The organism is Prevotella sp. RM4, assembly GCF_000701965.1.
GTDB lineage: Bacteria > Bacteroidota > Bacteroidia > Bacteroidales > Bacteroidaceae > Prevotella > Prevotella ruminicola.
The window spans coordinates 115,343-173,013 of the sequence record NZ_JNKG01000008.1 but is presented as its reverse complement, the minus strand read 5'-3'; the positions used below and the strand labels follow the sequence as shown (position 1 = coordinate 173,013).

The following is a 57,671-nucleotide window of genomic DNA, read 5'->3' as shown; positions in this document are numbered from 1 at the left end:
GCCTTTTCTTCCATCGGTTTCCAATTATTCCGCGTGCAAAGATAATAAATCTTTGCGAAAAGCATCCCAAAATATCAAAAAAAATATTAGTACAGCAACAATAACCCCGCAAATGCAGCATAGCAGATCATGCGGATGGGATTGATTTTAAGATAACCTGTACCAAAAGCGGTAGCCACAAAAAGGGCGCAACTGATACCAAACTGCCAAGGATTCTCGATAGGTGTAGAGAAGTTCTCGGTGTTGCAAAGCAACAGGGTGGCAGCTGCCAACAGACCCACAACAGCAGGGCGCAAACCTGTAAAAATCGACTGTACCAGCGATGTGTTCATATACTTCATAAACATCTTACTGATAAGTATCATCAGGATAAGCGATGGCAACACCAAAGCAAAGGTAGCTGTGGCAGAACCCAAAAAAGAAACCAGATGACCATAACCCGCATTATGAATGGCAGTATAACCACAATAAGTGGCCGAGTTGATACCAATAGGACCAGGTGTCATCTGAGAGATGGCAACAATATCGGTGAATTCTGATGTTGAGAGCCAATGATGTGCCTCGACCGTTTCGTGCTGAATGAGTGAAAGCATACCATAACCTCCACCAAAGCCAAAAAGACCTATCTCGAAAAATGTGATAAATAAACTAACGAAAATCATATTTCAAGCACGAATTTCACGAATTACACGATGTCTTATTTATTCTGCCGTAGATATAACCTCCAACAGCAGCTATCATAATAATATAAATAGGTGAAACACCTAAAGCCCAGATAGCCAGGGCGCAGGCGATGGGAATCCAGATGGTGTACCAGTTGAGTTTGGCACGTTTACCCAAATTAAATGTAGGTACAGCTATCAGAGCCACCACTGCCGGACGGATGCCACGGAACATTGCTGCCACCACCTTATTATCCTTAAACTGGCTGAAGAACATGGCAATCGCCAGAATAATCAGGAACGAAGGCAAAGCCGTTCCAAGCGTGGTACAGATGGCACCACGTGTTTTGCGCAGCTTATAACCAATAAAGGTTGCGATGTTGATGGCAAACACGCCAGGGCAACTCTGGGCGATAGCTATCAAATCGAGCATATCGTCCTTGGTTACCCACTTCTTCTTGTTCACAACTTCTTCCTCTATCAAAGGTATCATGGCATATCCACCGCCAAGGGTGAATATGCCAATGTGAAAGAAGGTCTTAAAAGAATCCCAATATATATTCATTACTTGTGAGCCTCCACCCATTTACGTGCATTGACGAAGGCCTCAATCCATGGAGTAACCTCGTCCTGACGACGATCGGCAGGATACCAGGCGTTCTGCCATGGGAATACGGCTCGCTCTAAGTGAGGCATCATGCAGAGATGACGACCATCGGCTGAGCAGATACCAGCTACATTATAGTCGGATCCGTTAGGATTAGCGGGATAGCCAGCATAGTTGTACTTAGCAATCACATTGTAAGCGCTCTCAGCCTCTGGCAGTGAGAACTTACCCTCGCCATGAGCTACCCAAAGACCAAGTTTGTTGCCACTCAGTGAGCCAAACATCACGCTGTTGTTCTGAGGAATGCTCAGGCTGATGAACTCACTCTCGAACTTATGAGAGTCGTTGTGCAGCATCTTAGCACCCTTAGCACCTGTGAGACCGAGTTCTACCATCAACTGACAACCGTTACAGATACCCAGCGACAGAGTATTCTCGCGAGCATAGAACTTATCGAGAGCCTCCTTAGCCTTAGGGTTGAAGAGAAAGGCACCAGCCCAACCCTTAGCCGAACCAAGTACGTCGGAGTTAGAGAATCCACCACAGAATACAATCATATTGATGTCCTCGAGTGTCTCGCGACCAGAAATCAGGTCGGTCATCATCACATCCTTTACATCAAAACCAGCCAGATACAAGCAGTAAGCCATCTCACGTTCACCGTTGGTTCCCTTCTCACGGATGATGGCAGCCTTGATGCCAGAAGCCTGACGGCGATCGGCTGAGATTCCATACTGAGCCAACTTACCAGTGAAGTCCTTATTAAACTGCATCTCGATAGGCTGCTTCTTATAGTTAGCGAAGCGCTCAGCAGCCTTGCCATTGAAGCTCTGCTTGCGATCGAGCAAATAAGAAGTCTTATACCATGTATCACGGAGAGCATCGATGTCGAATGTCTGCTCTGCATCACCAGCCTTCACAACAATAGTGCGGGCATCCTCAACAGGATAACCAATCTTAGCATAGCCAACGCCCTGCTCCTCCATGAAGTCCTTGAACTCCTGCTTGTAGTCATCGCTTACCTCGATAACTACACCTGGGTTCTCAGCGAAGAGAGTCTTAACAACATCGCCATCGGCACAAATCTCGTGCAGGTTGATATGCATACCACCCTTAGTGTTGGCAAAGCACATCTCGAGCAGAGTGGTAATCAAACCACCGGCTGAGATATCGTGACCAGCCATAATCCAACCACGATTAATCATCTCCTGAACGGCCATGAAGGCATCGGCAAAATACTCGGCATTCTTAACAGTAGGAACATCGTCGCCTACCTTACCTAAGCTCTGGGCAAAGGCCGAACCACCAAGGCGCTGCTCGTCGAACGAGAAGTCGATATGATAGAGTGACGCATTCTTATCGTTAACCAATACAGGCGATACAACTTTCTTAATGTCAGAAACCTCACCACCAGCTGATACAATCACTGTTCCTGGAGAGATAATCTTCTCGCCATTAGGATACTGCTGAGAGAGTGACAGCGAGTCCTTACCTGTTGGTACGTTGATGTGCAGGTCGCAGCAGAAATCGCTCAGAGCTTTAACACCAGCATACAAGCGAGCATCCTCACCCTCCTGAGAGCGGCAAGGCCACATCCAGTTAGCAGAGAGGCTCAGCGAATCCATTCCCTCAGCCAGAGGAGCCCAAACGATGTTGGTCAGTGCCTCAGCAACAGAGAGTACAGAACCAGCAGCAGGATCAGCCAGACCAGCCTGAGGTGCATGACCAAGCGCTGTGGCGATACCCTTAACACCACGATAGTCGAGGGCTACAACACCACAGTCGCTCAGAGGCAACTGAATCTCACCCTGACACTGCTGACGTGCAATCTTACCTGTAACCGAACGGTCGACCTTGTTAGTCAACCAGTCCTTACAAGCCACAGCCTCAAGCTGGAGCACGCGGTCGAGGTACTCGTTAATCTTATCCTGACTGTAGGTTACGTCAGCATAGTGGCGTTCTACAGTATTATCCTTCATAATAGTCTTTGGTGAGTGACCGAACATCTGAGCCACATCCAAATCGAATGGTTTCACACCATCGCCCTGCTTGAACGAGAAGTGAGCATCGCCAGTAGTTTCACCTACTACATACAGTGGAGCACGCTCGCGCTCAGCAATCTTACGTACATGTTCGATATGCTTCTCGTCGATGAGCAGTCCCATACGCTCCTGACTCTCGTTAGCAATGATCTCCTTAGAACTCAGAGTCTTGTCGCCAATAGGCAGTTTAGTCATATCAATCTCACCACCGCACTCCTCAACAAGCTCAGAGAGACAGTTGAGGTGACCGGCTGAACCATGGTCGTGAATTGAAACAACGGGGTTCACATCCTCCTCACAGAGAGCACGAACCAGGTTATAGGCGCGCTTCTGCATCTCAGGGTTAGCGCGCTGAACAGCGTTCAACTCGATACCATTGCTGTAGCGACCAGTATCAACTGATGATACAGAGCCACCACCAAGACCGATACGGTAGTTATCACCACCTACTACTACCACCTTGTTACCCTTCTGAGGCTCTTTCTTCAGGCAGTCACGCTTAGTACCATAACCAACACCACCAGCCAGCATGATAACCTTATCGTAAGCATACTTGGTATCGTTTGGCTCCTGGTGCTCGAAGGTGAGTACAGAACCGCAGATCAGTGGCTGACCGAACTTATTTCCGAAGTCAGAAGCACCATTCGAGGCCTTAATCAAAATCTGCTCTGGTGTCTGATATAACCACTGACGAACGGGAAGAATATCCTCCCAGTCGCGAGTCAGCTTGTCATCGTCGGTCAAACGTGGATAAGCGGTCATATAAACAGCTGTACCAGCGATAGGCCATGAACCAACACCACCACCCATACGGTCGCGGATTTCACCACCAGTACCTGTAGCAGCACCATTGAATGGCTCTACGGTTGTGGGGAAGTTGTGTGTCTCAGCCTTCAGAGAGATAACACTCTCGATATCTTTTACCTGGAAGTAGTCGCTAGTACTCTGATCCTTTGGAGCGAACTGCTCAACCACAGGCCCCTGCGCAAAAGCTACATTATCCTTATAAGCCGAAAGAATCTTGTTAGGATTCTCCTGTGTAGTCTTCTTAATCATTGCAAAGAGGCTTGACTCCATCTCCTTACCGTCAATGATAAAGGTTCCGCCAAAGATCTTATGACGGCAGTGCTCAGAGTTGATCTGGGCAAAACCGAAGATCTCTGAATCGGTCAATGGACGTCCGTTCTTCTTCTCCAGTCCGTGCAGATATTCAATCTCCTCTGGACTAAGAGCCAGACCTTCCTGCTCGTTATATTCCTCCAGATTATCCACATACTTAATTGGCTCTGGCTTGATGTTGATGGTAAAAATGTCCTGATTCAGGCCATTATACATACGCTGCAACATCTCGTCGTGCTCAGCATCCTTTGAGTCTACGGCAAAATATTCCTCTATACGAGAAATGCCGCTGAGGCCCATATTCTGTGTAATCTCAACGGCATTTGTACTCCATGGTGTTACCATCTCGCGGCGTGGACCAACATAGTAGCCCTCCAGCTGCTCTGCATCTAATAGCGTGGCATCACCATAAAGCCAGTTTAATTCCTTGATTTCCTGTTCACTCAGTACGTGATCAACCTCCGTGGCGATCACCGATTTCTGTGGGGTCTGAAAGAAGCGTATCATACCTTACTTATTTTATAATATTTTAATTTGCGTGCAAAGGTACTATTTTTAATTTGAAATCACAAATATATTTACCTAAAACTTAAATTAAAAGCCCCTCCATACAATTAGGAGAGGCTCTTTAAATTATTACTTTCTTTTCTTGGTGGCAGTCTTCTTAGCCGAAGCAGGCGCTGCCTTTACTGTCTTATCCACGTATGGAATCTGATTCATCAGCACCCAGGCCGACTCATATACGTAGTTCTTCAGATTAGCAGGGAAGCCAGCCGAGCTATTCAAGAACTTCTGTACCTCGGTCTTAGCCTCAGCGCTCTTATGCGAAGAAATCAACGTTCTGGTCCAGCGACTTGGAAAAGCCAAACTGTTAGTCTTCTGTATCTCAGGCAGTGCCTTCAAGCCCTCAACAATGTAAACATTGCTCTGTGGCTCATACACATCCGAGTTCAACAAACGCAGGGTATTCAGTACCCACGCCTCGTTCTGACGGTTCTCAGGCTTCAGCAAGCTCTTGAAAACCTCTACACGATTGCTGGCAATAGGATCAGTAGCACGACTTACGAAATCGAACTCCTGTCGCAATTCATCGGTAGTGAGGCGAGCGCGCTCCTTTTCCAGAATCTGCTGACGACGGTCAGGACGGGTGATGGCCAGACGATAGGCTATCTCCATATAGTCGTGCTCATCCAAAACGCTCTCGTTATGGCGATCCAGAATGGTCTGCAACTTATTCAGTACCTCAGGCGAGATAGCACTGGTACCCAACTTACGCCATACCAACTGGCGGCACTCCTTGGTTTTATTCTCACCCAGCAGATCCATAATTACCAACTCGAGTGTATAACGCTGCTGCATGGTCAAGTCTGAAGCAATCTTATGCATCTGGTCGATGGCTGTTTCCATAATCATCGGATTCTTCTCACGCCCCAAGAAACGGAACAGTTCGCCAAAGTGCGATGGCGCCAACTTACCCTGCAAGTAATTATCGTGAATCAGATTCAGCAAGGTATAGCGGTGCAAGTCATTGCGTGTTGTGATGAGACGCATGGGCAGAATCTTCACATAGTTATCATCGAGTGTAAAGCGACCATAACCGCGACCATCCTGGTTTGGAATAATATAGCCAGGAGCTGCACCACTCTTCTGCTTGAAGGTCATGGTTGGCTGCTGCATATCAACCTTGATAGTCTGCGACTGTCCTAAATTGCTGATCACCTTCAGCTCAAACTTCTGGCGCCAGCACAATCCACGTCCATAAGGATCGGTCTGCGATACAATCACATCACCATTCTTAAAAGAGGTTGTGATAATAGGCATACCTTTCTGATTTACCCATACATCACAGAACTGACGTACACCAGCACCAGGAGCCTGCTTGTCGAGTGTTTCAACAATCTGATTCCAGCTGATATGCCCCAGATAGTGATCCTTAATGCACTGTTGCAGACCTTTCTGCATGGCCTCGGCTCCCGTCTCATCTTCAAGCATACGCATCATTACTGGTGCCTTGCAATAGTTAATATGGTCGTACATCCATACGGGGTCATGCGGATCACCATACTCACCTGCAATGGGATGAGAGACTTCGGTTCTATCCAGATTCATCGCATTGCGCATATAGGTATTCATGAAGTTTATCTCAAACTCATTCTTCTTATACTGACTACTGGTAATCTTTGATGCCATAAAGTTGGCCAACACCTCCTTAGCCCAAGGCTCGTCGATAGCAGTGATATTACCGAACCATATATGAGCCGTTTCGTGGGCAATCAATTCGGTACGTTTCATCAAATCCTCCTTCGAAGGCTTCTTGCCTAAGAAAATGGTCTTCTCGCTCAGGGCTACTGCACCACGACGCTCCAAACCGCCCAACTGGAAACTGGGCAGGATATAAACCACACCTTCTTTGTCGTAAGGGTTAGCTATACCAGTGTAACCCTCCATCCACTTCATGGCCTTAGTAACCTCTTTAAATACATCATCTATCTGGGCCACCTTGGCAGGATCGGTCTCTGTGTAGAACACGCGTAAAGTACGACCATCTACTGTAGACGATTTCTCGTTGAATTTACCAACTGCAAAAGCGTAGTGCGATGGTGCCATCTTCTCAGATATATCCACAGTAATAGCTTTCCAACCAGCAGGGGCATTGATGGTAGTCTGATACTGAGCACGCAAACCCTCTACATCGAAACAGGGGAAGAGGGCACGGCCTTCGTCGGCCTGCACCTGAGTATACAGCACGCTACCACTACGAACAAAAGCTTTGTCCTGACTAGTAAAGTCGAGTGAAACCTTATTTGTACCTGCCTTAAACAGTTTTCCTGGAATAATAATCTGATTATTCTGAATCTTTACACTGGCCTGCTTACCTTTACCTTTGTTTCCTTTATATACCAACACATTACCTGGTGTTCCCTGAAAATCGAGTACCACATCCTGCTTGGTTCTGGTATCGAAGGTAATTGTAGCCTTACCTGTTACCTTTGCCTGAGGATTCTCTGGCACATTAAACGTCAGCTGATACAGGATACCAGTAATATTGCCCACACGACTATCCGCCTGAGCATACACACCAAGTGTAAAGAAACTTAGCATGCACAAACATAAATATTTAATAGCTTTCATACAATTATTGTTTTTATTTGCCTGCAAAAATAGCTAATTATCTGCAAACATCCATCAAATTGGCCATATTTTTTTGTCTTGCGGGCAAAAAAGATGCAAACGCTTACCAGTAGTTGGATGTTCAAAAGCTATCGACTCGGCCTGAAGATAAAGTCGATCTGCCTTATGACCATAGAGTTCATCACCCAAAATCGGACACCCTAACCCTTCTTGATGCGCACAGTGCATTCTCAATTGATGCGTACGCCCCGTATGAGGATAAAGGGCAAGAAGAGTTACTGGACGATGAGTGGTAGGGGATTGCTGACGGTCTAATACACGATATTCGGTAATGGCACGTTTGCCGTGCTCATAGTCAACTATCTGACAAGGGCGATTCATCGGATCGCTACTCAGTGGCAGATCGATTACACCATGAGGTTGTTGTATTTCGCCCTCGACAACTGCTAAGTATTTCTTCTTGATAGTACGAGCCGCAAACTGATTCTGCAAATGGTGATAAGCCTCGGGTGTTTTGGCTACCAGCATAATACCGGAAGTCATCAAATCCAAGCGATGAGGCAACATAGATGCAGCCCATCGTTCCTTAGCCCATGTAGCGACCGAGTAATCATCAGTCTTACCTGGTACACTCAGCATACCTGATGGCTTATAAACAGCCGCAATCGCCTCGTCCTCATAGACGATTTCGATGCCTTGATGCAAAAAGCCTGAGGTTTCCGGATCGGGATCCACTTCCAAACCTTGCAACATCCAAGTAAGCACAGGCTTACATTTACCTCTGCAGGCAGGATAAAACTCACCATGGTAACGCACTTCGCTTTTAGGCGAAGGTCCCCACCAGAATTCTGCCATGCATACGGGTTTTAGATGTTGCAGATAAGCATACTGCAACAGTTTTGGTGCACAGCAATCACCTGTGCCACCTGGTGGTAAAGGAAATTTCTTTTGTATTTTGGGGTTCTGGTGATAGTCGCGCCATATCTCCACCAGATCTTTAATTTCGCCATGGGCGTTTAAGATTCTGTATTGTTGAAATAGCCACAGTTGTAAATTCTGCGACATCTCTTTGTGCAGGTTTTGAGTTTCAGATGATGAGTGTTGGTTAAGCGCAGATATCTCACGCTCTTTCTGCTTAAAATAGCCATCAGGCTGCTGGGCATCAAAAACAGGCGGTACAAAATAGCCCCAATCGTTCCTACCTTCCAATAGTCCAGAATACGCCGCCAAGAAGCCCAAGCCACCATCAACCTCAACAACCAGCACCCCAAACATCTTACCCTCTTTCGGACCTATCCTTTCAATCTCCTGCTTCACCTCGTCACATGCCAATAAACACAGCGGATGAGGTTCATAGCAGAAAGGCCAAGTGAACCGTTCTGGTTTGGGAATGTTAGTATGAAGAGGATGGATGATCATAAGAGATCGAGACATTTCTCTACTGGAATACCACGATTCTTATCATCGGTATCCTTGTAGCGCTCAATCATTCGGAATACAGTATCCATCGCTGTACGAGTACTTGTCTTCAAGCTCTCGCCATTCAGCAGATGACCAATCAATACAGCCGAGAAGATATCGCCAGTACCATGGAACAAACCAGGAATCTCGTGATACTCTAGGTGGAAGTAGCTATCATCGTAGTGATTATAGCCCACCACCGCATTGCGTCCGTCTACCTTACAGCTTGTTATCAGAGCCGACTTGGTGCCTATCTTGCGCAACTCGTCCAACAAATCGCCAGCCTCTTCCCAGCTAATACCTTCCATTTTGATTGGTGTATTGGTCAGGTAGCAAGCCTCGGTATAGTTAGGAAAACAGAGATGCGCAACCGATACCATCTCGCGCATCAGCTCCACCTGACGTTCCGTCATGCCATTATACAATCGTCCACCATCACCCAGAATCGGGTCAACGAATACCGTTGTGCCTTGTTCGCCCTGCTCTTTGCAGTAGCCAGCCACCAGTTTAGCCTGCTCATCGCTGAACATCAGTCCTGTACAGATGGCATCAAAACCAAAGCCAAGTTCTTTCCACACAGGCAGAGTACCACGGATGTAATCGGTGGTATCCTGGATATTAAACTTTCCGTAGTCGAGTGTATTAGACACAAGGGCAGTAGGCAAGCTATACGTAGGGATGCCTAAGTAAGAGAGGATAGGCAACATGGCTCCCATGCCAACCTTTCCATAGCCCACAACATCGTTAATAAGCAATATCTGTTTCATTTCGGCTGCAAAGTTACTATTTTTTTAAGATAAGTCGATAATACTTTCCTATTTTTTTGCTAACTTTGCACACGTTTATGGAAAAACAACTTGATTCGCCGATATTGGCACTACAGAAACAACGGCAACTGCTACAAATGGAGTATGAGGCCGAGAAAGAAGAATTCCGCCAGCAGACAGAGCAAATGGGTCTGCAACGGAAGATAAAACGTGGTGACGTTTGGTTTCCACTCACCGTTAGCAAAACTTATTACAACTCGCTGAACCAACGCGTTATAGAGGTTTTAAGACAAACCGACGAGGAGATTGAACATAATTTTGAATATGGTAAGCCCGTAGTATTCTTCAGCGTGGATGCCGAGGGGAAAATCAGCTATTTTAAGATGACAGCCAGCGTAAGCTATGTAGATGGCGACAGAATGGTTGTTGCTGTGCCCGATGGCATGGGATTGGTGGAGATACAGAGTGCCGAGAAGCTGGGTGTTCAACTCTTCTTCGACGAGACCAGCTATAAGATGATGTTTGATGCGCTTGACAGAGTGATGAGCGCCAAAGGACGATTAGGCTATCTGCGCGACCTGTTTTATAACAGGCAGAAGGCAGAGACTTTCAATTTCAGTCCACTACACTTCACATATCTGAATGCCACACAGGAAGATGCTGTAAACAAGGTGCTGAGAGCCAAGGATGTAGCCATTGTGCACGGACCTCCAGGAACCGGCAAGACTACCACACTAGTTGAAGCCATCTACGAAACGTTAATGCGCGAAAGCCAAGTATTGGTGTGTGCTCAAAGTAACATGGCAGTTGACTGGATATCAGAGAAATTAGTCGACCGTGGCGTAAACGTCCTGAGAATAGGCAACCCTACCCGCGTGAACGATAAGATGCTATCGTTTACCTATGAGCGCCGTTTTGAGGCCCATCCCGACTACGAGATGCTATGGGCATTAAGAAAGGCTATCCGCGAGGTTCGAGCCAATCGCAAAAGAGGCGACCAAAAATTCCACCAAAAGGTGGAGCGCCTAAAGGAACGAGCCACCGAACTGGAATTGCGCATCAAGAACGACCTGTTCAGCGAGGCGCGTGTTATCGCCTGCACCTTGGTAGGCTCGGCCAATAAAGTGCTTGATGGTCAGAAATTCGGCACCTTATTTATTGACGAAGCAGCCCAGGCGCTCGAAGCAGCCTGCTGGATTCCTATGCGACGTGTATCGAGAGTGATACTGGCTGGCGACCACTGTCAGCTGCCACCCACCGTTAAGTGCTACGAGGCCCTGAAGGCAGGATTAGGAAAAACACTGATGGAGCGCATTGTAGAGAACAAGCCTGAAGTGGTGACGCTGCTGAAGATGCAATACCGCATGAACGAAGAGATTATGCGATTCTCGAGCGACTGGTTTTACAACAACCAGGTGGAAAGTGCACCAGATGTAAAGTATCGCAGCATTCTGGACCTGGATGTACCGATGACATGGATAGACACCTCACAATTCGATTTCCCCGAGGAGAGCGGCATCACATTCAAAGAAGAGTTTGTAGGCGAGAGTTTTGGTAGAATTAACAAGGCCGAGGCAGAATTGACCATGCTGGCGCTGCAACAGTATTTTGAGAAGATTGGTAAGGAACGTATAATCAAAGAACGCATCGATGTGGGTGTGATTTCACCCTATCGCGCCCAGGTACAGTATCTGCGCCAACAACTGAAAAAGCGCGAATTCTTCAAGTCTTTCAAAAGTCTTATCAGCATAAATACCGTAGATGGATTCCAAGGACAGGAACGCGACATCATTATGATTTCGCTAGTACGTGCCAACGACCAGGGGCAGATAGGTTTCTTGCGCGATTTGCGCCGTATGAATGTAGCCATCACCCGTGCCCGAATGAAACTAATCATACTTGGAGATGCTTCGACACTGACTCGTCATCCATTCTATAAGAAGCTCTACGATTACATAGAAGCCCTATAAAAAACTTCATAAATGTTTGCGAGTTTCGTTTTTTTGTATTACTTTTGCACCTATGATAAAGATAAAAAGGGTTGAAACTAAGCGTGAGCTTAAGCAGTTCGTACAGTTCTATTACGACCTGTACAGGGGATGCGACAGTGCTGTGCCCTATCTCTTTTCAGATGAGATGTCAACGCTTCGTCGCGATAAGAACCCTTCGTTTGAATGCTGTGAAGCAGAATATTTCTTAGCATACAAGAATGGAGAGATTGCAGGACGCGTGGCTGCCATCATTAACCATCGCGCCAATGAGCGCTGGGGGTGCCGACAGGTACGCTTCGGTTGGTTCGATTTTATCGACGACCCCGAAGTGAGCACAGCACTCTTAAAAGCTGTAGAAGACTGGGGCAAAGCAAAAAGCATGACAGAGATAGCCGGTCCGTTAGGCTTTATCGATACCGACCGTGAGGGCATGCTTGTTGATGGATTCGACCAGTTATCTACCATGTACATTAACTACAACTACCCCTACTATCCTCAACACATGGAACAGAAGGGGGGATTCATAAAGGACAACGACTATGTAGAATGCAAGGTGAAAGTACCCGAAGTGGTGCCTGCCAAGTTTGCCAAGATTACTGATATGGTACGTAATCGCTATGGATTGAGGGTACATAAGTTTACCCGCAAGGAACTGGTAAGCGATGGCTGGGGCCGCGAGGTATTCCACCTGTTGAATGCAACCTACAAGGATTTGTACGGATTCTCGGAACTTTCACAACACCAGATAGACAAACTGGTGAACGATTACATTAAGATTGCCGACCTGAACCTGGTTACAGGAATTATGGACGGCGATAAAATGGTGGGATTTGGTGTAACCTTCCCCTCATTCTCACGTACCCTCCAGCGCACTCGCGATGGCCGATTCCTGCCCTTTGGCTGGTGGGAATTGCTGAAAACACTGAAATGGCATAACACCGATACTGTCGACCTGCTACTGATAGGCGTACTACCCGAGTATCGTGGCAAAGGTGCCAACGCCCTGATTTTCGATGACCTGATTCGCCAGTTCCAGCGCTATGGCTTTAAATGGGCAGAAACAGGCCCGCAGATGGAGACCAACGAGGGTGTACTCTCGCAGTGGCAGTATCTGGATGCCACTATTCACAGACGACATCGTTGTTACCGTAAAAAGATATAGTTATGGATATGACTTGGGAGTTTATATTACGCATATTCGTAGCCGCACTCCTTGGAGGTGCTATCGGACTGGAGCGCGAATATCGAGCCAAAGAGGCAGGTTTGCGCACCCACTTTTTAGTGGCATTAGGCTCGGCAGTATTTATGATAGTCTCGGCTTACGGATTCGACGGCGTTATGAATACGCCTGAACACCGTTGGGATGTATCGCGTGTAGCTGCCCAGGTTGTATCGGGTATCGGTTTTATTGGCGCCGGTACCATTATCTTCCATAAAAGCGAGAATGTGGTACGTGGCTTAACCACCGCAGCAGGTTTGTGGGTTACAGCCGCCATCGGTCTGGCCTGCGGAGGCGGCATGTATGTACTCTCCATAGCATCCACCATTTTAGTACTGGTTGGTTTAGAGGCCTTTAACTTTGTACTTCGAAAAATAGATAAGCATAAGAAATAAAGAAGAACCCTCACCAATTGGCGAGGGTTCTTTTTGCTATTACTTAAAAATCTTCTGGGCGAACATGGTGAGATAAATACGCCAGTTGCGCCAGATGTGACCACCATCGGTCTCTACATACTCATACTTGTAACCCTTGCTATCCCAGTTGTTACGCAAGTCAACGGTGCTCTGATACAGGAAGTCGGTCTTACCCATACCCATCCAGTAGAGTTTGGGCTTGCTACCAAACAAGCGTGCCGACTGCTTGGCGAACTCAGGATCGTTGTTGATCTGATCGGCAAACGAAGCGCCAATCTGGCCCTTACCCCAATGCAGGCCAGCAGAGAAAAGACCAAAATAATCGAACTTGTTGGGATAGAGCAAACTTACATGGAAGGTGTGACCACCACCCATCGACAAACCGCAAATAGCACGACCAGCACGGGTCTTAACCGTACGGTAGTTTGCATCTACATAGTTTACGATATCCATAAAGCTCTCTGGTATAGATGCGGCAGCAGGTGCTGTAGGACCAGTACCTCCGTCGCGAAAGCCTGGAGTGTACATACCCCATGACCACTCGCCTGGAGCTGCCTGGCAGTTGGGATTACCGTTTGGCATCACAACAATCATTGGCTTAGCCTTACCAGTAGCAATCAGGTTATCAAGAATCTGTGCAGCACGTCCAAGTTCGCTCCACGCATTCTCATCACCGCCAGCACCATGAAGCAGATACAGCACAGGATACTTACCACCCTTATCATAACCAGCAGGGGTATAGATAGTCATACGACGCTGCATCTTCAGCGTTGGACTGTTGTACCAAACCTTCGACAGGTTGCCATGAGGCACCTCGTTTACCTTATACAAATCGCCTTTATCTCCCTTCTGGTCGCTTACAATAAAGATATTTGTAAACGAAACGATATCGCGATTTACATAGATGTTAGCGGGGTCCTTTACGCCAGTCATACCATCGATATTGAAGGTATAGCTGTACATCTCAGGAGCCAGTTTGTCTGTTGTGTAGCTCCACACGCCATTCTTTCCCTCCTTCAGTTCGGCCACGCCTGGTGCATCGTAGCTGCCGAATCCAGGCACCTCCACTTTCTGTGTTGGCAAAAAATCGCCAGTCACTTCAACTTTTACTGCTTTAGGGGCAAAGAGATTGAATGTTACGGTTCCGTCTTTGTTTACAACGGGGGATTGAACACTGGCACTATTGAAGAGTTTCTCCTGTGCCTGAGCGCCAACACAGCACATGGCTGCCAGCGCTAAAGTCATGATTTTTTTGTTCATACGATTGTTATATTACCTTTTTAATAAGTTAAGTTTCACATTGGGTTTCATCACATTATTAACCTTCTTGCTCCATGCCTTGACATTTGCTGAAGCCTTAGCTTCAATATCATTAGCCGAAGAACATATCAGGAAGTTGTAGCGACCTGCATCGGTTTTCCAAGCAGAAGCTTTCTCGTTGAACGATGCTAAGTCCTCTACCTTTACCAGCATGGTAACAGTCTCTGTCTGTCCAGGCTGCAGCAAACTTGTCTTAGCATAGTTGCGCAGTTCCTTTTCGGGTTTGTTCAGTTTCTTGCTGTTTGGTGCAGCCACAAAGAGCTCTACCACATTGCGTCCAGCCTTCTTACCGGTATTCTTTACATCAACCTTAACGGTGTAAACACCATTGGCTTCGCTCACGCTCATGTTCTCATAAGCAAAGGTTGTGTAGCTCAGTCCGAATCCGAAGGGATAAGCCACAGGCTTACCAAAGCTATCAAAGTAACGATAGCCTACGTAGATATCCTCTTCGTAGTTGGTAAAGTCGATATTGGCCTGTGGCTTACGCTCCTTAGGAGCCTGATCCTTATTATATCCCCACATAAACATAGCACCTAAGGTTTTATCATCAACATTAGCGGGGAAGTTCTTATCGGCATAAGCATCGCCGTATTTAATCTGGAAAGTCATAGGCAGCTTGCCGCTGGGGTTCACCTTGCCGCTCAGTACATCGGCCACAGCAAAACCACTCTCCTGACCGCCCTGCCATGTGCAAACCAGAGCATCAACCTGATTCTGCCAAGAAGCTACATCGATAGGACTACAGATATCCAGCAGTACAATCACCTGCTTACCCTTAGCATGATAAGCCTCGCACACAGCCTTGATAAGTTTGGCCTCGCCCTCTTTCAAGTAGAAGTCAGCCTCGCTGCGATCGGCAGCCTCACCACTCTTACGACCCAAAGATATGATAGCTACATCCGAACCGTCGATGGCAGCATTGAGTTCATCGGCAGTAAACTGCTTCTCATCGGCACGTGCAGGTGGCATGAGTGAGAATGGTGGACGACCATTGGGGAACAAACGCTTTTCCTCGGCAGCAATATGCTGGGTATAGGTACGGATTAATGGTTTGTAAACCTCATAACCGGCAGAACGCATACCCTCTACGAGCGATACGGTATAGTGACCAACTGAGGTGCCACCAAAACCAGAACCACCCGAAATCCAATCGTAGGATGTGCAACCGAACAAAGCCACACGCTTACCCATCAATGGCAGAATACCACTATTCTTAAGCAGTACGATACCATCGGCACCTACCTGACGAACTGTCTGGGCATGAGCTTTCAGATCGGGTTCATTGTTATACTTGTAACCTTTGAAGTTATGAGTCTTTATCACATATTCCAGAATGCGCTTAACATTGGCATCGAGCACCTCCATCGGCAGTTTTCCACTCTTAGCAGCCTCAAGGATAGCCTGATACTGCTTGTCCTGACCTGGCTGCAGCATATCGTTACCAGCAAGCATCGCAGCTACGGCATCGTCGCCAGCATTCCAGTCGCTCACAAACATACCCTTCCAGCCCCACTCATCGCGAACAATGGTAGTAAGCAGCTCACGGTTCTGTACAGCGTATGGACCATTCAGCTTATTATAAGAAGTCATAATAGTCCAAGGATCACTCTCCTTAACCATTATTTCAAAAGCCTTGAGATAAATCTCACGGAGCGCACGCTGCGACACCTGAGAGATATTGTTATTGCGGTTAGTTTCCTGATTGTTAGCTACAAAGTGTTTAGGACAGGCAGCTGTACCCTCGCTCTGCACGCCACGCACATAGCCTGCAGCGATGGTTCCTGAGAGATAAGGATCCTCAGAGTAATACTCATGGTTGCGTCCACACAATGGGTTACGGATAAGATTCATGGCAGGCGACAGAATCCAATCGAGTCCGAACTCACGCACCTCGTTACCAATACCCTGACCAACCATAAAGGCAGCCTCGCGATCCCAGGTAGAAGCCAACGTCATCGAAGCCACGAAATCTGTAGGATAGTAATCGTTATGATCCCAAGCACGAGTGGCATTCATGCGCAGGCCTTGCTGAGAGTCGGCACAATAGGTTTCGGGGATACCCAAACGAGCCACCGAGAATGTACTACCGGCTGTACCAGGGAATTTGGCCTCATCGTTAAAATGCATGCCACGCCCCAGTACCATGTGGCACTTTTCTTCGAGGGTCATTGCCTTTACAATCTCATCAATGTTTTCAGCCTTTAACTGCTGGGCAGTTGCATTAAGGCTGCAGCCACACATGGCAGCTACAGCCATTACAACCAAACAAATGTTATGAAACGAAATTTTCATTGTTTAATTTATATTTTTTAGTTATTATGAATTTGGTTTCTGGGTGCAAATATACGATAATATTTTGAAACTTGCGAGTGCAAAGGTAAACAATCTTTCAGAATGTTGCTTTCGATTGCGTACTTTTGTTTTTCACCTATGTTCAAATCAGTTACAACGTTTTCTGATTTGTTCAAAACCGTTCTGATTTGTTCAAAATGTATAATATTCGCAAAAATATTTGGCTGCTACAAATAAAGTATGTACCTTTGCAGCCGGAAAATTTATTTGACTTAGAATTTAGCTAATAGTAGAGTATGAAAAAGTACCTTTTGAATGTATCTGCAATCCTAACGATGGGATTGGCAGTTTCCTCATGCATGAAGGAGATGAACGTTGAAGTTCAGGAGCAGCAGGCCTCGCTCGACAATGCACAGCAATCACTTGGATTCTACATCCCCGCCAACCAGGACTGGGTGATGACCACTACCGCTACAGCCACCTTTAACGTAAAGGGACTGAGCGATACCAACGGCACCGTATATGTATTTTCAAATAGTCCACTGGCCGAGGGCTATGGCAGCATACTTGCCAGCGCACCGATGACAGGTACAACCACCACCATTAGCGGATTCCGCATTCCACAGTATATGACCAAAGCCTTTGTGGGCCTGCAAGAGAGCGATGGCAATATGATTTACAAGTGCGTTGACATCGAAGACGGTCAGATTAATGCAAGCTACGACTTCAGTACAACAGCCGAAGCCCGCACCAGAAGTATGGTCGACGAAATTGGCGACCCATTCCCATATTATTCTTCGAGCGAGGTGAATGCTAAGTACAAGACCAGTGCACCATCAACAGCAAAGACTACCTCACAAATCAACCCTAACGATCAGAATGCATATCAGTCGTATACTGAAATCAAATTAGAAAACGAAACTGCAGCCTACCACTTTTGGGGTGGAGCACGCGATATTTACATCTCAGGCGAGGTAACGCTTAACGTTGATGGATCAAATTCTATGAATCAGGCCCGCATCTATCTGCTGCCTAATTCTACCTTGCATTTCAACATGAGCAACTACATCAACGACCTTGAGATTTATGTTGCCAACAATGCCACACTTTATTACAACTACAGCATGCTGTACAAACAGACTGGTGGCGGTATCATTTTCAACCGTGGAACTCTGAATCTGCCTGAAAACTTCCAGGCCAATCAAAGCTCTATTATTTACAACGAAGGTACTATCAGCGGAACAAACATTACCAGCGCTCCTGGCGATGGCAAACCCTCATACTTCTATAATTTTGGCAGCCTGACTCTCTCTGGCAACTTCCAGCTTAACTCTTGTGCTAATTTCTATAATGAAGGCATAGTAAGCGTTGCCGGCCTGTCAGAATGCACCCAGGGAAGCAGTCAGATCTGGTGGATTAACAAAGGTCACTTTACCACCAAGCAATTTAAGATGATGGCTTGGAATAAAACCTATTATAACTATTGCCAACTGATTGTTGAAAACGACGCATATCTACACGACGGCCAGTTTAACCTGATGCCAGGTGGTTATATGGAAGCTACTACAGCCGACATTAACAATTTCCAGATTAACATGTACGGAAACACTGGATTAAACATCAACGGCGACAATACATGGAGCGGCCAGGGCGATGGCACTTATCAGGGTTTCAAAGCTACTGGCGAGAACAACTATGTACGTCTGGGTGGCACAACAACCGTGGAAGCTCATAGATACAGTTTAGTAACCGAAGGAAAGATCTTTATCGGCATTAAAAACCTTAATGACCTGGGCAAAGATAATAAATGGTATGGTCCGGATGTAGAATTCAGAGAGAACACAAAAGTTGTAGAATTCAGCGAGCTGAATCCAACCTATAATGCTACCGATTGCGGTGCCAGCTGGACCAGCAATCCACCTATTGCCCCAACACCTGTCGAGAATCAGACTTGGACATACGCCTTTGAGGACAACACCACCAAGTGCGACTTTGATATGAACGACGTGGTGATTCAGGTAAAGGAGAACAGTAGCAACTCTAATAAGTTAGATGTTACCCTGGTAGCTGCTGGTTGCGAATACGACAACTACGTATATTTAGGCGACACACGCATTAGTTGGCCCAATGGAGCCGAGGTACATGCTGCATTCGGCGCACCTAGCAGAACTATGGTAAATACTGGTCGCGGCCGCGGTGTGGATCTGCCTGCCGTAACAGTAACTATCGATAAGCCATCGGCCGACTTCGACTTCCAGAATGCCGACTTTAAGATCCGCCCATTCAAGATTGGTGCCAACCCTGATGATTTATCAAAGTCGGTTAGTAACGACCATATTGGCATTGTGAAAGAGGGTAACCCAAGCGGACTGGCTCAGGCACCTCTGGGCATTGCCATCCCCGACAAATGGAAGTGGCCAAAAGAGCGCATTAATATTACCAATGCTTACGAGGGTTTTATTGCGTGGGGTAAACAAGCAGATCTGACGCTAAGAGCCGAAACAGGTGGCTGGTATCAGAACCCAACTGCAGATATGGTTTACGACGAATAATTTTTCAAACTCTATTATAAGTCAAATTGAAAAAGGAGGGGTGTCCACGCGATGTGAACGCCCCTCCACCTTTTTGTCATTTTATGAAATAATCAATATACCATTGATGCATTGGTAAGATAGAGATACCAATCGAGGAACCGTGTGTGGTCCTCGGCCCACTCGCCAAAACTATGCCCTGTGGTAGTGTAAGCACCTATCATGGCTACTGCACCCGATTCCACACGCTTTCTATAGCCCATCTCATTGCCTTCAAGGGGGTAACGGAAATCGCCAGTAGGCACCATCAATGCCCAAGGCAGATCCTTAAACGATGCTACCGAATAATTGGCAAGCACCTTAGCCGACTTAAACTGCTCAACATGCGTTTCCCAGTTGCCACCATTATAATATGTAATAATAAATGGGTCGATATCGTTAAGCGTAAAGTTATCCAGGCGACTTATGGTATAATCATCGTTCTTAAACGTTACCACATAGCTAAGTGTACGGGTAGCACGGGTTTGATAAGTATCGGTATTATAGCTATCGCTATTAGGATCTATGACGTTATATTTCTTACGGATAAATAGTCCATAATCGGCGTCGAGGTTAAACGCCATAGCCCAGTGGGCATCGCAAAACAGGTTAAGCACAGCCTCCTGGTTACGTCCCTTCATCAGCAGCGAGTGAGCCACCGTTTTATCGCTAAAAATATCGCCAAACGGATAGAGTGTCTGGTCGTTAATGCCATCATTAAATGTTACACCCGTAGTGGTATAAACCGAATCGACAGTATCGTACGAATAACCCACCAGTCGGATACAGCCGGCAATCTGCTTAGCAGCGCCAACAGCCGAGAGTGTTACAGTTACTGTTATCTGGTTAACAGCGGTACGCTGCTGCGACACACGCAAAACCACATCGTTGTAATCATAATCGCCCGGCTCTGGGTAGTTCTCTTCAAACAAATAAGTATAGGTTTGAAGGGCAGATGTTACAGCCTTACCCGTAGTTGCACTTGTAAAATCAAATGTTTCAGTAGATGCCTGCGATGCGGGGAACGATGTAACCGTAAGATTGCCGCTGGCATCAACAATTGCTGCATAAAGCGTAGTAATCTGGTAAGGCACATCAACCGAGAGCACACCCGACTGATTGCCCGAAACGAATATCTGGTGCATCAGTTCGGCCTTACTACTGGTGAGTGGGTTTGCCGAATAGATACGCAGCTGCTGGTAGTTGCCCGACGGCACCTGGTAGCGATAGCTTTTAAATTCAGAAAGTTTCCACTCGTGCTGCTGGTCGACACTATCCACTGCCGAGAAATATTTTATCAGCTGGCGATGGGTTTCCACATCGTAAACATTCTTGCTGCATGAGGCTGCTCCAAGCATTACCATCGCACCTGCTATAAGTGTAATAATCAGACTTTTACGCATAATACTATCTGTTTTTGTGGCCAAAATTACAAAAATATCTCTATCAACAGTGCATATTTCTGTAATATTTACAGATTTTAACCATCAAACAGATACAAACAATCGAAAAAAATGGTATCTTTGCACCGAAAATCGAAACAGTTACGTAACAATTTATTAAAGTCTGCGATATGAAGAAGTATTTGATAACAGGAGCATTGGCTCTGGTTGGCATGGTATTTAATACCAGTTGCCAAAACGACATGGAAAACTACAGCAGCCCGGAAGAAGCAAAGAAGGCTATATTTGCCGAGAATTTTGAAAAATTCTACGGCACTCCCAATCCCAACCAGGACTGGGGATTTGCCGATGCCAGTTTGGCAAGCGTAACAGCCACTACGCGTGCCCACAATGTTAATGGAAACTTATGGTATCAAAACTGGCAACGTCCTGTTAATGTTACTTCCGACGAAGCAACGAAAGTATTGACAGCATTTAGCGTAAAACGCGAAAACCAAACAAATGCTATTACCATTAATTGGAAAAACTACTGGGTACACCAAGTACACCAGAGCAACAACTCGTACTATGATGGCTACGGCCATAACACTGGTGATATACATACAAAGATGAACAAAATTATTGCCTATAACACCAGTGGTAATAGTAATTATTACGAGCATGTAAACAACTTTAATGATGGCAACAACACCACTGTTTATACCGATGATGAAACCCATCAGGAATATATTGGTACTACCCTGATGCTTAATATGGGTACCAGCGCATCGGCCAACAACCAGTTTGGATATCATAACACCATAGATAGCAAAGACCACTTTGAATACTTTATCATTGCTGGCGCAGATATAGATGCATCGCTGGCTGGATACTATTACGTAGGCTTCGACTTCTGTGCATCGCACCCAGCCGGACAAGAGGCTAATAAAAACATGGACGTAGCCCGCGACTGGATTTATAACGATTGGATTGTAAGAATCAGCCCTGCAACCCCTGTTGGTTCGGGCGGCTCTACTGGCGGCAACATTAATCAAAATACAAGCAGTACCGAGGTTTACACCAAGCAGCATGTTTTAGTGCACAAGTGGGTGTTCTGCGAGGACTTAGGTAGCTCATCAAACAGAAGAGACTTCGACTATAACGACTTGGTATTCGATGCAAGAATTGTTGACGAATATAAGATTATAAAGAATGCCGATGGCACAGAAAGCGCATACTCGGCCGACCCCACCCACCGCTACTATGCAAAGCTTACACCACTTGCAGGAGGAGGCGAATATGAAGTGTGGTTCAACCAAAGCAATCAGCCTATTCACAGTCTGTTTGTGCCAAGTACAGCAAATAATGTGCTGATTAATACCTGCAATTCCAGTCTCGACTATGCCACTCCGCACACCGAGGGTCTTGCAGCACAAACCATCATTTACACATTTAACTCTAGAAGCCAGGCAAGCCTTAGCAATATTAACATTTTTGTGCGCTCATCTACAGCCACTTACGAGCTTACTGCCAATACGGGCGAAGCACCTCATAAGATTTGTGTGCCCCCCGGAACCCGTTGGCCTTACGAGCGCACAGATATTACAGAAGCCTATAGCGGCTTTACATCGTATGTTGAAAACAGAGTTGACCCATGGAACGATGGTGTTGATGAGAAGCTGTATCCGCTGAATAATGTGCCCGATAGTCTGAAGACCGATCAGTACAACCAGTACACATATATTAAGGATACCCAGAACAGCTCATCGAGCACCACCTATGATGTTACACCATCGAGCAGCGAAACTACCATTTGGACTGGCAACAACGACTTTATTAGTTGGGATGGTGCTTATGCTGTGGAAATCCCAGCCAGCAGCTTCTCTGAGGTTGGTGCCGGAACTGTTATCCGATTCTATGGTGTGGCCAGTGGATACTTCCAGGTAAAAGCTACTTATGGCAACACTTGGGACGCATCCAACCTAGGTGATAGCAGATGGAGCGATGGTTGTGTTTATAGTAACTCAAGCCTAAGCAGCTATTTCGAGTTGACACTGAATGCCACAACCGCAGCGAACTTCAAGGCAAATGGTATGCGCCTTTGGGGTACAGACCTCAAACTGCTCCGCGTAACGTACGATAATACAAACAAGAGTAATAGCAGTTCATCAGGTGGCTCAAGTAGCGAAGGAACAGCAATTTGGACAGGACCAGTTGACTTTGGATGGAGCAACAAGATTTCACTCCCCTTGGACGCATTTATGAATAAGGGTGTAAAAGGTGGCAGCATCATACGCTTCTATGTAGAAAGTACTGCAACTAACTACAATAGCAATGAAAATGAATGGGAATTCACAATCTTTACTGGTTATGAGCAAGGCTGGACAATGGCAAATAGCTATAGAAACGGCTCAAATACCGACATCAGTAAGGGATACTTCGATTATATACTGACTTCTGACGATGCTCAGGTTTTGGCTATGGAAAAGAACTTAGGTTGGACTCCAGGTTCAAGCTTGCAGGTTCAAGGCCAGAAATTCAAACTGAATAAGATAACCCTTATTCCATAATAATTGGATTTTTCAAAATAAAAATAAGACTTTAATAAATGTTTGGGAGGGCGTCTGCGGGAGCAGATGCTCTCTTTTGTATTTATTGGCTATAATACTTGTTTATATCAGAAAAATATCTTATCTTTGCACGCTGTTATGGTACTTAATTGGATTTGGATAGGATTCTTTATCATCGCATTCGTGATTGCCGTGATAAAACTGGTGTTCTGGGGAGATTTTGATGTATTCCCAGCCATGATGGATTCAACGTTCTCATCGTCTAAGACTGCTTTCGAAATATCGTTAGGCCTAACGGGCGTATTGTCGCTGTGGCTGGGTATTATGAAGATAGGCGAAAAGGGCGGCGTGGTAAACGTGCTGGCCAAGTTGCTGAGTCCTGTTTTTACCAAGCTGTTTCCCGACATCCCCAAGGGCCATCCTGTAACGGGCAGCATTTTTATGAATATTGCTGCCAACATGCTTGGATTGGACAATGCAGCCACGCCCTTAGGTCTTAAGGCCATGGAGCAGCTTCAGGATCTGAACCAGAAAAAGGATACAGCCAGCAATCCGATGATTATGTTCCTGGTACTGAACACCAGCGGACTTACACTCATACCAATATCTATCCTGGTGTATCGTGCCCAGATGGGTGCTGCACAGCCCACAGATATTTTTATTCCTATCTTGCTGGCCACGTTCTTCTCTACGTTGTCAGGTATCATCATCACCAGCTTTTTCCAGAAGATCAATCTGCTCAATAAAACCATGCTGCTTACCCTTGGCGGTGCAGCTCTGGTGGTAGCCACAGTTATCTGGGGCTTCGGACAGATGGACTCGATATTGATGAACAAAGTGAGCACCAGCGCCGCTAACATTATGCTGATGCTGATTATCATCGCCTTTATACTGGCAGGCGTTCGCAAGAAGATTAATGTGTACGATGCGTTTATCGAGGGTGCCAAAGAGGGCTTTACTACTGCCGTACGCATCATCCCCTACCTGGTAGCCATTCTGGTGGGCATCGGTGTGTTCCGTGCCTCAGGTGCGATGGACATGCTGATTGATGGCGTGAAATATGGTGTAGAGGCCTGCGGAGGTAATACCGATTTTGTAGGCGCGCTGCCTACTGCGCTGATGAAACCGCTGAGTGGCAGCGGCGCCCGCGGCATGATGGTTGATGCGATGACCACCTATGGTGCCGACTCGTTTGTAGGCCGACTGAGCTGTATTTTCCAGGGCTCTACCGATACCACATTCTATATTCTTGCAGTTTATTTTGGTAGCGTAGGCATTGTAAAAACACGTCACGCTGTGACATGCGGACTGTTAGCCGACTTGGCTGGCATCATCGCTGCCATCGCAATAGCATACTTGTTCTTCGGATAAGAATTAAAGAATTGAGAGATTGAAGTTATGGCAAATCTGAAATCATTAGTAAAAGACACGGCCATCTACGGCCTTTCGAGCATTGTAGGTAGATTCTTGAACTACCTGATGGTGCCACTCTATACTTACACACTGAAGAGTTGTGCCGATTACGGCATCTACAACGATATCTATGCCCAAACAGCGTTGTTGATGGTGCTGCTTACGTTTGGTATGGAAACCACCTTCTTCCGCTTTATGAATAAGGAAGAAGGCGACAAGATGCGTGTGTACAGCACGGCACTGATGATGGTTGGCGGCGTGTGCCTCACGTTTGCTGCACTGGTACTGCTGTTTATCAACCCCATCGCCAGTGTGCTCGACTATCCCAACCACAAGTGGTACGTAGGTATGATGTTTGTAACCGTGGCTCAGGATGCCTTCCAGGCCATCCCCTTTGCCTATCTGCGCTACAAGCATCGCCCCATTAAGTTTGCATCGCTCAAGCTGTTGTTTATCTTCATGAGCGTTACGCTTAACGTGGTGGCTTACTGGCTGATGCCGCAAATCAACCCCGAGTGGCAGATACACATCGGTTATGCCTTTGCCATCAACCTGCTGTGTACCACTATTATATCGTTCTGCCTCATCAGCGAGCTGGTGGGCTTTAAATGGCAGTTCGATAGCCAGAAGTGCAAGCAGATGCTTAGCTACTCGTGGCCCTTGCTGGTGCTGGGTATTGCAGGCATACTGAACCAGGTGGCCGGACAGATACTGCTGCCACGTATCCTCGACTCTGAAGAGGGTCGCCATCAGTTAGGTATCTATGGTGCCTGCATCAAAATAGCAATGATAATGGCCCTGATTACACAGGCCTTCCGTTTTGCCTACGAGCCCATCGTGTTCGGTTCGGCCAAGGAAAAGAACAGCAAGGAGCTGTATGCCAAGTCGATGAAGTTCTTCGTAATATTCACGCTGCTGGCATTCCTGTGTGTCATGGGTTATATCGATATCTTCAAGTACCTGGTAGGCGATAAGTTCCGCGAGGGTTTGGGCATTGTGCCGATAGTGATGATGGCCGAGATATTTATGGGCGTGTACTTCAACCTGTCGTTCTGGTACAAGCTTATCGACAAGACCATCTATGGTGCATGGTTCTCGCTGGCAGGTTGCGCTGTGCTGTTTGGCGTTAACGTTATCTTCATCCCCCAGATAGGCTACTGGGCCTGCGCTTGGGGCGGACTGGCAGGTTATGGCACAGCAATGGTGCTGAGCTATATCGTTGGTCAGAAACAGAATCCTATCCCCTATCCCGTCAAGGATATCGCCTTCTACTTTTTTGCTGCAGTTTTTCTGGCAGCCATCATGCACTTTCACAAAGAGTATTTCCAGCTTGAATTGGGTGCGTTGCCTTTCAACACCATGTGTATCGTGCTATTCGTTGTACAAATCATCCGCAGAGATTTGCCCCTGAGCAGCCTGCCCGTTATCGGAAAGAAATTCAAGAAAACAAAATAAATATATGAAAAAGTTACTTTTTACTTTACTTGCTGCATGCAGCCTTACAAGCGTTAAGGCCGACGAAGGCATGTGGACACTTTACAACCTGCCCAATGCCGTTTACGAAACCATGAAGCAGGAGAACTTTGAGTTGCCTTACAGCGCACTGTACTACGGCGACGATGCCGTAAAAAACTGCGTGGTTAACTTTGGTGGATTCTGCTCGGGTGTAGTCGTTTCGCCCGATGGACTGGTGTTTACCAACCACCACTGTGGTTTCGAGGCCATCCGCTCGCACTCTACCGTTGAGCACGATTACATGCTGAACGGCTTTGTGGCAAACTCTTACGAAGAGGAGCTGCCCAACGAGGGCCTGTTTGTAAGCTTTATGATTGAGCAGAAGGATGTAACAGCCTATCTCGACTCATTAGGACTTAACAACCTGGCACAAAGCAAGCGCGCCCAGTTTGTTGATTCTGTAGAAAACGCTATGAGCAAGGCCATCCGCCAGCAGGATTCCACCCTGCGTGTAGAGCTGAAGCCTTTCTACGAGGGCAACCGCTATTTCCTTACTACCTATCGCGACTATGAGGATGTTCGCCTGGTGTTCGCCCTGCCCAAATCGATGGGTAAGTTTGGTGGCGAGACCGACAACTGGATGTGGCCCCGACAGACGTGCGACTTCTCGGTTTTCCGCATCTATGTTGATCCAAAAACCGGCGGTCCTGCCAAGTACTCAAAGGATAACGTGCCTTACCACCCAAAGAAGTGGGCCCCCGTATCGCTGCAGGGCTACGTGCCAGGTTCGTTCTCTATGACCATCGGCTATCCTGGCTCTACCAACCGCTATCTGTCGAGCTATGGTATCCGCGAGCGTCGCGATGCCGAAAATGAGCCACGCTATAAAACCCGTGAGATTAAGCAGGACATCATGATCCGCCACATGCGTGCCGACGAGGCTGTACGTATCAAGTACGACTCTAAGTACGCCCAGAGCTCAAACTACTGGAAGAACTCTATCGGTATGAACAAGTGTATCGACTCTATCGGACTGATTAAGCAGAAGGCCGAGTTCGAACAGAAGATACGCTGCTGGCAGGATTCTACGGGATTCCTGAAGGGCAAACTCGACTTCGACCTTCTGGAGCGCCTGTACGCTAAGCAGTTCAAGGCCATTAAGGCACTTACCTACTTTAGCGAGACCTTTGGCGGCCGTAGCGCCGACGAGCTTACACGCCGTGCTTATCGTGCCCAGAACGGCTCTACCGTTAAGGGCGATGAGAATAAGCCCAAGAGCCAGTACATAGAGTTCGAAGACAACAGCAACGAGTGGGACGAGGCTACCGACAAGGAGATTCAGGCTGCAGCCATGGCATTCTATCGCACTCAGGTTGAGGAGAAATACCTGCCCGACTTCTATCAGGTAGTTGATCGCGACTTTGGCGGCAACTATCAGAAGTATATCGACTATCTGTTCAAGAAGTCGCAGCTGATGAAGCACGGCAAGAAAATCTATATCAACAAGAAGAGCTTCCGTAAGGATCCTGGTGTGGCCTTTGGCGAGAGCCTTAACAACACCATAAGCGACATTATAGCCGAGGCTACCGAGGTTTACGATTCTATCGCCGTGCAGGAGCGCTACCTGTGTGCTGCCAAGCTGCGCATGGAGGAGGATATGCCAAACTACAGCGATGCCAACTTCACCATGCGCCTCTCGTACGGTCAGGTAGGCGAGTACCTGTTGGCCGGCAAGCCCTCAGGCTACTACACCACAGCCGAGAGCATTGTTGAGAAGATGAACCGCGGCGAGCAGGGCGTTATCGACTACGAGGCCGAGCCTATCATGAAGGAGCTGCTCTCTAAGAAGGATTTTGGTAAATATACCGATAAAACCACAGGTAAGATGCACCTGTGCTTCCTGTCGAACAACGACATCACCGGTGGTAACTCAGGTTCGCCTATGTTCAACGGCAAGGGCGAGCTCATCGGCCTGGCCTTTGATGGCAACTGGGACAGCCTTTCTTCGGATATCTTCTTCGACAAGCAGCTGGCCCGCTGCATCGGCGTTGATATCCGCTACGTGCTGTACATGATGGAAAGCTGGGGCAAAGCCGACCGCCTGATTAAAGAGATTGGTGCCAAGTAAATATTAGCACTTACAATGATAAAAAGCCAGTGTGGACTACCTGATGGTAATCCACACTGCTTCTTTTCGAGCCTTGGCTTCGATGCCGGCCTATAGACTATAAATAAAAAACGTTAGCAGATGCTATGTCCCATCGCCTGCAAAAGCGCGAATTTTTTCCCAACTTGGGAATGTTTTGTTCCCAACCTGGGAACGTTTCATTCCCAACGTGGGAAATCGGCTTTGCCGCTTCGCTTGTCGAAGAACATTATGCTCCCATAAATGGGAATGTATAATATTTAGACGTTTTGCAAACAGGCGCTTGGAATATGAAAAACTATTTGTACTTTTGCAGCCGGAATTAACAAAACAGATAGTAGAAAAAAATGAAGAAACTGCAATTACTTAACAACCTTGCCTTAGCTGCAAGTTGTCTGATTTTTACATCGTGCGCCATCGTTCGCGGCTACAAGGCCGACGGCGCAGCCGGACCTACATCCTACAGCTTTGAGCATCACGTGCACGATACGATTGCCAACGGCCCAACCGCATTCAGCTTTCCTTACGCCAAGCAGCAGGCCGAATGGATAGACACCCTGCACTTTTTTACGCAACCACCCGCCTACAAAAAGCCAAGAACGCTATGGCAGGCACTCGACGGCAAGACCGATACACAGGGCGTGCTGATTATACAGAACGACAGCATCATCTACGAAAAATGCGTAGGCGATATCACTACCGACAGACTGGCTACGGTGTTCTCGGTTTCAAAATCCATCACATCGCTGCTTTGCGGCATTGCGGTTGACGAGGGCTATATTAAAAGCGTCGACGACCCTGTAACCGACTATCTGCCAGAGCTGAAAAAGAAGAATAAAATGTGGCAGAAACTAACCATCCGACACTTGCTTGACATGCGTAGCGGACTTGACTTTGACGACACCTACTCGCTACGACTGAAGGACCTGAAACGCCTGAACGCCATGGCCAAGCTTAACTATGGCAAAAACGTAATGAAGCAGATTCGCGGTTTGAAATTCGAGAACGAACCGGGAACCAAGCACAAATACGAGAGTATGACCACACAGATACTGGGCGTAGTTATACAGCGCGCCACAGGCCAAAGCTATACCAGCTACCTGAGCGAGAAGGTATGGAAGCCACTACAGATGGAATCGCCTGCCATCGTAAACATCGATAGCAAGAAACACCGCATGGCCCATGCCTTTGGCGGCATCAGCACCAGCATGAAAGATATAGCCAAGATAGGTCGACTGTATCTGAACAAGGGCGTGTGGAACGGCAAACGTATTGTGAGCGAGGAGTGGATCAGGCAATCAACCGATTACAATACCGATAACGAAGGCTACCACTTTAACTGGTACAACACGAGCTGGATGACCGAAAAGCCCGAATACCCCGGATTCTACGCTCACGGCATACGTGCACAGGTGCTGTATGTAAACCCATACAAGAACCTCATCATGGTACGCTTTGGCAAGCGCGACGACACCTACGCCTTTATACCTTACATGTTTGAGTTGCTTAGCAACTGCAAAGAGTTTTGATATCGTCTAAGCTGTTAGCCACTTTGATGTACTGGTGCCAATCGCCGCGAATCATGCCGCGGGCCTGCAGATCGTCCATCAGGGCTATCAGCTGATCCCAGAAGCCTTTCATGTTATATAGGATGACGGGCTTGTGGTGATAGCCGATGGTGGCCGATGCGGCAACAGTAAACACCTCGTCGAGCGTGCCGATGCCGCCTGGCAGGGCGATAAACACATCGCTCTGGTCCATCATCAGCTGCTTGCGGTCGGTCAGGTTATCGCAAGGTATCTCTATCTCTACGTAATCGCTGGTGCGTCCCGTTTCTTCTACCTTGGTAGGCACCACACCGATGGTACGGCCGCCAGCCGTTTTGGCAGCCTTGGCCACACACTCCATCAGGCCCTGGTTAACACCGCCATACACGATGCTATGACCACTCTCAGCAGCCCACTTGCCAAGCTCGGCAGTTAGCGTAAAAAACTCGGCATCAATCTGCTCGTTGGCAGAACAAAACACACATATTTTCATAATGCTTGCAAAATTACAAATTATTTTGTATCTTTGCAAACGATTATAGACAATTAAACAAAATTATTATGCGAAAACTATTTTTATCATTGGCAATGATTACAGGCATTGCAACGAGCTGGGCACAGCAGAAGCTGGTGCTTTACTACTCAGAGAATGGTACAACCAAGACCGTAGCCGAGGAAATCCAGAAACAACTGGGTGCTGACATCGAAGCCGTAGAGGCTGTTGAGCCTTATACAGGCGATTTTCAGGCTACCATCCAGCGTGGCAACAAGGAGCGAGCTAACGGCCAGTGGCCAGCTATCAAGCCCCTTAAAAAGGATATGAGTAAGTACGATGTTATCTTTTTAGGATACCCCATCTGGTTTGGCACCTATGCCAATCCGATAGTAACCCTGCTGAACGGGCAGGATTTTGCAGGTAAGACAATTGTGCCCTTCTGCACCTTTGGCAGCGGCGGACTGAACACATCATCGGCCGACCTGAAAAAGGCACTGCCCAAAGCCAAGATTGCCCAGGGCTATGGCGTACGTACAGCCCGCGTGGCTAAAGCAGCCAAGGAGCTGGACCGTTTTCTGACAGAGAACGGCTACAAGAAGGGCGCAGTAAAAGCCCTGCCAGCCTATACAGCACAGAAGCCCGTAACCGATGCCGAGAAGGCGCTGTTTGATGCAGCCTGCTCGAGCTATCAGTTCCCTCTCGGCACACCTCAGACAGTAGGTAAGCGCGAAACGCCCGATGGCACCGACTATAAGTTCAGCGTAAAAACACGCGGCCAGAACGGCGAAGAGGCCACCGCTACCATCTACGTAACCGTAGAAAAGGGCGGCAAGCCAGAATTTACAGAAGTAGTAAGATAAATTTATTTAATGAAGACATTTGAAGAATTAGGCGTTTGCGAGCAGATTCGCAAAGCCATCGAAGAGTTAGGGTTTGTACATCCGATGCCTGTACAAGAGGCGGTAATACCATACCTGCTGGGCAACGAAAACGATGTGATAGCCCTGGCCCAGACTGGTACCGGAAAAACAGCAGCGTTCGGCATTCCATTGCTTGAGCGCATCGACACAACACAGCGCTACACACAGGCACTGGTGCTCTCGCCAACACGTGAGCTGTGCCTGCAGATAGCCGACGACCTGCGCGACTTTGCCAAATATATGGATGGCGTGCACGTAGAGGCCGTGTATGGTGGCGCTGCCATCGAGCCGCAGATGCGTGCTCTGAAAAAGGGTGTTGAGATTATCGTGGCCACACCAGGCCGACTGGTTGACCTGATGCATCGCGGCATTGCCCGCCTGGAGCAGGTAACTAACATTGTGCTCGACGAGGCTGATGAGATGCTGAATATGGGCTTCTCAGACAGTATCAACGAGATATTCGAGTCGCTCTCGGCCGATCATCACACGCTGATGTTCTCGGCCACCATGAGCAAAGAGGTGGAGCGTGTAGCTAAGAAGTATCTGCACGACTACAAAGAGATAGTTGTGGGCAGCCGCAACGAGGGCGCCGAGAGCGTAAACCACATTTACTATATGGTGAACGCCAAGGATAAATATCTGGCGCTGAAACGTATCGTTGACTTCTATCCACGCATCTTTGCCATTATCTTCTGTCGCACCAAGGTAGAGACACAAGAGGTGGCCGACAAGCTGATTAAAGACGGCTACAATGCCGAATCGCTGCATGGCGACCTGAACCAGCAGCAGCGCGACCAGACGATGCAGAAGTTCCGCAACCACCTGACGCAGCTGCTGGTAGCTACCGATGTGGCTGCACGCGGACTTGACGTTGACGACTTGACGCACGTGATTAACTTCGGACTGCCTGATGACATCGAGAGCTATACCCACCGCTCAGGTCGTACAGGCCGTGCGGGCAAGAAAGGTACATCTATCTCGATTGTACACAGTCGCGAAAAGTTCAAGATCCGTAACATCGAGAAGATTATCTGCAAGGAGTTTGTAAAGGCCGAGATTCCATCGGCCGAAGAGATCTGCAAAAAGCAGCTCTATAAGGTGATGGACCAGATTGTTAAGACCGACGTTGACGATGAGGAGATTGCCCCATTCATGCAGGATATCAACCGCTACTTCGAGTATATCGACAAGGACGAGCTGATTAAGAAGATTGTATCGCTTGAGTTTGGTAAGTTCCTGGCCTACTATGCCGACGCACCAGAGATTGAGCCTGTGGTGCCTGAAAAGAAGGACCGACGCCAGCAGAGTGACAAACAGAAGTTGCAGAACAAGCCGCAGAAGGGTTACCGCCGACTGTTTATCAACCTTGGTAAGCGCAACGGTTTCTACCCAGGCGAGCTGATGCAGACGCTGAACCGATTTGTGGGCGGACGCCAGGAGGTGGGTCATATCGACCTGCTGGATAGCATATCGTACTTTGAGGTGCCCGAAAAGGATGCCAAGAAGGTAATGCTGCAGCTGACAGGTATCCGCTACAAGGGTCAGACGGTGCGTTGCAACGACGCCGACGACGCCAGCAAGGGCGGCGAGCGACAGGGCAAGGGCGGCGAGCGTTCAGCCAAGCCCAAGCATCAGAAGAAAGATAACTGGCGCGAGCTGATGGGCAAGGCACCACGCGAATTGAAAGGCAAGGAACCCGACTTTAGCGAAGAAGGCTGGGCCATGCGCAAGCCACGAAAGAAAAAGAAATAATTAGGCTGATAGTATTAGGCACGGATTAACACGGCTTTTTTTATAAAAAAACACGGCTTTAGCATTGCAACTATAGCCGTGTTTTTAATTTATTAAAGCCGTGTTAATCCGTGCCCAAAAAACTATTCCATTGCTTCAAGCTCAGAAAGGTATTCTGTTTTTTTGCGTTCGCCAAAGGCGGTATCAACGCTGTTATTAATGCTACCGCACACATTGGCAGCAAACTGCTGAGCCTCGGCTATCACCTTATCCCAGATGGCCGCATCAACGCCCTCGTGCAGCATATCACGTGTAACGCCATACTTCAGCAGTCCGTACACAAAGCCGGCATTAAAGTTATCGCCTGCGCCAATGGTACTAACCGTTTGTGTGGCTGCTACAGGATACTGCTTGGCCAAGCCACCCTGCGCACGGAACTCGATAGGCTGGGCACCCTGCGTATAGATAAAGTTCTTGCAGTAGAAATCTATCTGCGAACGGTACACGCTATCGGCCCCCGTCTTGTTATACATATTCTCAAAATCCTCCGAGCTGCCTTTGATGATATCGGCCAACTCAAAGTTCTCAAGGATATTAGCCGTAACCTTCACCAGATCCTTGAGATGCGACGCACGATAGTTTACATCGTAGTAAAGTATGGCGCCCTGCTCGTGTGCATACTGCAGGAATGCCAGCATCTGTGGACGGATAACAGGGTTGATGGCATAGAACGAGCCAAACATCACCACATCGTTAGGCTGGATATCGGGCGTGATAAACTCCAGGCGGTCGTGGGGATGATCCTTATAAAAGATATACTCGGCATCGTTGTTCTCGTTCAGAAATGCCAGAGATACGGGCGATTTAGCCTCGGGATACACGCTGATGTTCGAGGCATCAACATGATTATCCTCCAGGAAACTGATGATGCGACGCCCCACACGGTCGTTGCCCGTTTCGCTGATAAAAGCCGCATCTACGCCGCTACGACCAAGCGATATCAGTCCGTTGAACATCGAACCGCCAGGCACAGCACCAATAGGCTGATCGTCGCGGAAGATGATGTCCAGTATAGTTTCTCCTATTCCTATTACTTTTCTCATAGTCTCATAAAAAATCGGCACTGCTTTCGCAATGCCGATCCTGTCTATATTGCTAAATGAATTAGTCAGCAACGAGTGTGAAGCGCTGGAAGGCAACGATCTTAAGATCCTTGTCCTGCTTAGCGAGCCACTGAGCAACAGTAGCCTTGTCGCCGTCGCCGAACTGGAACTCCTGGTCAACCAGGCAGTTCTCCTTCTTGAACTTCTCAACACGACCCTTAGCGATACCCTCAATCATTGGCATCTTCAGGTTAGCCTCGCCCTCAACCTTTGCATCAGCAATGATCTTGCGAGCCTCGTCGGCCTGCTCCTGTGTGAGCCAGCCCTTAGACATGTTGCTCTCGATGTGATCCTCAGAATCAACCAGGTTGGGGTTCAAACCAGCCTTCTTGAGCTTCATATCAACGAACTTCTGAACCTGCTCGAGCTTTGACTTCTCAACAGCAGTCTTGTACTCCTCGTCGAGAATCTTTGGATCGATGCTCTGAGCGTCGAGAGCTACTGGCTTCATAGCAGCAACCTGCATAGCTACCAGGTGACCCTGCTCGGCAGCGGGCTTGTTGGTCTGAACCATGGTGCAGAGAGTGTTCTTTGCCATGTGGTTGTAGATCTCAATGTTCTCACCCTCGAGAGTCAGGTAGCCATCCAGCTCCATCTTCTCACCGGTGATACCAGAGCGCTGAGTAACTGCGTCCTGAACCTTCTGACCGTCAGCCAGAGTAAGCTCCTTAACAGCCTCAATATCCTTAGCCTTAGCAGCAATAGCAGCGTCGAGGATGCTCTGAGTAAGAGCAATGAAATCGGCACCGTTAGCAACGAAGTCGGTCTCACACTTCAGGGCGATCATAGCAGCGAAGCCATCAACGCTCTTAACGAGTACACAACCATTAGATGTCTCACGGTCGCTACGCTTAGCAGCAATAGCGAGGCCACGCTCACGCAGGAGCTCCTTAGCCTTGTCGAAGTCGCCCTCAGCCTCGGTCAGAGCCTTCTTTACGTCAGCCAGACCAGCGCCAGTCATTGCGCGAAGCTTCTTGATATCATCAATTGAAATAGCCATTATCTTTTAATTTTTTAATTTTTACATTATTACATTTTACTCAGCAGCAGCCTCAGCCTTTGGCTCAGCATCCTTGCGAGCCTTGCGTGGAGCACGCTTAGCCTTAGGCTCCTCGCCCTCAGCCTGAGCATCAGCAGCCTTCTCGTCGGCCTTCTCTACCTTACGCTCCTCGATACCCTCGGCGATAGCGGTGCAGCAGGCATTCAGGATAGCCTCTACAGAGTCCTTAGCATCGTCGTTAGCAGGGATAACGAAGTCGATATTGTTAGGATCAGAGTTAGTATCAACGATACCGAATACGGGGATACCCAGACGGTTAGCCTCGCGAACGGCAATGTTCTCCTTCATTACATCAACTACGAAGAGTGCGCTTGGCAGACGAGTCAGATCGGCGATAGAACCCAGGTTCTTCTCGAGCTTAGCACGCTGACGTGTGATCTGCAGCAGCTCACGCTTTGAGAGGTTTGAGTAGGTTCCATCCTGCATCAGACGGTCGATGTTCGCCATTTTCTTAACGGCCTTACGGATTGTGGGGAAGTTTGTGAGCATACCACCTGGCCAACGCTCGATAACGTATGGCATGTTGATGCTTGCAGCCTTCTCAGCAACCACTTCCTTTGTCTGTTTTTTAGTAGCGACGAACAGGATTTTCTTGCCACTCTTGGCAATCTGCTTCAGGGCCTCAGCAGCCTCGTCAACCTTGGCTACTGTCTTATGCAGGTCGATGATGTGAATACCGTTACGCTCTGTGTAAATATAAGGAGCCATAGCGGGGTTCCACTTACGCTTCAGGTGACCGAAATGACAGCCAGCCTGCAGCAACTGATCAAAATTTGTTCTTGACATTTTCTTACTTCTTTTAAATTGTTTACTTTCTTTTTAATTCTTCTTAGAATCAGCCCGACGGTAGTCCAAAGGAATCCAGCGGGTTTAGATACTAAACTTGCGCTAAGTTCTTCAGCGGGATTAACGCTTACTGAACTGGAAGCGACGACGTGCCTTTGGACGACCTGGCTTCTTACGCTCAACCTCACGGCTATCACGTGTCATGAAACCTGCATCCTTCAGCTTCTTCTTATCCTCTTCGTTGATCTTCACCAGAGCGCGGGCAATTGCGAGACGCAGAGCCTGACTCTGACCTGTGAAACCACCTCCGTCGAGGTTTGCCTTGATGTCATACTTCTCAGCTACTTCGAGCAGTGCGAGTGGCTGCTTAACCACATACTGCAGGATAGCTGATGGGAAATATACCTCTAAATCTTTCTTGTTGATCGTAATCTTACCAGTACCCTCTGTTACGTATACACGGGCTACAGAGCTCTTACGACGACCTATTGCGTTAATTACTTCCATCTTTCCTTATTATTTATACTGGTTAATATCAATAGTCTTTGGCTGCTGAGCGGCATGTGGATGCTCGGTACCCTCATAGATGAAGAGGTTGTTCAGCAGGCTGCGGCCCAGAGGACCCTTTGGCAGCATACCCTTAACGGCGTGACGCAGCATCTTGTCAACACCACCGTTCTTCTTGCGAAGCTCAGCAGGAGTATTGAAGCGCTGACCACCAGGATAACCTGTGTAGCGGGTATAAACCTTATCGGTCTCTTTCTTACCAGTGAAAACTACCTTATCGGCGTTGATAAGGATTACATTGTCACCACAGTCAACGTGTGGAGTGAAAGTTGGCTTGTACTTTCCGCGGATCAGCTTAGCTACCTTTGAAGCGAGACGACCAACAACCTGGTCTGTGGCATCGATTACCACCCACTCCTTCTTTGCTGTTTCCTTGTTTACAGAAAGTGTCTTGTAACTCAAAGTGTTCATTTTTAAATTTACTACTAAAAAACAGTTTAACTTATAATTAAATATGTACGCGCATAAACTCACTCCCAGGGTCTAACTCCCGGTTGTCAGTCTAACGTCGCAAGAAACGCTGATTCACGAACCGCCATGCCCGGCCAAAGACACCGCTATTCACACAACATTTCACGGGGATTCTAAGTCTCTCCCCTAAATCGGTGTGCAAAGGTACTAACTATTTTTATTATATAAGGTACGCGCAAAAGAAAAAAGCGTCAAATTTAGACAAATTTAACGCTTTTCTTTATTTTTAAGATTTCTTTCTTAGAAATCCATGTTATCTAACGAGTCGCTGAAGTCCTTTGGCTGTTCCTCTTTTGGAGCCTCAGTCTGCTGCTGCTCAGGACGTGGGCGGCGCTCACCATGACGCTCACCGTTGCGACGATCGCCACGGTCGGGACGACGGTCACGACGCTCGCCATTACGCTCTGGGCGCTCACGACGCTCACCACGAGCAGGACGCTCAACATAATCGGCAGGCTTCTCAATCAGTACACGATGAGAGAGCTTGTACTTACCTGTCTTAGGATCAATCTCCAGGAGCTTAACCTGAATGTGGTCGCCCTCCTTGATACCAGCCTCTTCAACGGTCTCAAGGCGCTTCCAGTCGATCTCGCTGATGTGCAACAGACCGTCCTTACCAGGCATAATCTCAACGAAGCATCCGTAAGGCATGATAGAACGAACCACACCGTCGTAAACCTCGCCTACCTCAGGAATAGCTACGATAGCCTTAATCTTACCGATAGCGGCATCGATGCTCTCCTTGTTAGGAGCTGATACCTGGACCTTACCTACACCGTCAACCTCGTCGATAGTGATAGTAGCACCAGTATCCTCCTGCATCTGCTGGATAATCTTACCACCAGGGCCGATTACAGCACCGATGAACTCCTTAGGAATCTCCATCTGAACGATGCGAGGAACCTGAGGCTTCATCTCAGCACGTGGCTCAGCAATAGTATCGGTCAGACACTTCAGGATGTGCTCACGACCGGCCTTAGCCTGCATCAGAGCCTTCTCGAGAATGTCGAAGCTCAAACCATCACACTTGATATCCATCTGAGTAGCGGTCAGACCATCCTTTGTACCGGTGGTCTTGAAGTCCATATCACCCAGGTGGTCCTCGTCGCCGAGGATATCGCTCAATACAGCGTACTTATCTTCTCCAGGATTCTTGATCAGACCCATGGCGATACCCGAAACAGGCTTCTTCATAGGAACACCGGCATCCATCAGGGCGAGTGTACCAGCACATACGGTAGCCATAGATGAAGAACCGTTAGACTCAAGAATCTGGCTTACCAGACGAACTGTGTAAGGGAAGTCCTCAGGAATCTGGCCCTTCAGTCCACGCCATGCCAGGTGACCGTGACCAATCTCACGACGACCTACGCCACGCTGGGCCTTGGCCTCACCAGTACAGAATGGAGGGAAGTTATAGTGCAGCAAGAAGCGCTGATAACCGTGCTCAAGCACATCGTCAACCATCTTCTCATCGAGCTTAGTACCCAGAGTACAGGTAGAAAGCGACTGTGTCTCACCACGAGTAAAGATTGAACTTCCGTGAGGCATTGGCAGAGGCGAAACCTCGCACCAGATAGGACGGATCTCGTCGGTCTTACGACCATCGAGACGGATACCCTCGTCGAGGATACAACGGCGCATAGCGTCGCGCTCAACGTCATGATAGTAACGATCCATCATGGCATACTTCTCTTCCATCTCATCCTCAGTCAGGTCGGCATGCTCAGCAGCATACTTCTCCTTGAAGTCTGTCAGGATCTTCTCGAAGGCATCAGCACGGTCCTGCTTGGGCAGAGCCTGCTTGGTAACATCGTAAGCGGGCTGATACAGCTCCTTGTTCATACGCTCACGCAGCTCCTCATCGTTCACCTCGTGGTCGTACTCACGCTTAACATCCTTACCAAGTTCCTTTGAGAGTTCAGCCTGAAGCTCACACATTGGCTTGATAGCAGCCATAGCAGCCTTCAGAGCGCCGATCATATCCTGTTCTGACACCTCTTTCATCTCTCCCTCTACCATCATAATGTTCTCGGCCGATGCACCAACCATGATGTCCATATCGGCATCCTTCATCTGCTCGAAGGTAGGATCGATAACATACTCACCGTTGACACGGGCTACGCGAACCTCACTGATGGGGCACTCGAATGGGATATCCGAGCAAGCCAGAGCAGCCGAAGCAGCAAAACCTGCAAGGGCGTCGGGCTGATCAACACCATCGGCTGAGAGCAGCATTACATTCACAAATACCTCAGCGTGATAGTTCGAAGGGAAGAGTGGACGAAGAACACGGTCCACCAGTCGTGATGTCAGGATTTCGTTGTCGCTGGCTTTGCCTTCGCGCTTGGTAAATCCACCGGGGAAACGTCCGGCTGCGCTGTACTGTTCACGATAATCTACCTGCAAAGGCATAAAATCTGTTCCGGGAACTGCATCTTTTGCGGCACAAACAGTGGCGAGCAATACGGTGTTGTTCATACGCAGAACAACAGAGCCGTCGGTCTGTTTTGCCACTTTCCCGGTTTCAATGGTGATGGTACGTCCATCAGCCAATTGAAGGGTCTTTGTAATTACGTTCATCTTAATAAAACATCTAAAATATAAAAAACAGCCGCAAAGATACACATAATTATATTAATAAACGAGAAAACTCAATATTTTTTTTAATTTTTCACTATTCCTCTTCACTATTCACTAAAAAAATTATATCTTTGCACCCGCAAAACGAAATTCTAATTAGAAAAAATGAAACATATTTGTAAAGCAGCAGCCGTAGTTCTGGCTGCATTATCGATTGCCTCGTGCAACAACAATAAGTTTACCGTCGAGGGCCAGATTGCCGGTGCTAAGGACTCTGTGCTCTACTTCGAAAACGTAGGTTTGGAGGGCATTAACGTGCTCGACTCTGTAAAGCTTAACGACAATGGCGACTTCTCGTTCAGTCAGGATGCCACTACAGCCCCTGAGTTCTATCGTTTGCGCATTGCCGACCAGATTATCAACGTAAGCATCGATTCTACCGAGACTGTTCAGGTTAAGGGTCAGTATCCTGGTATGGCATCAAACTACACCATCAGCGGTTCTGAAAACTGTGAGAAGATTCGCGAGCTGGCACTCAAGCAGATCGACCTGCAGGCCAAGGCCATTGCGCTGCAGAGCAACACCGAGTTAGGCATTGCCAAGGCCAACGACAGCATCCAGAGCATGATTAACGCTTACAAGGAAGAGGTTAAGCGCAACTATATCTACAAAGAGCCTTACAAGGCATATGCCTACTTCGCTCTGTTCCAGGCTATCGGCAACTACCTGATTTTCAATCCTCGTGCCAACAAGGAAGATATCAAGGCTTTTGCAGCCGTTGCTACCAGCTGGGATACATATTACCCACACGCTGAGCGCGGACAGAACCTGCACAACATTGCCATCGAAGGCATGAAGAACCAGCGTATCGTAGAGGCTCAGAATGCCGACATTCAGATCGAGGCCAGCAAGGTTCAGGAGGCTGGTGTACTGGATATCGCTCTGCTCGATAACAAAGGTAACATGCGTCATCTGACTGATTTGAAGGGTCAGGTTGTACTGCTCGACTTCCATGTATTCGCTCTCAAGGATTCTCCAGCACGTATCATTCAGCTGCGCGAATTGTATAATAAATATCACGCTCAGGGATTGGAGATTTACCAGGTAAGTCTCGACAGCGACGAGCACTTCTGGAAACAGCAGACAGCAGCACTGCCTTGGATCAGCGTTCGCGACGAGGATGGCGCAGGTTCGCAGCGTCTGACACTCTACAACATTCAGGCTGTTCCCGACTTCTTTGTTATCGACCGCGGCAACAATCTGGTTAAACGAGCATCTCAGATTGCCGACCTCGAAGCTGAAATCAAAAAGCTTTTGTAAACAAATAATCCCTTCCGATTCTGGAAGGGATTTTTCTTTTTAGTACTTGCGCTTAGGATTCTTGGGGAACCAACCTTTCTCTACACGTTTCTTTTGAGCAAACAGCTCACCGATGCCCCACAAGGCGGAGGCGCCAAACACACCTACGATAGACGAAAGGATAGCATTCTCGATAAACAGGGCGCCCGCGATGCAAGCCAACCCCACAATGAGATATACAATCCAGGGACGTGTGCCCCAATAATACTCGGTTTTAATAACAATCGGATGCCACACGCCAATAGCCAGAAAAGTACTGGCAGCTATAATAATACCTGTAAAATACATACGCTACAATTTAGAAACTTTTTAACCAGGCTTTCAACTCAAAAACCATCTCGTAATGATAGGCAAAGGTTTCGCGATAGCCCCAACCATGACCACCTGTAGGATAAATATGAATTGAAGCTGGTACATCGTGCTTATACAGCTGCTGATAGTAGTTAAAGCCATTAGCCGCAGGCACAGCCTTATCATCGTCGCTCAGCGCCAAGAAAGCACGCGGTGTGGTACGATTCACCTGCAAGTCGTTACTAAACTCAAACTCCAACTTCTTATACTCCTTCAGCGCCTTCTTGTCCTCAGGTGCCTTTCCCAAGAAGTTATCGTGCGAGCCCTTATGTGTAAAGCCCGGATCCATCGTTACAACCGGATAGAAGAGTATCTGGAAATTCGGCGCAGCATTGTCCTTGGCATGGGTGGCGATGGTAGAAGCCAGATGACCACCTGCCGAGAAACCCATGATGCCTACATCGTTAGGGTTGATATGCCACTCGGTAGCATGACTACGAACCGTTTTGATAGCCTCCTCAGCATCAGAGATAGGCACCATACGGTTACCATGAGGCATACGATATTTCAGTACAATCAGAGCGATGCCCTGCGTATTAAAGAAAGGCGCCCACTGATGCCCCTCGTGGTCCATAGCCAGATGACTATAACCGCCACCAGGACAGCACACTACAGCACGACCGGTAGCCTTGTTGGCATCGGGCAGATAAACAGTTAGTTCTGCCTGATCATTACCATCCGAGCTCACTACTTCTGGTCCATTTGGCCAGAGTGGCATGGTGGTAGGTTTCTGTGCAAAAATAGTTGTCGAAAGAGTCAGCAATGCTGCTGATAATAGGATTCTAACACACTTCATTGTTTTAATAATTTTAATTTTGGCGCAAAGGTACTAAAAAAAAGCTACGGATTACGTGGTTTTTACGGATTTTTATTATCTTTGCAAGCAGAAACTTGAAACTTTACGATAAATTATGAAGAAAATCTTAGCTATTACAGCTCTTACAGTACTTGCATTTGGCTCTCAGGCCAAAGTAAAATTGCCACACCTAATTGGTGACAATATGGTTTTACAACAGCAAACCGATGCCCGCCTTTGGGGATGGGCAAAGCCTGGAAAAACCGTAAAAGTAACGACCTCGTGGAGCAGCGAAGCGGTCACTGCCAAAGCCGACAAAAACGGCGAATGGCTGGTAAAAGTTAAAACACCAAAAGCCAGCTATACCCCACTATCCATCACATTCGACGATGGCGACAAGCTCACCATCAGCAATGTGCTAAGTGGCGAAGTATGGGTTTGTGCCGGACAATCGAACATGGAGATGCCTGTAAAAGGTTTCTGGATGTGCCCGGTCAAAGATTACAATCAGGTGGTGATTGATGCCAAAAACCACAAAGGTGTACGAAGCATCAAGATACCTAGCGTAATGGCAGCCACCCCCCAGAACGACGCCCAGTGCGAGTGGCGCGAATGTACACCTAAGACCGTTGGCGACTTCTCTGCCACGGGTTATTTCTTTGCACGCACCATGCACCAGGCACTCGACATCCCCATCGCACTCATCGAGGCTAACAAAGGTGGCTCACGTGTAGAAAGCTGGCTCACCAAAGAGAATCTGGAGAAATACACCAACGATCCTACCGACTCTGTTGAAATCTGCAAGAAATGGGCACAGTACGACTACCACCGCTCACTGCTATGGGGTAACGGCACGTTCAACCCTATCCTGAACTATACCGTCAAGGGAATTCTGTTCTATCAGGGATGTTCGAACGTAGGCGATCCTGGCGACCAATATTCTCAGCGTTTGAAGCTGTTGGTAGATCAGTGGCGCAGTCAGTTCGGTTTGGGCGAAATTCCTTTCTATTTCGTACAGATAGCCCCCTATCGTTACGACGATGACAACAATGCTACCAGCGGCGCCCTGCTGCGCGAACAGCAGTTCAAAGCACAACAAATAATTCCCAACAGCTCGCTGATATGCATCAACGACCTGGTTTACCCCTACGAATACAGCCAGATTCACCCTGCACAAAAACAACAGGTAGGTGAGCGACTGGCTTACACGGCACTGGCTCGCGACTATGGCTTTGAGGGCATCCTCTACCAGAGTTCAACCTTTAAGGACATGAACATCAAGGGCGATGCCATCTATATCCACTTAGACAACAACTACCACACCGACGCCCCATTCGAAGACATCCAAGGCTTTGAGATTGCAGGCGACGACAAGGTGTTCTATCCCGCTCAGGCCCAGCACTTCTGGCAGCCCGGCGGCGGTTATTGGGACGAGGCCATCAAGCTGTCGTCGCCTCAGGTTAAAAAGCCCGTGGCTGTACGATACTGCTTTAAAAATTTCCAGATAGGCAACGTAAAAAACGGCGCCAATCTGCCATTATTCCCATTCAGAACAGATAACTGGTAAACGCTTATGACAGAGCATCCATTAGAAGTATTCCGATTCTGCCCTAAGTGCGGCAGTCAGGATTTTAAGATTCATAACGCACTGAGCCGCCATTGTGCCAACTGTGGGTTCACATTCTATCAGAACCCACGTGCGTCAACAGCCGCTTTTATCCTGAACGATAAAGGCGAACTGCTAGTAGCCACACGAGGCAAGGAACCTGCCAAGGGCACACTCGACCTGCCTGGCGGATTTGTAGATAACGACGAGAACGCCGAAGAGGGCATGGTGAGGGAAATCAAGGAAGAAACCGGACTCGACATCGATTCCGACACCGTTGAGTACCAGTTCTCTATCCCCAACGTTTATCACTACTCGGGTATGGACATACACACGCTCGACCTCTTCTTCCTGTGCCACGTAACAGGCGAGGCTGTAGTAAAAGCCGACGACGATGCCGCCGAACTGCAGTGGGTACCTCTCAGAGAGGTGTATGTAGAGCGTTTCGGACTACGCTCCATACGCCAAGCCGTACACCGTTTCTTAGCACAGAATTGTTAATAAATCTGAAAATCCTCTATATAAATAAGGTGGAAGAGAGTTTTTTGCTTACTTTTGCAGCCCGAAAGAAATATAACGCGACAGATTATGCAAAAGAACTTAGTGATAGTGGAGTCACCCGCAAAGGCAAAGACTATTGAGAAATTCCTGGGAAAGGATTACAAGGTCATGTCGAGCTACGGACACATCCGCGACTTAAAGAAAAGAGAAATCAGCATCGACGAAAAGACGCTGGAACCAGAATACGAGATTCCCGAAGAGAAGGTTAGTCTGGTAGAGGATTTACGATCAAAAGCCGGCAAGGCAGAGACTGTATGGCTGGCATCCGATGAGGACCGCGAAGGAGAAGCCATCTCATGGCACCTTTGCGAAGTATTAGGATTAGACGAACAGAAGACTAACCGTATTGTATTCCACGAGATTACCGAATCGGCTATTCTCGATGCCATCGAGCATCCACGCCATATCAACATGGATTTGGTTAACGCGCAGCAGGCCCGCCGCGTGCTCGACCGTCTGGTAGGTTTCAAACTCTCACCAGTACTTTGGCGTAAGGTTAAGCCCGCCCTGTCGGCTGGTCGTGTACAGAGTGTTGCTGTGCGACTGATTGTAGAGCGCGAGCGCGAGATACAGAACTTTAAGAGCGAGCCATATTATAGTGTCAGCGGTGTGTTTGCCGTTGTTAATCCCGATGGTTCGGCCTCGGAGGTTAAAGCCCAGCTGAGCAAGCGTTTCAGCACCGAGGATGAAGTGATGGAATTCCTGGAGAAGTGCAAAACAGCCACTTTCTATGCCGATGCCATCACCAAAAAGCCATCAAAGCGTACACCTGCGCCCCCATTCACCACATCTACCCTGCAACAGGAAGCAGCCCGCAAGCTCGGCTTCACCGTTAGTCAGACAATGATGGTGGCCCAGCACCTGTACGAGAGCGGACGTATTACTTACATGCGTACCGACTCTGTAAACCTGTCGCAACTTTGTTTGAACGCCAGCAAGAGCGAGATTGTAAACCTCTATGGCGAGAACTATAGCAAACTTCGCAAGTATCACACCAACTCAAAGGGCGCTCAGGAAGCACACGAGGCCATCCGTCCATCATACATGAATATGACTGAGATTGAAGGCAGTGCCCAGGAGCGTAAACTCTACGATTTGATTTGGAAGCGTACCATCGCCAGTCAGATGGCCGATGCGGAGATTGAGAAGACCACTATAACCATCAAGAGCGATGGTATCGAGGAGGTATTCACAGCTCAGGGCGAGGTTATCAAGTTTGATGGTTTCCTGAAAGTATATCGTGAATCATCCGACGATGACGAGAACGGCGAGGATTACAGCCACTCACTGCCTGTTATCAAGAAAGGACAGGAGCTCACACGTCGCGAAATCCTTACCACCGAGCGTTTCAGTGCCGGTCCTCAGCGCTACACCGAGGCCAGTCTGGTACACAAGATGGAAGAGTTAGGTATCGGTCGTCCATCAACATACGCCCCAACCATCTCTACCATCCAGCAGCGCGAATATGTGATGAAGGGCGATAAGAAAGGCGAAGAGCGTTTCTACTCTATCTACCAGCTGAAGGGTAAGCAGATTACCCAGAAAACCCGTAAGGAGATGGCTGGCTCAGAGCGCGGAAAGCTGTTGCCAACCGACATTGGTACTGTAGTAAACGACTTCCTGATGGAAAACTTCCCTGGCATCATGGACTATAACTTTACTGCCAAGGTAGAGCAGGACTTTGATAAGATTGCCGAGGGCAACGAGAAGTGGAAGGATATGATGAAACACTTCTACAAGGACTTTGAGCCAACGGTTGAGGAAACTCTTAACAGCCGTCAGAAGTTCAAGGCTGGTGAGCGCGAGTTGGGTAGCGACCCCAAGACTGGTCGCCCAGTATTTGTAAAGATTGGCCGCTTCGGACCTGTAGTACAGATTGGCTCGTCAGAGGATAAGGACAAGCCTCAGTTTGCCCAGTTACCTAAGGAGCTGAGTATGGAAACAATCACCTTGGAAGAGGCTATGGAGCTGTTTAAGCTGCCACGCGACTTGGGTGAGTTCGAAGGTCTGCCCGTAAGCGTTGGTGCTGGTAGATTCGGTCCTTACGTTAAGCACGACCGCATGTTTGCATCGCTGCCAAAGGATGCCGATCCAATGGCTATCACACTCGACGAGGCCATTGTGCTCATCCAGGAGAAGCGCCGACAGGAAGCAGCCAAGCACATGAAGTTCTTCCTTGAGGATCCCAAGTTGGAGATTATGAACGGTATCTACGGTCCTTACCTGGCCTACGACGGACAGAACTATCGCCTGCCAAAGAACCTGCACGAGAACGCCAAGGATCTTACCTACGACGAGTGCATGAAGATTATCGAACAGATGAAGAGCGAGGAGGGTGATAAGAAAACCGCCAAGCGAGGTGCAAGAAAAGGTGCTGGCAGAAAGGCCGCCACTAAGAAGACAACCACAAAAGCAGAGGCAGAGGCATGAAGCGCATCATTCTGATAGGCTATATGGGAGCCGGCAAAACCACCATCGGTAAGGCTCTCTCAAAGGAGTTAGGTGCCACCTTCTACGACCTCGACTGGTATATCGAGAGCCGCATGCGCAAAACAGTGGCACAGATATTTGCCGAACGTGGCGAAGAGGGGTTCCGAAAAATGGAGCACAGCATGCTGCACGAGGTGGCAGAGTTTGAGAATGTAATCATTAGCTGTGGCGGCGGCACGCCCTGCTTCTTTGACAATATGGACTATCTGAACCAGCAGGGACTGACGGTTTACCTGAAGGCCGATCCCGAGGTACTATACAACCACCTGCTGATGGGCAAGGTTGAGCGCCCGCTGATTAAAGGCAAAAGCCCCGAAGAGCTAATCACCTTTATTCGCCAGCAGCTCGAAAAGCGCGAACCTTTCTACACAAAGGCTAAGTATACACTCGACGTAAGTCTGATGGACAACTACGAGAAAATCAAGATTAGCGTCGATAAAATAAAAGAACTATTAGATTTATAACATATTCATATCCGTTTAGAAAATGAAGAAATGGACGATTGAGGATTCAAAGGAGTTGTACAACATCAACGGTTGGGGCACTTCTTATTTTGGTATCAACGACAAGGGCGATGTTTACGTTACCCCCAGCAAGAACAGCACACAAATTGACTTGCGCGAGGTAATGGATGAACTGGCACTGCGTGATGTTACGCCACCAGTACTGTTGCGTTTCCCCGATATTCTTGATAATCGTATCGAGAAAACGTGGAGCTGCTTTAAAAAGGCATCCGAGGAGTACGACTACAAAGGCGAGAACTACGTGGTTTATCCCATCAAGGTAAACCAGATGCAGCCTGTGGTCGAGGAGATTATCTCGCACGGCCGCAAGTTCAACCTTGGCCTTGAGGCTGGTTCAAAACCCGAGTTGCATGCCGTTATCGCCATGCAATGCCAAAGCGACTCAATCATCATCTGTAACGGATATAAGGATCAGAGTTATATCGAACTGGCCCTGCTGGCACAGAAGATGGGCAAGCAGATCTTCATCGTAGTTGAGAAGATGAACGAGCTTGAGATTATCGCTCGCGAGGCTAAGAAGATGAATATCCGTCCAAACATCGGTATCCGCATCAAGCTGGCCTCAAGCGGCTCAGGTAAATGGGAAGAGAGCGGTGGCGACGCCAGCAAGTTCGGACTTACCAGTGCCGAGTTGCTCGAAGCACTCGACTTCCTGGAGAAGAAAGGACTGAACGACTGTCTGCGCCTCATCCACTTCCACATTGGTAGCCAGATTACCAAGATCCGCCGTATCCAGACAGCCCTTCGCGAGGCTTCGCAGTTCTACATCCAGCTGCACAAGATGGGCTACAACGTAGATTTTGTTGACTGTGGTGGCGGTCTGGGCGTTGACTACGACGGAACCCGTTCTCCATCCAGCGAGAGCTCAGTAAACTATTCAATTCAGGAGTACGTTAACGACTGTATCTACACCTTTGTAGAAGCAGCCAACAAGAACGGACTGCCTCACCCCAATATCATTACCGAGAGCGGTCGCTCATTGGCTGCCCACCACTCAGTGCTGGTTATCGATGTACTTGAGACAGCCTCACTGCCCGAGATGCCCGAGGAGTTCGAGCCAGATGCCAACAGCCACCAGCTGGTTAAGGACCTGTATGAGATTTGGGACAACCTGAGTCCACGTAATGTCCTGGAGGACTGGCACGATGCCGAGCAGATTCGCGAAGAAGTTCTCGACCTGTTCAGTCATGGTATCGTCGACCTGAGAACCCGTGCTGAAGTAGAGGCTATGTACTGGAGTGTATGCCACGAGATTCATGCCCTAGCCAAGAGTCTAAAGCATATTCCCGAGGAGCTCATGAAGATTGACAAGCTCCTGGCCGACAAGTACTTCTGTAACTTCTCATTGTTCCAGAGTCTGAGCGACTCATGGGCCATCGACCAGGTATTCCCCATCATGCCTATCCAGCGTTTGGACGAGCGTCCCACACGTAATGCTACCATTCAGGACATTACCTGCGACAGTGATGGTAAGATAGCCAACTTTACCACCAATCGCAACAACTCGCACTCGCTGCCTGTTCATGCACTCAAAAAGAACGAGCCTTACTACTTAGGTGTGTTCCTGGTAGGTGCTTATCAGGAAATCTTAGGCGATATGCACAACCTGTTCGGCGATACCAATGCCGTTCATATCTCTGAGAAAGACGGCACCTACCACATCGACCAGATTATCGATGGTGAGACCGTCGAAGAGGTTCTGGAATACGTGCAGTACAACCCCAAGAAGCTGGTTCGCCAGCTGGAGGTTTGGGTTGCCAAGAGCGTAAAGCAGGGCAAGATCAGTTTGGACGAGGGTAAGGAATTCCTCTCTAACTACCGCTCAGGACTCTACGGATATACCTATCTTGAGTAGGCAGTTTCTTCTCATGCCATCATCTATCAGATGATACAAGTCGTACTTCAATACACTAAATAACAATTCGACGTGCGTTACCAAAATCATCTTACACTGCCTAACGATGTGCAGGAAGTGCCCCAGCTCAATGCATTTGTAGATGAGGTGTGCGAGACTGCAGGCCTCGACATGAGCACAACGATGAAGATTAACCTGGCCATCGAAGAGGCTGTGGTTAACGTCATGAACTATGCCTATCCCAATGGTAAGGGCGATGTGGATATCGATGCCCAGATAAACGATGAGCATCTTAAGTTTGTCATCAGCGACAGCGGTACCCCCTTCGACCCAACGGTCAAAGCCGAGGTCGATACTACGCTTTCAGCCGAACAGCGTAGTATCGGCGGATTAGGCATTCACCTGATACGACAAATAATGGATACCATTAACTACGAGCGTGTAGATAATAAGAATCTACTCACACTCAGCAAAATTATCACTAAAAAATAAATAGTTATGAAAACAACATTCAAAGAAGAAGAGAAGAATTTCGTGATGTACTTCGAAGGTCGTTTGGATACGGCTGCATCAGCAGAGGTTGAAAAGAGCATGGCTCCACTTTACGAATGCTCTGGTCACGATATCATTCTTGATTGCACAGCACTCGAGTATATCTCATCAAGTGGTCTGCGCCTGTTCCTTGGTCTGCTCAAGGCCGCAAAGCCCAAAGGCAGCCATGTTTATCTGCGCAACATGAACGAGGATCTGCGCCAGGTGTTTGCCATGACTGGGTTTATTAATCTTTTTGAGTTTATCTAATGCGCCTGTCGCCACATTGCGAAGCGTTGCTGCAGGAGTTCATCGACCTGCGGCCACAATTGATACAGCTTGACAACAAGGTTTTCGAGCTGTTACAGACCACCATGCAGCAGCAGGGCATCGAACTTAACAGCATCGAGCACCGCATCAAGGGTGTTGAGTCGTTGGCTGGTAAGTTAGAGCGCAAAGGCGAGAAATATCACTCGCTAAGCGACATTACCGACCTGATTGGTCTGCGCATTGTTACCTTCTATACCGATGATGTGGATAAGGTAGCAGCCATTGTCAGTCAGTTGTTCGATATCGACTGGAGCAACTCTGTTGATAAGCGCAAGCTGCACGATTTCAACAGCTTTGGCTATAACTCGCTGCACTACATCTGCCAGCTGCACGAGGGTAGCATTCCCTTCGAGATACAGATACGTACAGCACTGCAGCACACGTGGTCGGCCATCGAGCACGACATCGGCTACAAGGGTGCCGTTAAACTGCCCCCACAGTATCGCCGACAGTTCAGTCGCCTGGCCGGTATGTTAGAGTTGGCCGACGATGAGTTCAGCCGTCTGCGCACCACTATGACCGAATACCGCCGACAGATACAAACGCTGGTAAAATCAGGCAACCTAAGCGAGGTAACACTCTCTACCGACTCGTTCCGCAGCTATCTTGAATTGCACCCATTCGAGCGTCTTAACCAGCGTATTGCTGCTGTTAACCAGGCCGAGCTGTTCCCCGCCTCGCTGATGCCTTTCCTGCGCGTTCTGGAGCATTTTGGCATGGAATCGTTAGGCGATGTACAAGCTATGGTCGACGATTTGAGCGACACAGCCTATCAGCTGGCCCTGTCGCAGTTGGCTGTTACCGACCTTGATATCCTGTCTGAGTCGGTTGGTCTGCAGAACCTGTGCGTGGTTTACGCCTTGAAGCATGGCGGCGGTCGCGATGATGTGAAGATGATTTACGACACCCTGTACGGTGCCAACGAGAGTAACGCTATACTGGCCGATGCCATGATACGCCAATACAAGGCTATCGGACAAAAGCAGTAACACTCATACACATATTATAAAAAATGAAAGAGAAACTAACAATTGTAAAAGTAGGTGGCGCCGTGGTCGAAGACGAGGCCCAACTCAGTCAGCTGCTCAAGGATTTCAGTGCCATCGAGGGCAACAAAGTGCTCATTCATGGCGGTGGCCGTCGTGCCACTCAGGTAGCAGCAAGCCTGGGCATCGAGTCGAAGATGGTTGGCGGACGCCGCATTACTGATGCCGACATGCTGAGCGTGGTAACCATGGTTTACGGCGGCCTGGTTAACAAGAACCTGGTGGCCCGCCTGCAGGCTAATGGTGTAAACGCCTTGGGCCTTACTGGTGCCGATATGGATGTGATTCGCAGCCATAAGCGCCCCATTAAGGATGGTGTGGATTTTGGTTTTGTGGGCGATGTTGATCGTGCCGACGGTGAGATGCTGAGCCGACTGATTAAGGCAGGCATCACCCCCGTGATGGCCCCACTCACCCACGATGGTCAGGGACACATCCTGAACACCAATGCCGACACCATTGCCAGCGAAACAGCCAAAGCTTTAGCTCCCTATTACGATGTAACACTCATCTACAGTTTCGAGAAGAAAGGCGTACTGCGCAATCCCGACGACGACGATTCGGTTATCCCCACCATCACCCGCGCCGATTTCGAGCAGTACAAGGCCGATGGCACCATCAGTGGTGGCATGCTGCCTAAGATCGAAAACGCCCTGAGCGCCATCGATGCTGGTGTTAGTCGGGTTATCATTACCCTGGCCACTGCCATCGATGGAGAGAGCGGCACAAAAATTTTCTAATTTTTTTTGTTTTACTTGTAACTTTTGCCCCAGGTTATTCGTCATATAATAAGAGAGGATGAAAAAGATAAGTTTTAAAACTGACATCTTGCCGCTGAAGAACGAGCTCTACAGGCTTGCCCTCCGCATCACCCTCAACCCTGCAGAGGCAGAGGATGTAGTACAGGACACGATGATAAAGGTGTGGAATCGCCGCGAGGCATGGGACGACATCGAATCGATTGAAGCCTTTTGCCTTACCATCTGCCGCAACCTGGCACTCGACAGAATGCGACACTTGGAAAACCAGAACCAGAGTCTGGAAGAAGGCGACCACGACAAAGCCGACCAGAGCTACGCCTCGAACCCTGAAGAGCAGGCTATGCAGCGCGATCGCATCGAGCTGATACGCCAACTTATAAATGAACTGCCTGAGAAACAGCGAAGCGCTATGCAGTTGCGCGAATTCGAAGGCAAGAGTTATAAAGAAATAGCGTCGATTATGGCTGTCAGCGAAGAGCAGGTAAAGGTAAACATCTTCCGCGCTCGCCAAGCCATCCGACAAAAATATATTGAAACCGAGAAATATGGATTATAAGTATATCGAACAGTTACTGGAGCGCTACTGGCAGTGTGAAACCACACTACAGGAAGAGTCAATTCTGCGCACATTCTTCAGTCAGGAGGATGTACCAGCCAGTCTGATGCAGTACAAAGCGCTATTTACTCTCGAGCAGGAGAAGCCTGAACTGGGCGATGACTTTGATGCCCGAATACTCGAAATGGTAGGCGAGAACACCGAAGCGCCAAAGGCCAAGATGGTAACTCTTACCACACGCCTCATGCCGCTGTTCCGTGCTGCAGCCGTGGTAGCCATCATCCTTACACTGGGTAACGCCGCACAGGCCCCTTGGGACCGCGGATGGGACGACCCGAAGGATGCATATGCTAAGTTCCACCAGCAGCATCAGGCCGACTCCGTTAACACCCTCGGCACTATGCAGGCCGAGAATATGGCCGACACCGCTAAGGTAAGTGCCACGGATACGCCCGCCTTATACGAATAAGATATTTTTTTCTATGCTTTCTTTATAAATAAAACAAGTAAAACAATTAAGACGCCGAAAGCTGTGAAGCTCCGGTTTGTTTCTCTCAAATTTTCAGGAAATACTAACGCTGAAGTTAAAGGCTGCACGTTTGTGCAGCCTTCTTCAATGTTATATGGTTTAAGCTCTCTTCATTCTCAGGTTAAGCTGGTAGATAGCTGGTATCAATATGCACAGCGAGAAGAGCACAGCCAGCAGCACGCGCTGTTCGCCAAACACCTGCGCCATCGTTGGGTCGCCTGTACCATAGGCTGCCATCGATACGTTATACATGGCATAAGCCACCGAGTTGTTCACCCAATGCACTACAATACCAGGTACAATACTACCTGTGCGGTAATACATCCAACCTAACAGCAAGCCAGCTAAGAAAGCATGGGGCATCTGTGCAGGGTTAAAATGCGACAGACCGAACAATGCTGCCGATATGGCTATGCACAACCAGTGATTCTGGTTCCACTTAAGCAAGGCACGCAAGATAGCACCACGAAACACAACTTCCTCAACCAGTGGTGCCAACAGTCCCACTACCACATAACCTAAGCGACTACCCATCAGTTCTTCCAATCCCTCCTGCATTAAATTTGGCAGTTCGGGCATCACTTCTTGCAGCCACATAGATGGAACGATACACCCCACCGACGCCATTGCTGCCCAGAACAGCACCATCCAAGGGCGCGTACGTATCCAATTTCTGCTAACCACAGCCCACTTGGTTGCTAAAAACAGTATCAGTCCCAGCACGTTAAATGCTATCAGCGTGCCAATCATAAACTCAGTACCCATAACGCCGCTATTCCCTAATAACCGGTTCCAAACCAGCTGGGTAACTATCGACACCACTACCTGAAGGGCAGCAAACAGCACGGTATAAATAATCGCATTCTTCATATCCTTATTTACTTTATTATCTTTTCAAATATATCTCTAATTAATACCTCGTCTTTCTCTATCTGACGTTTTAACTCGTCAGCCGACGAAAAGTGTTGCTCCAAGCGCACAAGTTTTACAAAACTGATGGCAACTTGCTTGCCATACAGGTCACCCTTAAAATCAAGAATATTCACCTCAAGAGTGCGCTGCTTCCCATTAAAAGTAGGACGTTTGCCTATGTTCATCATCGCCTGCATAGGTTCGCTCCCATCAATACTGGCCAACACTGCATAAACACCGTCGGCAGGTATCAGCTTTTCAGCATTGTCAGACATTACATTAGCCGTAGGATAGCCTAACCCTGTACCGATATGTTCACCTGTCACCACCCGACCAGTAAGCGTGTAATAGTAATTAAGCATCTGCGAGGCTTCAAACACCTTGCCCTCTTCGGTTATCAGATGTCTTATCAGCGACGAGCTTACAGGCACATCAAACCCATCAGGGCATACCTCCATAGCCTTAAATACGTGTATATTAAGCGCTTTACCATATTCCACATAGTCGCCGAACGTTTCCTGGCGCCCACGTCCAAACTGGTTATCGTAGCCTATACACAGCGCTTTTACATTCAGGCGCTCGTGCAGTATCTGAGCCATAAACTCACGCGCTGTGAGCTGTGCTATCTGCATATCAAAAGGCAGCACCACCAAGTAGTCGATGCCAAGTTCGCCAAGCAACTGTATCTTCTCGTCGAGTGTGGTAATCAGCTGCGCCTGGAAACCAGGCACAAACAGCTGTTGTGGCAACTTATCGAAGGTGATTACCATTGATTTGTAGCCATGCTGCTGTGCTTCGTCCATCATCTGCTTGATAACCTGGCGATGCCCAGCATGAACGCCATCAAACACGCCTATCGTAGCAGCGCACTCGGGCACTATCATCGTATCTTTTATATCGTAGAATATCTCCATATTAGGCTGCAAAGGTACTCAAAAATCCGCAATTTACCCCTGCCAATCAATCATTTTTAGTTATTTTCTCTTAATAATTTGGATATTTAAAGAAATTGCCGTACCTTTGCACTCGCTTTTCAAAGCAAAGGCATCGGACTTGTAGCTCAGTTGGTTAGAGCAACAGACTCATAATCTGGAGGTCCCTGGTTCAAGCCCAGGCTGGTCCACAAAATCAAAAAACACTATATTTGCAATTCCTATTAAACTTTTGAACGACATGAAAAAGAAGATCTTTTTAGGGCTCTTCGCCGCTATTCGTATTTGCGGCTTAAGCATATTTACATCATGTTCAAAGAACAATGATGAAAAGATGTTAGGAGTGGATACAACAAACCGTGTCGATAACTATAGCGACATGGATAATTTGGTAGAATCCCTTCCTTTTTCAGAACTTCAAGGCATAAGCGTTGGAAATGCACAAGACAATGATGCCCAAACAGGTGTAACGGTATTCTTTTTCCCAGAGGCATCCATGGCCTCAGCGGTAGTCCTGGGTGGTGGACCTGCATCGCGCGAGGTACCACTATTAGACCCTCAGCGCAACACACAGCCTCTCAACGCTCTGGTTTTCAGTGGTGGTTCTGCTTATGGCTTGGCAGCTTCCGACGGCGTGGTAACCAGCCTTGAAGAACATGGCTATGGCTATAACACAGGCTACGGACTGCTACCCATTGTATGTCAGAGTTGCATCTTCGACCTTTCATACGGCAAAAGTAACATCCGCCCCGACCGCGAAATGGGTTATAAAGCTTGTCAGAATGCCATTGCCAGCAACTCACCACTCAGCGGCAATGTAGGTGCCGGCACAGGTGCTACAGTAGGTAAACCTGGCGGCATGGCCACAGCCCAGAAGAGTGGCATTGGTTATGCTGCAGCACGTCTTGGACAATTGGAGGTAGGTGTAGCCGTTGTTGTCAATGCCTTAGGCGACATCTTCCAGGATGGTGTTAAGATAGCAGGCATGACCACCATCGACCGCAAGGGCTTTGTAAGTGCCGAACAGGCAGTGCTCAAGAACCAGTATTCCGATCTGATAGCAGGCAATACCACCATCGCAGCCGTGTTTACCAACGCCCATCTGAGTGTCGCCGACCTACAGAAGGTAGCAAATATGGCCTCTACCGGCATGGCACGCAGCATACGGCCAGTGTTTACCATGGCTGATGGCGATACCGTTTATGCCATTTCCCTTAGCGGCGGTATGATTTTGTCGGACGTCAACACTGTTGGCGTGCTGGCCTCGCTGGTGATGGAGAAAGCCATTGCAGATGCAATCCTCGCCAGCAAGATTGCCGACGAGGAATATCTGCATAATATCTAAATATGTTTGTTTTTATTTCTTCTCCTGCTCGGCCAGCTTAGCTAAGTAGTACTCGCGAACATCCTGCCATTTGTAGTAGGGCCAGGTGTCGGTTTTAAGCGGCATGTGGGCCTCGCACTCGTTAAACAGTACCTTTACTAGGATATTGCCTGTTTTGCCTTTCTTGGGGCGATAGAAGATAAACTGCACGTTACTGCCTGTAGGGATGAGGTAGTAGGTGCGGAACGAGTTCTCGAGCTCGTCGAGGTTATCAACCTGTACAGCCGATCCATCCAGATCCAGCATACACAGCAGAGGCAACACAACGGTATCATGACCAAAACGCAGCGATACCTGTGTCTGGGTAACGGTATCGGCAGTCTCAATAATGTTCTTCAGCAGGTTCTTCTGGTTCCACTGCATCTTGCCTCCTGTTTGTGGGGCATTGCTGTAAAGCAGATACCAGTACAGGTTGTTGCTGCGCCACAAGTCGCGCAGTTCCTCAGGAGTAAAGAGTTCCAACAGGGTGGCATCGCCATCATGACTCTGCATGTTCAGCGCCACATCGGCTATCTTGCTCATCAGCGAGCCTGTGGTTACATTCAGATATACCCAGTGCTGATCGTTAAACAGCTGCTGCATCAGGCGCTCAGGGTGCTTCAGACTGTCGCTCATGGCCTGCTGCTTCTGCATGGCACGCATCACGTTCATCTGTGGCATGCCCATGCCGCGCTCCTGGCGCGATGGCGAGTAGTTCATATAGTGCATATCGGCCTTGCTGGCATCATTAAAGATACGGGCCGATGGATTAGCAGCCTGCAACTCCTCACACTCAGCCATCATAGAGATAATGGCACGGATAGAGGTGGTAGAAACCGAGTGGATAGGCAGATTAGGTTTCTTGAAAATCTCAGGGAAGTTCTGCGCCATACGCTTGGCAATACCATGGTGCTGACGCTGACCAGTAGCTGTCAGGTCGCCCAGTCGGTCCTTAGTAGTCTTCTGCATCGAGTCGAGCTTAGCCAGCACCTTATCGCCCAGCGGCGTAAGCTTGCCGGCATATTTGGCCTTGCGCAGAGTCTGTACAGGCATGGCATAATCGTTCTCCTCAAGCAAGTAGCGGGCACCATGGCGACCATAGTGCGACAGATAGTAAGGCTCGTAGCCCTTAGGGGCAGGTGTTAGAGATGTACGTGGCAAATGATCGTAGTCGGTCATGTTACCAGCAGCCAAGAACTTGTCGGCAGCAATCTCTTCGAGTGCTGTCTTTCCTGAAAAACGTGCGATTTGTGCCTGAGCAGTCATCGCACTTGCCAT

General features: G+C 48.2%; 46 protein-coding genes and 1 tRNA gene (2 of these 47 running past the window's edge). 25 read left to right on the top strand and 22 right to left on the bottom strand.

Features of this window, described 5'->3' with window-relative positions:
* The 7 genes from T499_RS0106835 to T499_RS0106805 all read right to left on the bottom strand — a co-directional run.
* Positions 1-14, bottom strand: partial view of a LacI family DNA-binding transcriptional regulator gene (locus tag T499_RS0106835; RefSeq protein WP_013065485.1) — the start only. 1,012 nt of this gene lie to the left of the window's left edge; 14 of the gene's 1,026 nt are visible here — the first part of the coding sequence; it begins with the start codon at positions 12-14; its stop codon lies beyond the left edge, outside the window.
* A gap of 72 nt (positions 15-86) precedes the next feature.
* Complete coding sequence (locus T499_RS0106830; RefSeq protein ID WP_033150339.1) at positions 87-662, bottom strand: chromate transporter; 576 nt, start codon at positions 660-662, stop codon at positions 87-89.
* 16 nt (positions 663-678) lie between these two features.
* The gene (locus T499_RS0106825; RefSeq protein WP_033150338.1) at positions 679-1,227 is read right to left on the bottom strand and encodes a chromate transporter; all 549 of its coding nucleotides are present in this window, start codon (positions 1,225-1,227) and stop codon (positions 679-681) included.
* Positions 1,227-4,937, bottom strand: coding sequence for a phosphoribosylformylglycinamidine synthase (gene purL, locus T499_RS0106820; protein ID WP_033150337.1), 3,711 nt, complete (start codon positions 4,935-4,937; stop codon positions 1,227-1,229). The genes T499_RS0106825 and purL overlap by 1 nt, the downstream gene beginning before the upstream one ends.
* Before the next feature lie 129 nt (positions 4,938-5,066).
* On the bottom strand, positions 5,067-7,562 hold the full coding sequence (locus tag T499_RS0106815) for a M1 family aminopeptidase (RefSeq protein WP_033150336.1): 2,496 nt from the start codon (positions 7,560-7,562) through the stop codon (positions 5,067-5,069).
* A gap of 54 nt (positions 7,563-7,616) precedes the next feature.
* The gene (locus tag T499_RS0106810) at positions 7,617-8,981 is read right to left on the bottom strand and encodes an RluA family pseudouridine synthase (RefSeq protein WP_198021256.1); all 1,365 of its coding nucleotides are present in this window, start codon (positions 8,979-8,981) and stop codon (positions 7,617-7,619) included.
* On the bottom strand, positions 8,978-9,790 hold the full coding sequence (locus T499_RS0106805) for a bifunctional hydroxymethylpyrimidine kinase/phosphomethylpyrimidine kinase (protein WP_013064698.1): 813 nt from the start codon (positions 9,788-9,790) through the stop codon (positions 8,978-8,980). The genes T499_RS0106810 and T499_RS0106805 overlap by 4 nt, the downstream gene beginning before the upstream one ends.
* A gap of 77 nt (positions 9,791-9,867) precedes the next feature.
* On the opposite strand from T499_RS0106805, the gene T499_RS0106800 reads away from it, so the two are divergent.
* The 3 genes from T499_RS0106800 to T499_RS0106790 are packed head-to-tail and all read left to right on the top strand — an operon-like array spanning position 9,868 to position 13,395.
* Positions 9,868-11,760, top strand: a complete 1,893-nt coding sequence (locus T499_RS0106800; protein ID WP_033150335.1) for an AAA domain-containing protein — start codon at positions 9,868-9,870, stop codon at positions 11,758-11,760.
* A 52-nt stretch (positions 11,761-11,812) separates the two neighbouring features.
* Positions 11,813-12,943: a hypothetical protein gene (locus tag T499_RS0106795; RefSeq protein ID WP_013063511.1), complete on the top strand. Its 1,131-nt coding sequence runs from the start codon at positions 11,813-11,815 to the stop codon at positions 12,941-12,943.
* A 2-nt stretch (positions 12,944-12,945) separates the two neighbouring features.
* Positions 12,946-13,395 carry an MgtC/SapB family protein gene (locus T499_RS0106790; protein WP_033150334.1) on the top strand — a complete coding sequence of 150 codons (450 nt, stop codon included), beginning with the start codon at positions 12,946-12,948 and terminating at the stop codon, positions 13,393-13,395.
* A gap of 39 nt (positions 13,396-13,434) precedes the next feature.
* Here the strand turns inward: T499_RS0106790 and T499_RS0106785 are convergent, their stop codons facing one another.
* Both T499_RS0106785 and T499_RS0106780 read right to left on the bottom strand, forming a co-directional pair.
* Complete coding sequence (locus tag T499_RS0106785; RefSeq protein WP_033150333.1) at positions 13,435-14,676, bottom strand: esterase; 1,242 nt, start codon at positions 14,674-14,676, stop codon at positions 13,435-13,437.
* A 12-nt stretch (positions 14,677-14,688) separates the two neighbouring features.
* Entirely contained in the window at positions 14,689-17,031 is a 2,343-nt protein-coding gene (locus T499_RS0106780; protein ID WP_033150332.1) for a beta-glucosidase, read from the bottom strand.
* A gap of 296 nt (positions 17,032-17,327) precedes the next feature.
* Between T499_RS0106780 and T499_RS0106775 the strand changes: the two genes are divergently transcribed.
* The gene (locus tag T499_RS0106775; protein WP_084162944.1) at positions 17,328-19,583 is read left to right on the top strand and encodes a DUF4842 domain-containing protein; all 2,256 of its coding nucleotides are present in this window, start codon (positions 17,328-17,330) and stop codon (positions 19,581-19,583) included.
* 92 nt (positions 19,584-19,675) lie between these two features.
* Here T499_RS0106775 and T499_RS0106770 read toward each other — a convergent pair whose 3' ends face one another.
* Positions 19,676-21,004, bottom strand: a complete 1,329-nt coding sequence (locus T499_RS0106770; RefSeq protein ID WP_033150330.1) for an LruC domain-containing protein — start codon at positions 21,002-21,004, stop codon at positions 19,676-19,678.
* Between the two features lie 170 nt (positions 21,005-21,174).
* On the opposite strand from T499_RS0106770, the gene T499_RS0106765 reads away from it, so the two are divergent.
* The 5 genes from T499_RS0106765 (at position 21,175) to T499_RS0106745 (ending at position 30,096) form a co-directional block, all read left to right on the top strand.
* Positions 21,175-23,553 carry a hypothetical protein gene (locus tag T499_RS0106765; protein WP_033150329.1) on the top strand — a complete coding sequence of 793 codons (2,379 nt, stop codon included), beginning with the start codon at positions 21,175-21,177 and terminating at the stop codon, positions 23,551-23,553.
* A 138-nt stretch (positions 23,554-23,691) separates the two neighbouring features.
* Entirely contained in the window at positions 23,692-24,924 is a 1,233-nt protein-coding gene (locus tag T499_RS0106760) for a nucleoside recognition domain-containing protein (protein WP_033150328.1), read from the top strand.
* 27 nt (positions 24,925-24,951) lie between these two features.
* Positions 24,952-26,421: a lipopolysaccharide biosynthesis protein gene (locus tag T499_RS0106755; RefSeq protein WP_033150327.1), complete on the top strand. Its 1,470-nt coding sequence runs from the start codon at positions 24,952-24,954 to the stop codon at positions 26,419-26,421.
* 4 nt (positions 26,422-26,425) lie between these two features.
* Entirely contained in the window at positions 26,426-28,549 is a 2,124-nt protein-coding gene (locus T499_RS0106750) for a S46 family peptidase (RefSeq protein WP_033150326.1), read from the top strand.
* A gap of 365 nt (positions 28,550-28,914) precedes the next feature.
* Complete coding sequence (locus T499_RS0106745) at positions 28,915-30,096, top strand: serine hydrolase domain-containing protein (protein ID WP_052173507.1); 1,182 nt, start codon at positions 28,915-28,917, stop codon at positions 30,094-30,096.
* On the opposite strand, the gene T499_RS0106740 is transcribed toward T499_RS0106745, so the two are convergent.
* Positions 30,074-30,607, bottom strand: coding sequence for an LOG family protein (locus T499_RS0106740; protein ID WP_013064753.1), 534 nt, complete (start codon positions 30,605-30,607; stop codon positions 30,074-30,076). The genes T499_RS0106745 and T499_RS0106740 overlap by 23 nt on opposite strands.
* 68 nt (positions 30,608-30,675) lie before the next feature.
* Between T499_RS0106740 and T499_RS0106735 the strand changes: the two genes are divergently transcribed.
* Together T499_RS0106735 and T499_RS0106730 are read left to right on the top strand one after the other, a co-directional pair.
* Positions 30,676-31,470 (top strand): flavodoxin, encoded by a 795-nt coding sequence (locus T499_RS0106735; RefSeq protein ID WP_232221070.1) that lies wholly within the window; start codon positions 30,676-30,678, stop codon positions 31,468-31,470.
* A gap of 9 nt (positions 31,471-31,479) precedes the next feature.
* Positions 31,480-33,282 (top strand): DEAD/DEAH box helicase, encoded by a 1,803-nt coding sequence (locus tag T499_RS0106730; RefSeq protein WP_033150325.1) that lies wholly within the window; start codon positions 31,480-31,482, stop codon positions 33,280-33,282.
* Between the two features lie 122 nt (positions 33,283-33,404).
* On the opposite strand, the gene T499_RS0106725 is transcribed toward T499_RS0106730, so the two are convergent.
* The 6 genes from T499_RS0106725 to pnp all read right to left on the bottom strand — a co-directional run bounded on the left by T499_RS0106725 (position 33,405) and on the right by pnp (position 39,891).
* On the bottom strand, positions 33,405-34,364 hold the full coding sequence (locus T499_RS0106725; RefSeq protein WP_033150324.1) for a carbohydrate kinase family protein: 960 nt from the start codon (positions 34,362-34,364) through the stop codon (positions 33,405-33,407).
* Positions 34,365-34,425: 61 nt separating this feature from the next.
* Positions 34,426-35,424: a translation elongation factor Ts gene (gene tsf, locus T499_RS0106720; protein ID WP_013064482.1), complete on the bottom strand. Its 999-nt coding sequence runs from the start codon at positions 35,422-35,424 to the stop codon at positions 34,426-34,428.
* Positions 35,425-35,460: 36 nt separating this feature from the next.
* Positions 35,461-36,270, bottom strand: coding sequence for a 30S ribosomal protein S2 (gene rpsB, locus T499_RS0106715; protein ID WP_013065523.1), 810 nt, complete (start codon positions 36,268-36,270; stop codon positions 35,461-35,463).
* Between the two features lie 120 nt (positions 36,271-36,390).
* Positions 36,391-36,777: a 30S ribosomal protein S9 gene (gene rpsI / locus T499_RS0106710; RefSeq protein WP_013063558.1), complete on the bottom strand. Its 387-nt coding sequence runs from the start codon at positions 36,775-36,777 to the stop codon at positions 36,391-36,393.
* Between the two features lie 9 nt (positions 36,778-36,786).
* Positions 36,787-37,248: a 50S ribosomal protein L13 gene (rplM, locus tag T499_RS0106705; protein WP_013063360.1), complete on the bottom strand. Its 462-nt coding sequence runs from the start codon at positions 37,246-37,248 to the stop codon at positions 36,787-36,789.
* Positions 37,249-37,548: 300 nt separating this feature from the next.
* Positions 37,549-39,891: a polyribonucleotide nucleotidyltransferase gene (pnp, locus tag T499_RS0106700; RefSeq protein WP_033150323.1), complete on the bottom strand. Its 2,343-nt coding sequence runs from the start codon at positions 39,889-39,891 to the stop codon at positions 37,549-37,551.
* Positions 39,892-40,056: 165 nt separating this feature from the next.
* Here pnp and T499_RS0106695 point away from each other — a divergent pair, with 165 nt between their 5' ends.
* Positions 40,057-41,211: a TlpA disulfide reductase family protein gene (locus tag T499_RS0106695; RefSeq protein ID WP_033150322.1), complete on the top strand. Its 1,155-nt coding sequence runs from the start codon at positions 40,057-40,059 to the stop codon at positions 41,209-41,211.
* Between the two features lie 39 nt (positions 41,212-41,250).
* On the opposite strand, the gene T499_RS0106690 is transcribed toward T499_RS0106695, so the two are convergent.
* The gene (locus T499_RS0106690) at positions 41,251-41,538 is read right to left on the bottom strand and encodes a DUF4491 family protein (RefSeq protein ID WP_013064403.1); all 288 of its coding nucleotides are present in this window, start codon (positions 41,536-41,538) and stop codon (positions 41,251-41,253) included.
* A gap of 10 nt (positions 41,539-41,548) precedes the next feature.
* Positions 41,549-42,397 carry an alpha/beta hydrolase gene (locus tag T499_RS0106685; RefSeq protein WP_033150321.1) on the bottom strand — a complete coding sequence of 283 codons (849 nt, stop codon included), beginning with the start codon at positions 42,395-42,397 and terminating at the stop codon, positions 41,549-41,551.
* A 115-nt stretch (positions 42,398-42,512) separates the two neighbouring features.
* Here T499_RS0106685 and T499_RS0106680 point away from each other — a divergent pair, with 115 nt between their 5' ends.
* From T499_RS0106680 to T499_RS0106630, 11 genes are all read left to right on the top strand, one after another.
* Entirely contained in the window at positions 42,513-43,964 is a 1,452-nt protein-coding gene (locus T499_RS0106680) for a sialate O-acetylesterase (protein WP_013063551.1), read from the top strand.
* A 6-nt stretch (positions 43,965-43,970) separates the two neighbouring features.
* Positions 43,971-44,504, top strand: coding sequence for an NUDIX domain-containing protein (locus T499_RS0106675; RefSeq protein ID WP_033150320.1), 534 nt, complete (start codon positions 43,971-43,973; stop codon positions 44,502-44,504).
* Positions 44,505-44,591: 87 nt separating this feature from the next.
* Complete coding sequence (gene topA, locus T499_RS0106670; protein ID WP_033150319.1) at positions 44,592-46,994, top strand: type I DNA topoisomerase; 2,403 nt, start codon at positions 44,592-44,594, stop codon at positions 46,992-46,994.
* Positions 46,991-47,518: a shikimate kinase gene (locus tag T499_RS0106665; RefSeq protein ID WP_013063930.1), complete on the top strand. Its 528-nt coding sequence runs from the start codon at positions 46,991-46,993 to the stop codon at positions 47,516-47,518. Before topA ends, T499_RS0106665 begins: the two co-directional genes overlap by 4 nt.
* A 22-nt stretch (positions 47,519-47,540) precedes the next feature.
* Complete coding sequence (speA, locus tag T499_RS0106660; RefSeq protein WP_013064814.1) at positions 47,541-49,433, top strand: biosynthetic arginine decarboxylase; 1,893 nt, start codon at positions 47,541-47,543, stop codon at positions 49,431-49,433.
* A gap of 72 nt (positions 49,434-49,505) precedes the next feature.
* Positions 49,506-49,925 carry an ATP-binding protein gene (locus T499_RS0106655; RefSeq protein WP_013065604.1) on the top strand — a complete coding sequence of 140 codons (420 nt, stop codon included), beginning with the start codon at positions 49,506-49,508 and terminating at the stop codon, positions 49,923-49,925.
* A 6-nt stretch (positions 49,926-49,931) separates the two neighbouring features.
* Positions 49,932-50,234 (top strand): STAS domain-containing protein, encoded by a 303-nt coding sequence (locus tag T499_RS0106650; protein ID WP_013063616.1) that lies wholly within the window; start codon positions 49,932-49,934, stop codon positions 50,232-50,234.
* On the top strand, positions 50,234-51,283 hold the full coding sequence (locus T499_RS0106645) for a GTP pyrophosphokinase (protein WP_052173505.1): 1,050 nt from the start codon (positions 50,234-50,236) through the stop codon (positions 51,281-51,283). Before T499_RS0106650 ends, T499_RS0106645 begins: the two co-directional genes overlap by 1 nt.
* Before the next feature lie 23 nt (positions 51,284-51,306).
* On the top strand, positions 51,307-52,080 hold the full coding sequence (gene argB, locus T499_RS0106640) for an acetylglutamate kinase (RefSeq protein ID WP_033150318.1): 774 nt from the start codon (positions 51,307-51,309) through the stop codon (positions 52,078-52,080).
* 58 nt (positions 52,081-52,138) lie between these two features.
* Positions 52,139-52,657, top strand: coding sequence for an RNA polymerase sigma factor (locus T499_RS0106635; RefSeq protein ID WP_013065037.1), 519 nt, complete (start codon positions 52,139-52,141; stop codon positions 52,655-52,657).
* Positions 52,647-53,126: a hypothetical protein gene (locus tag T499_RS0106630; protein ID WP_033150317.1), complete on the top strand. Its 480-nt coding sequence runs from the start codon at positions 52,647-52,649 to the stop codon at positions 53,124-53,126. The genes T499_RS0106635 and T499_RS0106630 overlap by 11 nt, the downstream gene beginning before the upstream one ends.
* Positions 53,127-53,285: 159 nt before the next feature.
* On the opposite strand, the gene T499_RS0106625 is transcribed toward T499_RS0106630, so the two are convergent.
* Positions 53,286-54,056 carry a CPBP family intramembrane glutamic endopeptidase gene (locus tag T499_RS0106625; protein ID WP_033150316.1) on the bottom strand — a complete coding sequence of 257 codons (771 nt, stop codon included), beginning with the start codon at positions 54,054-54,056 and terminating at the stop codon, positions 53,286-53,288.
* A gap of 8 nt (positions 54,057-54,064) precedes the next feature.
* Complete coding sequence (locus T499_RS0106620; RefSeq protein WP_033150315.1) at positions 54,065-55,012, bottom strand: bifunctional riboflavin kinase/FAD synthetase; 948 nt, start codon at positions 55,010-55,012, stop codon at positions 54,065-54,067.
* Between the two features lie 135 nt (positions 55,013-55,147).
* Between T499_RS0106620 and T499_RS0106615 the strand changes: the two genes are divergently transcribed.
* Both T499_RS0106615 and T499_RS0106610 read left to right on the top strand, forming a co-directional pair.
* Positions 55,148-55,221: transfer RNA gene (locus tag T499_RS0106615), tRNA-Ile, on the top strand.
* A gap of 50 nt (positions 55,222-55,271) precedes the next feature.
* On the top strand, positions 55,272-56,375 hold the full coding sequence (locus tag T499_RS0106610; protein ID WP_157054545.1) for a P1 family peptidase: 1,104 nt from the start codon (positions 55,272-55,274) through the stop codon (positions 56,373-56,375).
* A 12-nt stretch (positions 56,376-56,387) separates the two neighbouring features.
* Here T499_RS0106610 and T499_RS0106605 read toward each other — a convergent pair whose 3' ends face one another.
* Positions 56,388-57,671, bottom strand: partial view of a histidine-type phosphatase gene (locus T499_RS0106605; protein WP_033150314.1) — the 3' portion only. Its footprint extends 27 nt past the window's final position; only the last 1,284 of its 1,311 coding nucleotides appear in the window; its start codon lies off the right edge, out of view — the gene reads right to left on this strand; its stop codon occupies positions 56,388-56,390.

Excerpts from the sequence above, each read along its gene's own strand:
- T499_RS0106830 (WP_033150339.1), bottom strand. The coding sequence starts at position 662 with ATGATTTTCGTTAGTTTATTTATCACATTTTTCGAGATAGGTCTTTTT.
- T499_RS0106825 (WP_033150338.1), bottom strand. The coding sequence starts at position 1,227 with ATGAATATATATTGGGATTCTTTTAAGACCTTCTTTCACATTGGCATA.
- purL (WP_033150337.1), bottom strand. The coding sequence starts at position 4,937 with ATGATACGCTTCTTTCAGACCCCACAGAAATCGGTGATCGCCACGGAG.
- T499_RS0106815 (WP_033150336.1), bottom strand. The coding sequence starts at position 7,562 with ATGAAAGCTATTAAATATTTATGTTTGTGCATGCTAAGTTTCTTTACA.
- T499_RS0106810 (WP_198021256.1), bottom strand. The coding sequence starts at position 8,981 with ATGATCATCCATCCTCTTCATACTAACATTCCCAAACCAGAACGGTTC.
- T499_RS0106805 (WP_013064698.1), bottom strand. The coding sequence starts at position 9,790 with ATGAAACAGATATTGCTTATTAACGATGTTGTGGGCTATGGAAAGGTT.
- T499_RS0106800 (WP_033150335.1), top strand. The coding sequence starts at position 9,868 with ATGGAAAAACAACTTGATTCGCCGATATTGGCACTACAGAAACAACGG.
- T499_RS0106795 (WP_013063511.1), top strand. The coding sequence starts at position 11,813 with ATGATAAAGATAAAAAGGGTTGAAACTAAGCGTGAGCTTAAGCAGTTC.
- T499_RS0106790 (WP_033150334.1), top strand. The coding sequence starts at position 12,946 with ATGGATATGACTTGGGAGTTTATATTACGCATATTCGTAGCCGCACTC.
- T499_RS0106785 (WP_033150333.1), bottom strand. The coding sequence starts at position 14,676 with ATGAACAAAAAAATCATGACTTTAGCGCTGGCAGCCATGTGCTGTGTT.
- T499_RS0106780 (WP_033150332.1), bottom strand. The coding sequence starts at position 17,031 with ATGAAAATTTCGTTTCATAACATTTGTTTGGTTGTAATGGCTGTAGCT.
- T499_RS0106775 (WP_084162944.1), top strand. The coding sequence starts at position 17,328 with ATGAAAAAGTACCTTTTGAATGTATCTGCAATCCTAACGATGGGATTG.
- T499_RS0106770 (WP_033150330.1), bottom strand. The coding sequence starts at position 21,004 with ATGCGTAAAAGTCTGATTATTACACTTATAGCAGGTGCGATGGTAATG.
- T499_RS0106765 (WP_033150329.1), top strand. The coding sequence starts at position 21,175 with ATGAAGAAGTATTTGATAACAGGAGCATTGGCTCTGGTTGGCATGGTA.
- T499_RS0106760 (WP_033150328.1), top strand. The coding sequence starts at position 23,692 with ATGGTACTTAATTGGATTTGGATAGGATTCTTTATCATCGCATTCGTG.
- T499_RS0106755 (WP_033150327.1), top strand. The coding sequence starts at position 24,952 with ATGGCAAATCTGAAATCATTAGTAAAAGACACGGCCATCTACGGCCTT.
- T499_RS0106750 (WP_033150326.1), top strand. The coding sequence starts at position 26,426 with ATGAAAAAGTTACTTTTTACTTTACTTGCTGCATGCAGCCTTACAAGC.
- T499_RS0106745 (WP_052173507.1), top strand. The coding sequence starts at position 28,915 with ATGAAGAAACTGCAATTACTTAACAACCTTGCCTTAGCTGCAAGTTGT.
- T499_RS0106740 (WP_013064753.1), bottom strand. The coding sequence starts at position 30,607 with ATGAAAATATGTGTGTTTTGTTCTGCCAACGAGCAGATTGATGCCGAG.
- T499_RS0106735 (WP_232221070.1), top strand. The coding sequence starts at position 30,676 with ATGCGAAAACTATTTTTATCATTGGCAATGATTACAGGCATTGCAACG.
- T499_RS0106730 (WP_033150325.1), top strand. The coding sequence starts at position 31,480 with ATGAAGACATTTGAAGAATTAGGCGTTTGCGAGCAGATTCGCAAAGCC.
- T499_RS0106725 (WP_033150324.1), bottom strand. The coding sequence starts at position 34,364 with ATGAGAAAAGTAATAGGAATAGGAGAAACTATACTGGACATCATCTTC.
- tsf (WP_013064482.1), bottom strand. The coding sequence starts at position 35,424 with ATGGCTATTTCAATTGATGATATCAAGAAGCTTCGCGCAATGACTGGC.
- rpsB (WP_013065523.1), bottom strand. The coding sequence starts at position 36,270 with ATGTCAAGAACAAATTTTGATCAGTTGCTGCAGGCTGGCTGTCATTTC.
- rpsI (WP_013063558.1), bottom strand. The coding sequence starts at position 36,777 with ATGGAAGTAATTAACGCAATAGGTCGTCGTAAGAGCTCTGTAGCCCGT.
- rplM (WP_013063360.1), bottom strand. The coding sequence starts at position 37,248 with ATGAACACTTTGAGTTACAAGACACTTTCTGTAAACAAGGAAACAGCA.
- pnp (WP_033150323.1), bottom strand. The coding sequence starts at position 39,891 with ATGAACGTAATTACAAAGACCCTTCAATTGGCTGATGGACGTACCATC.
- T499_RS0106695 (WP_033150322.1), top strand. The coding sequence starts at position 40,057 with ATGAAACATATTTGTAAAGCAGCAGCCGTAGTTCTGGCTGCATTATCG.
- T499_RS0106690 (WP_013064403.1), bottom strand. The coding sequence starts at position 41,538 with ATGTATTTTACAGGTATTATTATAGCTGCCAGTACTTTTCTGGCTATT.
- T499_RS0106685 (WP_033150321.1), bottom strand. The coding sequence starts at position 42,397 with ATGAAGTGTGTTAGAATCCTATTATCAGCAGCATTGCTGACTCTTTCG.
- T499_RS0106680 (WP_013063551.1), top strand. The coding sequence starts at position 42,513 with ATGAAGAAAATCTTAGCTATTACAGCTCTTACAGTACTTGCATTTGGC.
- T499_RS0106675 (WP_033150320.1), top strand. The coding sequence starts at position 43,971 with ATGACAGAGCATCCATTAGAAGTATTCCGATTCTGCCCTAAGTGCGGC.
- topA (WP_033150319.1), top strand. The coding sequence starts at position 44,592 with ATGCAAAAGAACTTAGTGATAGTGGAGTCACCCGCAAAGGCAAAGACT.
- T499_RS0106665 (WP_013063930.1), top strand. The coding sequence starts at position 46,991 with ATGAAGCGCATCATTCTGATAGGCTATATGGGAGCCGGCAAAACCACC.
- speA (WP_013064814.1), top strand. The coding sequence starts at position 47,541 with ATGAAGAAATGGACGATTGAGGATTCAAAGGAGTTGTACAACATCAAC.
- T499_RS0106650 (WP_013063616.1), top strand. The coding sequence starts at position 49,932 with ATGAAAACAACATTCAAAGAAGAAGAGAAGAATTTCGTGATGTACTTC.
- T499_RS0106645 (WP_052173505.1), top strand. The coding sequence starts at position 50,234 with ATGCGCCTGTCGCCACATTGCGAAGCGTTGCTGCAGGAGTTCATCGAC.
- argB (WP_033150318.1), top strand. The coding sequence starts at position 51,307 with ATGAAAGAGAAACTAACAATTGTAAAAGTAGGTGGCGCCGTGGTCGAA.
- T499_RS0106635 (WP_013065037.1), top strand. The coding sequence starts at position 52,139 with ATGAAAAAGATAAGTTTTAAAACTGACATCTTGCCGCTGAAGAACGAG.
- T499_RS0106630 (WP_033150317.1), top strand. The coding sequence starts at position 52,647 with ATGGATTATAAGTATATCGAACAGTTACTGGAGCGCTACTGGCAGTGT.
- T499_RS0106625 (WP_033150316.1), bottom strand. The coding sequence starts at position 54,056 with ATGAAGAATGCGATTATTTATACCGTGCTGTTTGCTGCCCTTCAGGTA.
- T499_RS0106620 (WP_033150315.1), bottom strand. The coding sequence starts at position 55,012 with ATGGAGATATTCTACGATATAAAAGATACGATGATAGTGCCCGAGTGC.
- T499_RS0106610 (WP_157054545.1), top strand. The coding sequence starts at position 55,272 with ATGAAAAAGAAGATCTTTTTAGGGCTCTTCGCCGCTATTCGTATTTGC.